The sequence below is a fragment of the Shewanella sp. SW24 genome (assembly GCF_025653395.1).
Taxonomy (GTDB): domain Bacteria; phylum Pseudomonadota; class Gammaproteobacteria; order Enterobacterales; family Shewanellaceae; genus Shewanella; species Shewanella oncorhynchi.
Window position 1 is genome coordinate 115,344 of record NZ_JAKKSH010000008.1, and the last position, 57,671, is coordinate 173,014.

The following is a 57,671-nucleotide window of genomic DNA, read 5'->3' on the forward strand; positions in this document are numbered from 1 at the left end:
CACATTAAATGAAGAGTATGGACTTGAAGCCATCAAACGAATCGTGCAAGGGTTAGTAGATTACACCGCCAATCACTTTGCCTATGAAGAGGAACTTTTTGCGCGTTTTGGTTACCCTCAAACTGACAGCCACAAGGAAAAACACGGCAAGTTAGTTGGGCAAGTACTTGATTTTCAAAAGCGGGTTGTTAGAGGTGAAGATGTTGCTGACGAATTAATGGCTTTCTTGAAAGCTTGGTTGGTAAACCATATTCAAAAAAGTGATAAAGAATATACCGCTTTTTTATTATCCCATGGCGCAGAATAACCCCAAGAGCATGATTTTTGAGCGGTTAAATGCAATTTGTATTAAAGTCGCGGCAAAAGACTTGCCATTGTCATAAGCAAAGGTATAATTCCCAGCACTTAGAGACAGCTAGTTGTTTTGATTGCTTCTAAGTGCATATTTGATATGCCAGTGTGGTGAAATCGGTAGACACAGGGGATTCAAAATCCCCCGCCCTTAAAAGCGTGCCAGTTCGAGTCTGGCCACTGGTACCAAATCCTTCTGATGAAGGAACTAAAACCGACCTAGAGTCGGTTTTTTGTGCCTGAAATTTGGTTTTCGATCTGTGCTCTAGGTTGAGCTAGTGGGATTCGGCGATATCCATTTGCGTCATAGTCACGCCTTTGATTTGTGCATAAATCGCTTTGCCATGAGTGAGTTGCAGTTCGTCGCAGGCCCAAGGGGTGATGTTGGCCCAAAGTTCATCGCGGCCTAGGGCGATTTTTAATTGGATTTGCTCGCCGTTATCGCTGGGGTATAACTCTTTAATTTCTCCCTTTAGCAGGTTGCGGATACTTGAGCCTTTGGGGATCTCAGTGCAAACCGAGACATGATTTGCCTGAATACGCACTTTGAGTTTCTTTGCCGTCTCAGCTAGGTAGCCATTTACCCACAAATAGTTTCCATCATCCATCACGAGTCGAGTCATGGGGTAGTCGGGATGTCTGTCGGCGACCTTTGCACTGAGGAGTGAGCTGAGTTCCTGCAATGGCACCCAAGGGCGCATTTGCTCGCTATTCCACACTTCACTTAAGGCCCCTTTGGCGATCAATTTCCCCTGATGCAGCACCAGCATATAATCCGCCAGTTGTAAGATCTCATCTAGGCTGTGGCTCACATACACTATCGGCAGTTTTAGTTCCTGCGATAAGGTTTGCAAGTAGGGCAGTAACTCGCGTTTACGGGGTAAATCGAGTGATGCCAGCGGCTCATCCATCAACAGCATATCGGGCGATGTCAGCAGGGCACGGCCAATGGCAACCCGTTGTTTTTCACCGCCCGATAGCGTGCTGGGATAGCGACTGAGGAGTTTTTCAATTCCCAGTAACTGCACAATTCTATCGAACAAGACTGGGTTAGCTTTACGCACACCATAGTTGAGATTGCCCTTCACGCTATAGTGCGGGAACAGTCGTGCTTCTTGAAATACATAGCCAATTTGGCGCTTCTCTGGGGGAAGGTTCACTTTGCCTTGTTGATAAAGCAGTTTGTCGCCGAGGCGGATTTCACCGCTATCTGGGGTCGAAAGCCCGCCAAGTAGGTTCACGAGCGAGGTCTTACCCGCACCCGAGCGGCCAAAAACGGCTGTCACGCCTTGCAATGGCAATTGGGTATCGACTTTCAGTTGCAACTGTCCGAGCCGTTTTTCAATATTGATCCTTAGCATACGCTTGCTGTCCTCTGCAGGGCTTTTTTACTCAGCCATTGGGAGGCGAGTAAAGACGCGAGCGCGATAACGATCGAGATAATGCACAGACGCATGGCCTGATATTCTGCCCCAGGGGTTTCAATAAAAGAGTACATGGCGAGCGGAATTGTACGAGTTTCACCGGGAATATTAGAAACGAAGGTAATAGTCGAGCCAAATTCCCCTAGGCTGCGAGCAAAGGCGATAATCATGCCTGACACTATCCCTGGAGAGGTGAGCGGCAGTGTGATGGTGAGAAATACTCGCCATTGACTGCTACCTAAAGTGCGTGCGGCTTGCTCGAGTCGAATATCAACAGTTTCAAAGGATTGGCGTATGGCTCTGACCATCAACGGGAATGACACTATCGCCGCCGCGAGGGCCGCACCGCGCCAACTAAAGCTAAAACTGATGCCAAACAAATTAAATAACCACTGGCCGATAAAACCTTGGCGGCCCATGCTGATCAGCAAGAGGTAACCCACTACCACGGGCGGTAACACCAGTGGTAGATGGAGCACACTGTCAAATATCGCCTTGCCAGGAAACTCGACTCTGGCCAGCACCCAAGCGCATAAAATGCCCAAGGGTAAACTGGCGATAACGGCAACGGATGACACCTTTAAACTGAGTAGTAGTGCGGCAATTTCATAGTCGCTTAAAAGAGAGCCACTTAGCATAGAGCCGCTTAAAAATGAGCCGCTTAACAAAGAACCACTCAGCACCCTAATTCACTCCAAAGCCATATTTCTCAAACACATTTTTTGCGCTTGGGCCCTGCAGATACTCATTGAACGCTTTGGCGCTTGCGGTCGATTCTTGTTTGACTAAGGCTATAGGGTATTCAATTGGGCTGTAACTCGTTTCTGGGAAGGTGCCAACGATTTTGATCTTTTGGGCGACTTTCGCATCGGTTGAATACACTATGCCAAGCGGCGCTTCACCCTGTTCAACCAAAGCGAGGGCGGCACGGACATTGTTAGCACGGGCGAGTAAGGGCTCAGCGGCTTGCCACAGCTTGAGGTTTTCGAGGGCTTGCTTGGCATATTGTCCAGCAGGCACATGATCTGGATCGCCAACAGCCATACGACTGCCTTTTAATGCGGCTTTAATATCCCAATCGCCATTGAGCACGACTTCTGTGATGGGACTATTTTTCTCGGCAATCAAGACTAAGGTATTTTTTAACAAGGTTTTTCGGCTGTTAACATCGACCGCTTTAGCATCGACCAGATAATCCATCCACTTTTGATTCGCCGAGACAAACAGATCGGCGGGTGCACCATTGGCCACTTGTTTTGCCAGTGTTGAGGAAGAGGCGAAGGAGAATATCACCTTGGTATTGTGTTCTTTTTCATATTGCTGGCCGATTTCGTTAAGTGCATTGGTGAGCGATGCCGCTGCAAAAACAGTCACTTGCTCATTGTCTGCCGCAAAAATTGGGCTAGATGTCAGTACCATTGTGAATAACGAAGCCGTGGTAAAACGCAGTAATTGCTTAAGGTGAATAGATTTCATGGTGTTCCTCCGTGATAAAAAGTGATCGTTATATACCAATCTATATATCGATCATTCAAGCCCTAAGCAATCAATTAGTGATCTGTGTGCGGTTTCTTGCGGATTAATGGTATTCATCCGCTGAAATATCTCGGCAATCTTATTGGTATCCTCAAGACGATGAAGGACAATAGGACTCAAGTCAGACTTGGGTGCTGGATAGACGATGGATTTACATGCATTACTTACGCTTTCCCTCGGGGATAAGCCCTTCGCCAATCCTAGGCGGATAAGCCTGCTTGAGCAGGTTGCCAACACAGGCTCGATCAGCCAAGGCGCCAAGCTTGCGGGGATCAGTTATAAAGCGGCGTGGGACGCGATCAATGAGATGAACACCGCCATGCCCGAACCCGTAGTGTGTAGCGAAAAGGGAGGCAAAGGCGGTGGCGGCGCTAAACTCACCGAATTTGGCGAACGGTTGCTTAAGGTGTATTCCATCACCTCCCAAGTACAAGAAATGGCTTTGGCTGCCTTGCTCGATGAGTCCGTCGATATGCACAGTTTATTGGATGTGATGGCGCATTTCTCCCTCAACACCAGCGCCCGCAATCAGTTAACGGGTCGTATCAATAGCATTGATTCATTTGGATTAAATGACAAAATCAGCGTGACCTTAGCGGGCGGACAACAGATTCAGATTTCAGTGACCCATTCGAGCTGCGAACGCTTGCAGTTAGCCCTGGATAAATCTGTGTTGTTACTGTTTAAAGCCCCCGCTGTACTGGCGACGACTCATGTCTGTGAAGTGGATGGGCAAAATTGCCTAAGCGGTCGTTTGCTGAGCGTGACTGAACTTGGCGATAAGGCCGAATTAGCCATAGATATTGATGGCAAAGACATCATCTATTCAGTGATGCCACTGACTCAAATGCAGGCGTTGGCTGTCGGCGAGCCATGTTTCGCCTGTTTTGATGCCACGCAGGTGATTCTTGCCAGCATGAATTAGTCGAATTGAATAATTAATTCGATTAATCATTGGGTTATTCACTGGGGATGGCCAGTAACTTGGCGTTATTGTTGTCGAATGGGATCGTTCGTTTTTGTATTTAAATCAAGAGTTGACCCAAAGGGGGAGCAACAGCAATCCTTTCTTGGATCTCCTTTGCCAAACAACGTCCATGTTTAACTGTCAGTTCACCATCTCAGGCTCTCGTTCGTAACACTGCTACACAGCACGGTCGCTTATCTATTCATCAACACTGATAGCTTCACTAACTTAACTCATTTAGGACGGCACATCGATAGCCTTGTTGGTGTAACAGGCATTTTTGTGCGTAGGGTTATACGGAGAAATGCAGTAATTACAGCGGCACTTCCAAGCAAACACGGTGAAGAAACTGAATGTGTTATCGACAGTCAGGATGGGCAAAGAACTGTTACGGCGACGGCATGACTATTCCATATCAGCAGATGACGCGCTTTGTGCTGCGAAGAAATAGGCTGAACTCTCATTAATTCATGGCTGTTGGGGTTATGAATTATTAGGGGATCCTACAGTGCTCTGCTTATATACCCTCTTTTGCGATTAACAGTGTATTAAAATGTAAGCTCTGGCTGTTCGGCTACTACACGTTTTTGCGAAGTTTTATTGATACAGTAGATTGCCTTGCTAAATCTTCAAGTGTTAATCATTGTGCTAGCAATGACTCTTGAGTTTCTTTAATTTTGGCCGTTTCCCCTACATCCTTTAATATTTTTCAGTTACTTAGGGTTTTCAGTGTGGTAGCGATTTTTAGTTATAGTATTAGCTTGGATCATTTTTATCTCCTCAAGTTAAATAAGTTGGCATCACAATATTACCTCAGAAAAAGAGTTATAAAGTTTTAAAGTTAAAGGTGAAAGCGTATCTATGATGAGTGTCATGATTCTATAAATACATCACTAAAACACTTTTCCTAAAACAGTAACTTGCTTTAACTCGTAGATGAATTTAACAAAAAATTGACCAGCTTGAAAGTTTTTAGAGTAATTAGACTGTACATGATAGATTAAAAAATTAATTTAATAATGATTAAAGTGTAATATTTATAGGTTTAATAGTTGGTTATTATATAACTCTCTTGGCTTTAATGGTTTATTTTATATCCATGGTAAATGTTAATTATTTTATTTTAAATAATTGCTGATTAATGTGAGAGTGAAGAGCTATAAATAATGGGTAAGTCTGAACTTAGATAATTAACTGCTAAAATATGCCTACACGACTGGCCATACGTTATAAATTTTATCAAATAGTAACTATTCTTTATTTTAGTTAAATGATTTATTGTTGAGTAACCCGATATCATTTTTTGCAAAAGCTTCTCTACCAACTAAACTAAAGCCCAACCAGTAAAAATGTCGGCCATTACCATCAAGTGTTTTGTATCCGTTAAGGTACACATGTCCTTATATAGAAGAAGCTCTCAATCCTTCAGCAGCATCATTCCTTAAAGTTATGAAGGAAAACTGAGTTACCTGAGAGAGAAAAACTAATCTTGTTGCTATTCAATTTTTATTTTTATACATTAAACTTGCACCATGATTACTATTTTTGTATAACTATTTTAACTGATTAATTCATTATTTCTTAAATATTAAACGGGTTTTAATGCTGTTAAATCATTTTTTCATCGATGGTTTTAAAAACTTTTTATGATTTTGAGTATTAGAGTCTAGGGACGTATATGGCATTTAGTCATGGAAAAGTGATCAATATTTTAGTGGTCGATGATCATTCGTTGATTTTTGATGGATTAAGAGGCTGTTTAGCGCCTTATCCTGAACTTAATCTGATTGGCTCGGTTGAAGATGGGCTTGCGGTATACGAGAAATGCCTCAAACTCAGGCCAGATCTGGTCTTTATGGATCTTAAATTACCCGGAATGGGTGGATTTGACGTAATCCGTCAGCTAAGACAACGTTGGCCAGAGATGATGATTATTATGTTAACGGCGACGATTGAGGAAAAAAGTGCACGGGAAGCGCTTGATGTAGGCGCCAATGGCTATGTATTAAAAAATAGCCCTAAGAGCACACTATTAGCGGCAATTAAGTGTGTGAGTAAGGGCAAAAACTTTATCGATCCTAGTTTAGATGAGCAGCAAATAGCCGCTTTGAGTGGAGTGGTCGATGGGGATATCCCTTTGCTGACCCCCCGTGAGCAACAAGTGCTAAAACTGATCTGTGAGGGGCGCCGCAACCGTGATATTGCTGAAGATTTAGTGATTGGTTTAAAAACGGTAGAGACTCACAGAATGAATTTAATGCGCAAACTTAATGCGCATAACGTCGCCGAGTTAATGCATTGGGTGCAAAGACTCGGATTATAAAGATGGATGTGGCGCAAGCACAGTTTGTGCTGTGCTTGCACTTTTAGTCTAAGATCAACTTTCAGCGTCTAATGCGTGAATTAAATTATCGAGTGCGCTAAATTCTGCTAGGCTCAAACATTCTTTCGTTTCGAGTGCTACCTCTAAATCTGCCGCTTCATTTGCAATGTTTTTTTTACCTGCTAAGCCAGCGCTACCTTTGATGGTATGCAGTACATCACTCAATTCTTTCCAAGCTTGATTCTCTATATGTAACTTGGCCTGATGTGCCATATCTGCCAGATGCACGGCGAGTCTATGATTAAGATCTGTATGCGAAAAATCAATCATAGGCGCATCGATTTCATTGTTTATCACGAGCTGCATATCACGATCTAACTGCATATCAGCCGCGGCTTCGAGTGCATGGTTAAGTTGCTTCAATGACACCGGTTTGGTGATATAACTATTCATTCCCGCGGATTCTATTGTGTCATGCTCTTTAGGATTGGCGTTGGCAGTGAGTGCAAAAATTGGGCAATCACCATCGAGAATATCTTCACTATTGCGCCATCGTTGCGTTGTTTGATAACCGTCGAGTTCTGGCATACGAATATCCATAAGGACAAGATCGAAGATATGTCGAGTACCTTTTTCTAACGCGGCTTCACCACTGCTAACGGCAATGACTTGTTGTCCTAATTCAAGCAACATTTTACCTATGATATCGCGATTAGTTTCGACATCGTCGACTAAGAGGATCTTTAATCGCCAAGGGAGAAGTGTTGGGGTATGTTGACGTTGCTTATGTGGCAGGTTGTGGCGAATTTCAAAGAGCCTCTGCCATAAACGAGCCGGCAAGTGAGCCAGTTCAGGAGATGCTAATGCCGGATTATCCCCTTCAATGGGGCAAGCTCCCCAGAGTGTGAGTTGTGGATGTAAGGCTAAAGGAGCGACAATCACAGTATTAGGCAAACATAAGGGCGCAGTTGGATCAACTAAGGGTAAATCGAGAATAAAGGTACTACCTTCGCCCAAAGTGCTAAACATTGTGAGTTTGCCTTTCATTTTGCTGGCGAGTTTCGCTGAGATAGGTAAACCAAGCCCTGTGCCCGATTTATGATGGCAAGTTTGTGCAAAAGGTTCAAAAATACGCTGCTGATCTTGAATAGCAACCCCTCCCCCCGTGTCTTCCACACTAAAATACAGATGCTGCTTAACCACTTCGATACGTAATAAAATCTGGCCAGCTTCGGTAAATTTAGCCGAATTACCGAGCAAGTTAACCAGAATTTGCCTGACTCGCAGAGGATCCAGTAGTGCTTTCTCGGCGACATTAGCATTGACTAAGCATTTTAGGGTGATGGGTTTATTCACGATCCGAGATTGGATGGTGATCATTGCATCATCAGCCAACTTCAAAATGGGGTAAGACTGTAAGTTCATTTCAATTTGGTCGGCTTCTATACGGGAAAAATCCAACAAATTATTGATAATGGCGAGTAAAGAATTGGCACAATTATATGCGGTATCACGCAAATCCATTTGCTTAGGTGTCAGTTGGGTATTACGTAGTAATTCGAGCGACCCAGTAATACCATTCAATGGAGTTCGAATTTCGTGGCTGATAGTTGTTAGATGCTCGGTTTTACGTTCATTGGCCTTTTCTGCTTCTTGCTTAGCCAAGGCTAATTCATTGGTACGAAGGGTGACTTTTTGCTCTAACTCGTCATAGCTTTCTTTTACTGTATCGAGTAGATGATTATAGGCTTTCGCAATTTGTCCCAGCTCGTCATTACGATCCTGTGGTAGTCGGTGTTCGAAGGTCGACTGACTGGCATTATTGATGATATTTACGAAGTTTCTCATAGGTTTGCTAAGGTTAATCTTTAATATATTCAGCAGGATAGTTGCTGTCAAAACTAAGACCAACAGAGCGCATGGCAGCTCTTTAAAAAAAGGTATTAACGCCATATCTTTAAGATAGACATCTGAAATTAATGTGATGTGCTGCCAGCCTGGCCCATGAATATGCTCTTTTATGACATAGTAATCGCCCAATGGGTGTGCGGTGTTCTTAGCATGTGGGTGGTCATGACTAAATTCATCTTTGAGTTTAACGAGTATCGACGGAGTTAAGGTTAAGGTAGATTTAGAAAATAACTCCCCCTTTGGTGTCATGAAAAAGCTAATGTCCCCAGGTCCTAAGGCATTATTTAGTGACATTGCTGACGCTAAATTGATACTAAAACCGACTTGTGGGGATAGGGGATCCTGTGGGTCACTCGAGTAACTGAAACTTAAGTGGTAGTCTTCTGAATTCTTGTCCTTGAGCGGTGTTCCCCAACGATAACCTGTAGTCGACGCTTGTACTGAGAGCTGTTTTATCTCGCGTAGACGAATTTGAAAATATTCATCATTGGCATCGGATGCTGCATAAATCGTAATACCTTCGTTAGGTTTCAAGATGAAAGTATCTAAATATCTGTGTTGCCCAGCACTGCCAAATGTTTGCGCGACCCACATGGTCAAAGTATCGTCATGGCTTTTCGCTTGGAATGGAAAATAATGAGACACAATTTCCTGGTCATTCACTTTGTCTATTGAAGCGAACTGTTTGAGCTGTTTATCGAGCTGGCGCACATCATAACTGGCATCGGTGAAAAGTGTATTACTCACCTCGGCCCGTAATCCGCTGAGCTCACTAAAGGCAACTAAGGAGCGTTCGAGTGTATGGCTGAACGTGTTGTTATAGGATAGATATTCCATCATCAGCCACAGAGCTACGAGCACTGACATAAAGGAGACTGTGAGCTTAGTAACTAAGGAAAACTTCCATTGGATCTTCATCTATGTTCTCTGCTCATCTTATTTCGGCCTTTGTCAGTTAAAAATACGCTATTCATCTTGTTCTTGCATGAACTTCGAAATCCATTCGAACCATTTTCTCATCTTAACCACATTAACGGCCAGTGCTATCAGGTGAATAACTGAGGCTTGGTATTTTTCATCTACCTACCTTAAGTAGTTAAGGTGTTCACCTGATGGGCGCTAGGCTTAGACACTTACATACTGATCCCATGAAAGTGAAACAGGGTGTAAAAATGCTGACGAGATTGATTGAAAGTGGCTTCTTGGCTAGCCAAAACGTCGAAGGAAACACGACTTGGACCTTAGCCGAAAGACAAGCCCTCGTTCTCGAAACTGACACCTCTGTATCTATTGCAATAGTGCTAGCGATTTCGACCGATATTGCTGTGGATTGGCTAACACAAGCAACGCTCGCATTAGCCGCTAGTGATCACGCCTTAGATTGTGGCCTTCAGCTTAGAGGTGAACTCTGGTTGTTATGGCGTTATTACGATGAAATTCAAGATGATGAAGCTTTATCTAAAGGGATTGTCATGCAACTTGCTATAGCGAGGTTTCTCGAAAAGAGCCTGCTTAAACCTGTTGATAGCAATCGAGCTTCACTTATCGGGAGGACAGTATGAAAAAACTACTCAGTCTACTGTTACTTTGTCAGATTGGCCTAGTTCAGGCTGCACCACTGACAAACATTAAATGGCAAGGTGAACCCTTTGTAATGATCAGTCGAGGCACTGCGCTAGCCTCCGTCATCCAAGACTTTGCCAACAATTACGGCGTACCAGTCATTGTCAGTAACAAGGTCAACGACAACTATATCGGCCAAATCCAAGAACAAGATCCTAAATCCGTTATTCAAGATCTGACCCGTCGCTATGGCTTAGTTTGGTACTACAACAACGAAGTCTTATATGTTTACAAAGCCAGTGAAATTAATAGTGAAGTGCTACCGTTAACTAGCTTATCCGCGACTAAGGTCGACCATTACCTGCGCAGTGCAGGAGTGTTAGATAAGGGGGTCTGTAACATTAAATCTATGGCAGGGATCAGTGGCTTACAAGTCACAGGTGTACCCGAATGCATTAACAGTGTCACCAAACTTACGGCACAACTTGATGCCAATGCTAAACAAACCACAGAAAACCAAGAAACGGTTAAAGTCTATCCACTGAAATACGCATCTGCCACAGACTCTATTTATGAATATCGTAGCCAACCTGTGAGTATTCCTGGATTAGTCACGGTGCTAAAAGAAATGGATCAAGGTACACAAGTCGCCAATGCAGTGGCGGGTTCTGTGAGTAATATTAGCGGCCCAGTCTTTGCCGCTGATCCTCGTCAAAACGCCATCATAGTCCGTGGAAGTGCCCGTGATATGGCCACTTATGGCTCTTTGATAAGACAACTCGATACTAAGCCCACCATGATTGAAGTGTCTGTATCGATATTCGATGTGGACGCCTCTGACTTTAAACAGTTGGGCATAGATTGGTCGGCGTCAGCCAAATTAGGGGGTGGTTCAGTCAGTTTCAACAGTGGTGATAGCAGTGACAATTTTTCCACTGTCATAGGCAATACAGGCAACTTCATGATGCGCCTCAATGCACTAGAGAAGAACTCTAAGGCCAAAGTGCTCTCACGTCCCTCTGTGGTTACGTTAAACAATGTGCAAGCAGTACTCGATAAAAACGTGACATTTTACACTAAGTTGGAAGGGGATAAAGTCGCTAAATTAGAGTCAGTGACCACTGGTTCTCTATTACGAGTCACACCAAGATTGATTGATGAAGTAGGTCATCAGGCTGTGATGTTGGATCTCAATATTCAGGATGGTCAACAGAGCCAAGCAGTGAGCCGTAGTGAACCATTACCACAAGTGCAAAACTCCGAGATCTCGACTCAGGCGACGCTGAAATCGGGGGAGAGTCTGTTACTCGGCGGCTTCGTACAAGATAGAGATGAAACGACCCAGAACAAGATCCCGTTACTAGGCGATCTACCATTACTGGGCGGTTTGTTTAGAAGCACAGATCACCATACTCAAAGCGTGATGCGTCTGTTCCTGATCAAAGCGGAACCCGTTAACCAAGGAGATTAATATGTCTTCAGGATACAAGCTCTTATGGTTAAACGGTCCATTGCAAGGACGAGAGCTATCTTTGCCTCTTGGTAACTTAAGCATCGGACCCGATGGTGATGTGTTAGCCACACTTGAACACGTAGAACAAGTGGATTTATTGATCGATGAAGCGGGGGTTCGGCTGCAGTCTTGGGTACCGACTTGGATAGCTGGACAGCCTATAAGCGAAGTCAATATGTTGCCATTGGGGCAAGTTATTGAACTCGCTGGTGTGGGTATCCTCTTAGGCCATTGCACCGATGAATTACAGCAACAGGCAATACCATCACATTTTCAAACAAAGGCAAAGAAGTCGTGGTGGTTACTGGCGACAGTTTCAATGCTCTCTATGGTGCTATTAGCGACAGTGTTATTAGCTCCTGCAAAGATGCCTATCGCCGAGTTGACACAAGCACAATGGTTATCGCAGCAGTTGCAGACCGACGGTTTAAACGGAGTTCAAGCCCATTGGTCAAAAGATGGCGTGGTGACACTGAGCGGCTTTTGCCAAGATTCACAACGTATGGCGCAGTTTCTCGGTGATATCAAAGGACAAGGTATTTTATTTATAGAGCAGACCACTTGTGGCGATCAGTTGATACGTAATGTCAAAGATGTCTTAGTCCAAAATGGATTTGCCAATGCCCTTGTGACCTTAGGTAGTGAGCCCAGCAATGTCATCATCTCAGGCGCCATTCAGTCAGGGGAGCGCTGGGATAAAGCGGTGTCTAGCTTGAATAACCTGCCCGGACTTGTTAATTGGCAAGTTAGCAATCAGGTTGACAGTCAGCTCAAACCGTTAATCTCCGCATTGCGAAACAAAAATTTACTGGTTGGTCTCATGATAGAGCGGATCAATGATGCCATCGTCATGACAGGTAAAGTCAGTGAACAACAACAGCAACAGATTATGACTGTTGCGCAAGGATTAGAACCAACGCATGCCAATGGATTGAAGTTAGTATTTCAAAATATTCCAGTACAAAACGAACTTAATCATTTATTAAATGCTTCTGTGGTGACCTATGGTGGTAATGCACAGTCTCCATTCATAGAGTTATCGAGTGGTGTTCGGTTATCAACGGGTAGCAAATTAGATAATGGTTATGTCGTGGAATATATGAACATTCATGGATTAGATCTCAGTAGAGCCGGTGAGTTAATTCATGTACCACTTATTTTTTAGGAGGCATTATGTCAAGAATTACACAGCTTGAGGATGATATTAAATCACATAATTACAAACAGGAGGCTTACCATAATAGACTAGCTAAAATGCGCAGTAATATCTTATCTGGTAATAGTGGAACAATTCCATTGTTGGATGAAGCTATCAATGCGGCAGAAATAGTTATAGACACACTTTTTTCACGTTATAAAAAATAGCTTTAAATTTTAATTTAGTGGTTTGACCAGTTTTATTTTATTCCCATCGTTTTTAGGTATCTTCAATACATAATAGTATTAATATATAAGTCAAGGGGTTAGTTATGGATATGTTCAGTGATATAAAATCAGTTATGCAAGATCTTCAGCAACGTAAAGCAGCACTTGGAGAACATATTAAAGAATTTCAAGCGCTACAAGAAGAAATAAATCTTCTAGTTGAACGTTCTGATAGGGATCCTGAAGCATTAGCTAAGCTGATTAAGTTAAAGAATGCATTCCCTGGTGGATTTGAATTACAGCAAAATACTGTTATGAATAAAGTCAGTGAATTGGAACATCATTTCAAAAGTCTCGAAACACAATTTAATTTGTTAGGTAAAATAGAATCTGGCGAGGTTGATAATGATGTTGACTCAACTTCTAAAGAAAAGGTGATTGACAAGGTTAAAAAAGTTAGAAGTTATATGTAAGTTCAATAAAAATCATGCTTAATTTAAATAATCAATGAGGTGTTATTATGGATATTTCAAATGTAGGTAATCAAGGCACTAGCATTATTAACTCTCAACAACCTGAAAGTGTCAAAAATCAAATTGCTTCACGCGGTGATTCAGTACTCTCAGGGGGAATTGCAGTCTTATATATGTTTATGAATCTGCTTTCTGAATTAGCCGATGCCAAATACAGTCAAATGCAGCAAAAAGCTGATGTTTCTCGTCAAGCGCAAGATATGGCAAATCAGGTTGATGAGGTCATTGCAAACGTCTCCAAAGATGGTGATAAAGCCGTAGGTAAACTTCCTGATGATGTCGTGAAATACATGCATGACAATGGTTTCACCATAGATGGTATGACCATCGATAAGTACCTGGCCAAGAATGACCCCGACGGTAAAGGGTTAGATAAAGGTAAGTTACAGGCGGTGAAAGCGGCGTTGGAATCTGTATCTAACCGTGCCTCTGACTTCGTTTCACAATCTCAGCTACAGCTGCAAAAAATTATGCAGACTTACAACGTTACCGTCAGTTTATTAAACAGTATGCAAACCATGCTAGCGGAGATGAACAAGTCGATTGCACAAAACATTCGTTAATTTAGTGCGATATCGTTTTTTGTTGGAGGTCATCATTGTGGAAATTACAAATGTAGCAACTCAAGGTACCAGTATTACCAACAGTCAAGCGTCGGATGAGGTGAAAGCTCAGATAGCGTCTCGCGGAGATTCAGTGCTCTCTGGAGGTATTGCAGTACTGTATATGTTTATGAATTTGTTGTCAGAACTGGCCGATGCTAAGTATGGCCAAATGCAGCAAAAGGCCGATGTGTCGCGCCAAGCTCAAGACATGGCGAATCGCGTCGATGAGGCGATAGCTCAAGTCGCGAAGCAAGGGGATAAAGCCACGGTAAATCTGCCTGCTGATGTCGTTAAGTATATGAGTGACAATGGCTTTGAAGTTGATGGCATGAGTATCTCTGCTTATCTCAGTCACAATGATCCCTCCGCTGTTTATTTGAAAAAGTTACTAGACAAAATTGCCGCAGCTGGACCAGAAGGAATGCAATCGGCGAGTTGGCAAGATGTGATCAGTTATATGGATGAACACGGCATCAAGGTCGATGGTCAGCGTTGTTGTGATTATATCTGGGGTCTTCCCGAAGTCGGACAGCAATCATGGCAAAGCATCAGTAAGGTACATATGCAACAGATTGCCAATGCCCTTGGCGCTGCTGGAGGTCTAGATAAAGGTAAGTTGCAAGCGGTGAAATCGGCTTTGGAATCGGTCTCAAATCGTGCCTCTGACTTTGTCTCCCAGTCACAATTGCAACTGCAGAAAATTATGCAGACCTATAACGTGACCGTCAGTTTACTCAATAGCATGCAGACCATGTTGGCCGAGATGAATAAATCCATCGCCCAAAATGTCCGTTAGGGAGTCAGTTATGAAACAGGAAGAATTTGAAGTAATTGAACACTTTCTGCAACGGGGAGGCTCACTGCGTATGTTGGCTGACGTCGAGCAAAGTGACTTGAATGTGTTGTACCAATACGCGTTGCAGTTAATGGCTTGCCGTGATCAACAGGGGGCGAAGCGGATCTTTTACCTCTTAATGCGCATAGACCAATGGAATTACGACTACTGCTTTTCTCTAGGAATATGCTGCCAGCAGTTACACGAACATGAAGAGGCCATTTTCTGTTTGGGCCGGGCAGGGATGATCAAAGTCGATAATCCGTTACCCGCTTACCATGCTGGTTTGAGTTACTTGGCGTTAGGTAACCATGATTATGCCCAGAGAAGCTTTAACGCCAGTCTACGTTGGTGTGAAGGCCACCCCGAGAGCACAGGGATTGCCGCCAGTGCACAGCGCGGGCTAGCCACACTCGCTAAGGAGAATTCCCATGTCAATTAACAGTGTGACAGAAAGAGGCCCTGAGAATGTGTCGGCCAATTATGCTAGCGCCCAGGCGCATGCTGTTAGCAAAGCAAGTTTGCCCGACTGGTCCATGCCTGTGACGCTCACTCAAACTGAGCATAAAGATCAGCATCAAGGTCCAGTCACAATGAAAGATGCACAAAGGGCATTGCAGCGTATTTTAACGCCCTTTTTTACCCCAGATCCTAAGACGGGCACTGTTGGTGGATTGGGATCATTGAATTCATTAGAAAAAGCGTCCATGGATTCCATGGTCATGATGGCTGCGAATCTCAGTATTTCGACCTTCGCAGACACAGCAAGCTCGGCCATGAAAGCTAGCAAGATAATGACCGATACTCAAGAGTTCCTGCGCGATAAAAAGGTGAAGGAATATCAAGAGCAACTGGCAAAAGCCATCGAGCAAGCTGATAAGGCCCACAAGGGTGGAATTTTCGGAGCCATTTTCGACTGGATTGTCGGAGCGGTTGAGGCCATTTACGGTGTAATTAAGTTGGTCGAAGGCGCCTTACGCTGTGCGGTTGGTGATGTTGCGGGGGGCGCATTAGAAATTGCCGGAGGTGCTGCCTATCTCGCTGCAGGGGTTGCTGGCATGGTTAAAGCCGCAGCAGAAACCGCCATCTTATGTGGGGCAGATAAAGATAAATGCCAGAGCGTAATTGATGTGGCAGGCAAAGTGCAATTAGGTTGCGAAATAGTGGGCATGGCACTGGATATCTTCCAAGCAGGTCGGGCAATTTCAGCGACACGTTCAATTGCCAAAGGTACAGAAACGGCGATGAAGGAAGCGGCTCCTAAACTCGTTGATGGTATTACTAAAGGTTCTACCGAAGCGGTCACTAATGTCGCGAAAGAAGTTGGTAAGCAAGTTGCCGAACAAGTTACTGACCAGGTTATGGCCAACTTAGGCAAGGGTTTAAAAGAAGCCGCTGAACAGGGGGGACGTAAACTTGCCAGTGGTCTGATGGATGCCTTCAGTAAAGAGGCGATTGAGCAACTCGTGACTCGATCTGTCGAAGAAGTCGGCAAACAGGCTATTAAGAAAGGCGTCCAGGTCACTGCCGAGGAAATCACTAAGCAAGTGGTGAAAGAGGTTAGCCATGAAGTGATTAAAACGGCAATCAAGGCATGTACTTTTACGACCTTAGATGTGATCCGTGCGACCGCTGGTGCAGGAAAAGCGATTACCGATGGCAGCATAGCCGTTGAGAAAGCCAAACTGCAAAAGCAAATTGAAGAACTGATTTTAAAACAGAATTTCTTAGAGTTTTGCTACGAGTGGTACGACAAAGCTAAAGAACAGCAAATGAAAACTGTAAAAGATCTGATTGAAAAACAAGGCGACAGCTTAGACGGTGCCAGTAAGGCGATCAGTCAGAGTGGCGCACTACAAGCCCGTATCGCAGGTTCAACAGTATAAGTGAGGTTTACCATGACAGATATCAACATTATTTCGGGTCAAGGCCACACTCCAGCGCCCGTTAACACAGACAAGACTGATCAACTGAATGACAACTGTGCCAGTGACGGTATGGATGCTATCTCGCAAATTAATGATCTTATGCTGAAATTGGCCGAGATGTTTAAAAAATTACGCAACGTATTACAGGACTACAACGTTAAGCAGCAACAACTCGGTTGGGACGTACAAATTGCCTCTATGGACGATAAACGTTCCGCCATTGATAAGGCCTGCGAAGCGAGTATCTGGACTGGTGTATTAGAGATCGCCGGAGGCGTGATAGGTATGGCAGGGGTTGGGTTATCGGGCAAGTTTGGAGATGCTGCGACTCACATGAGTGGGGCGTTTAGCAAAGGGATTGAAGGCACAGGCAAAGTGGTCGGTGCCAATATAAGCAAAGAGGCTGAACTAGAGCGCACTATCGGTGATTTTAAGGCGAGTAACGCCCAGAGCTATATCAAGGGTGTTAATGATCTGAATGATAAAGCAAAGCAAATTTCGGAGCAGATGCGCTCCTTGATCAAAGAGCTCGTCGAATTGCACGGCCGCATTAGCTCGGCAGTACATAACTAGCAGTGCTTCTATTCAACATCATTAAGTGTTAGGTCGAACTGGCCTAACACTAAGGAGATCAATATGGATAGTGTAAGTCAATATCTTGCCCGTCAAGGGGTGACAGTCAGTCCTGCTTATTTTGAAAACAGCCAGTTTGAATGGGGAAAATGTTGGGATAGTCCCCATTGGTCGATGGTGTATCGCGTCGACGAAAACACCCTGACCATTTGTGACTTTTGCAGTAAAGGCAATACCTCGGGGGTCAGCAGTGCGGTTTTACAGTTAGTGGAACAATTACGTCATTTAAGGCGAAGTCTGCCGGATATTCAGCAGATCCGCGGCATGGTAATCCATGATGCAGGTAGGCCTGCACAACGTCTCGCCCGTCAGGCACTGAGAGAGGTATTGCTCAAACAAGGCGCCAAGGAAGTTAATCAGAATGGCGAGACTTGGTTGGTGTACTAGGCCAAACAAAAGCCGTTCATGGGCATGGTCAATTAAGAGGTAAAGATTATGACTGTCGAAGTTGCATTAGGTAGGCAACATACCTATCACTTTAACGAGAGCCGCTTAGAGCGGGTTCTCACCGCCAACACTTTAGATGAAGCGGGGAAAATGGGCTTACTGGACAAAATTCTTGATTGGTTTCGTGGTGGCGTGAAACTCGAAGCGATACAAGCTCTATATCAGCAAGTAACCCAGCCTGGCGTGCTCACTCCTTCCCAAGTGGCACAAAGGTTTTGTGCATTACGTAATTTAGCGGTCGATCAACATCAAACCAAATTTAAATTAGCTTTAGGCGACAATGGTGAGCAATGGCGGATGTTGCTAAGTATTGGTGGCCGTACAATTTATCAAACGGATAACCGCGATATAGACACACATTTCTATCAAGTTGCCGCAGTGAAAACCACAATAACGGCCAGTGATGACTTACGAAAAATGGCCTCTTCACTCACGCTGGAAAAGTATATTGAAGGCAATATTCAATGTATGTCTGACAATCAAGCTGTACAACAAGCCTTGCGAAATAGCTTGACAGATCCTCGCTTTAGCAGTGAAAAGTTTACTGGAATTCTCCCTAATGATAGCGAAGCTGCGACCTTTGTCGCTCAATTTGGCGATCTTCAGTGGACCTTTTCTAATCGCGCTGAAACAAATGGTGAATTTCGCGGCGGTTTACTTAAAAATGCTTTATCTTCAAATGATTATAAAAATATTGGCGACTTGGTGGCGAAAGGTTTTATGAGCTGTGAGGATAATTTTCTGCGTTATGCCGTCACACCATCTCGTTACGAATTACTTAATTACGTTACTGCTCATGGCATGGAGGATGAAGGGCTAATACGAGTGCTATATCAGGCCAAAGTAGGTAATACCAATTTAGGGGCTCTTTATGGTTTACCCGCCCCCAAAGATGCACCGCAACTAGACAATTTCGATGATTTTGTTTTATGCGATGAGGATATTAATCTTGGCGAATCCCAAGCGGATGTTTATGCCGATGAAGCTACATTCTACCAAGGTATAGGGCAGCACCAAACCACCACCATAGGTGATAACTGTTATAAATTACTTCAGTTGGATATCAATGAAGGCCTGCATTATCTCGCGACTAAAGCTAACCCGTATAAATTTCACGGAGGCATGCAGAACGCGTTCGACTACCTTGTTGGACGCAACTCAGGTGCGATTGCATTACGTAATTGTATAACATGCGCTAAGGCTATCGATGTCAATATGGGACTCATGTTGGCTCGACAAAATGATAGCGTCGTTCCGCTCAAGTTTTGGGAAGCGATAGACACGAGAGCAGGTGTTATCAGTCAAGTTACGGATCAGAGCCAAACGATAGGGTTATCGCCTGAACAGTCTGTCTCATCATTACTATTTAGCGCCTTGCCTCAAGGAAAGCGGGCCATAGTCACTGTCCCTGTCAGTGGGGGGAAAGATTCCCATGCCATGAATTTTTTTCACTTCGATTCGGGTAAATGTTTTTTGGTCGATGGACAAAATGGTAAAAGCTATGATCTTCAGCACCCTGAGGATCGCACCGCGTTAGATAGCCAATATAATGCTCAGGGCCGAGACCTAGCACCTATCACACTCCATACCACAGGAGACTTGCCGAAATTTTAAGTAGATAAGGCATTCAATCGGATAGTTTACGATTTTCTCGTTATTCAGATACAGGATCGCAATCCGATTTAAGACACTTATTCGTGAACATTTACCTAGCCAAAAACGAATGAGCATCATCTTTTTTTCATACTAATGGATAGATTTTCGCATTGTCGAGTGGATCCCCGTAAATGCATTTAAATTGAACCGCTAAAGGCACCTCAAATGATAAATAAAGAGATTGAATTAGATTTTGAAAAGCTTGAAGCAGCCTGCAAGTTAGCCTTAGTCGAACAACAGACCTTAGCTGAGCAAGCTGGCTTAACGAGTCAAGATCTCGAGCTAATTTACCTATCAGGTACGAGTAAATATCAGGCAGGCTTACCCGTAGAAGCGATTGTCGATTTTACCTATTTGGTCATGCATCAGCCTTGGGATAGACGTTTTCATCTTGGACTGGGGTCTTGCCTACATTGGCTAGGTGAATACCAGCATGCCTTGACCTTCTATGGTTATGCACTCGTGATGGATGCTTGCTCTCCCGACGCGAGTTTCCGCATTGCGCAGTGCTTTCTGAGCTTAGATGATGACGCCTCGGCAATCGAAGCGTTACAGATGGCTATCTCACAGAGCTACAGTAAGCCAGAGCACCATTTTGTGGGGGAGCAAGCACAGCAATTGCTTAGTGCTCTCAATAATCAATAGACAATAGGATTTGCAATCTTCATTTATATTATTGAAAGAGGTTTATTATGAATGAGTTAACACATGTTCCTTTATCATCCCCGACTTTAAGTAGTTTAGATTTAGTCAGTTCGGCCCGCGCCTTGTTAAAAACACAATTAGGCAGCTTTGATCCCAAACAAGTGCCCCTGAGCTCTGAAGTCGACGGTAAGGTCACTGATATTCAATCCAAGGCACAACTGACTCGGGATGAAGCTAAAGTGGCTGCCGATGAGGCTAAAAAAGTGGGGGTAGATCTGGCCAAGTCCGGCTTTTTTAGTAAGCTCGCTTCGGTGGCTTTTGCTGGTATTGCGCTTGGCGTGTCTATCGCTGCCACAATACTCACGGGGGGGGCAGGGGTTCCCTTATTGATAGCCTCTGGCGTTGCTTTTACCTTAGCGGTCGCCGACGCGGGTTGTGCTTTTGCTGACTGGCGTAGTAAAGCGGCTGGGGGAGAAGGACTCGCCATGGGCAGTGATTCCATTGCTAATGCGCTAAATCTCTTGTTAAGCAAGATGGGGGTAAATGATGATAGAGCACAGTGGTGGGGCAAAGCCGTTTCCATTAGCTCAAGAGTTGCGCTAGCAGTAGGCACTTTATGGAGTGCGGTGGTATCTCCTCCCTCTCTTCCCGCGCATATTGCTGGCACAGTTAATATGGTGAATATGGCCCGTAGAAGCGCCGAACCTGTCGTAGAAGGGGTTATCGGTTTAGTGAACCATACCTCGACCAAGGTACTGGATAAGTTAAAAGGTACTTCTCAAAATAAATCATTCGAAGCAGAAGTGTCTAGCGTAAAAGCATACCAACTGCGTCAGTTACAAGCCTCTGCCCTTACACAGCAAGGTAATATGAAACTCAGTGAGGTGCAGTTAGCACTGAAAGAGAGCCAAGCCAATGAAAAAACGGCGCAATTTGATGCCGAAATCCGTATGAAACAGAGTGAGCGATTCAGAGGAACTAATCAAACATTACAGCAACAACTTGCAGAGAAAGAGGGATTGCTACTGCAGAGTCAAAATCAATTTGAGCAACTACAGTCACGCTTCGATAAATCCAACGTTCAACTATCAGGCGTGATGCAGCAGCTACAAATGCTACAGCAGCAATTAGCAGAATTACAGCCTGCGAGAGCTAGAAATAATAGCTTTAGCTAAATCAATAACAGTCCTTAAACAATATAGCGAGGAGACAATATGTTAAGCAGTAACGCCTTTAACGCTAGCATAGCGACTGGGTTAGGCCGTTTTTCTCCCTCAGAGAACGCAAGGCAAGCAATTCGGTTATCGCCAGATCAAGCGATAACTCAAAGACAAGCGATTAAAGACCAACACATTACGCAATTATCTGATGCACTATGGCTTAGCAGAGACGGGGATACTGTGGTGGCAAAAGCATGTAAATCTGCGTTTAATGCCCTGGGAACGCAAGCTGATAAGCAAGATGCCGCTAAGCAGCACATCTTATGCTATGCAGCCCTAAAGTTAGACAAATTGATCCAGCATGGCAGTTATCTTGCGAGTCCTAAGGTGAACAAACAGGTACTGGCTGATATCGCTACTATGCTCGAAATCGATAGACACAGTGCAGGCAAGAGTGCCCTTGAGAGCGCTGCAAGGGTCCTAGTCGATAGAGTACATCTCGATCGAGTAGAACACGTAGATCCCGCAATAATGACCGCAGTTAGAGATAGATTAGTCTTAAAAACACTCCATTGTTTGACCGAGAAAATGAATCGGGTCGTCGATAAACATATTGAAAAAAAGGGGTTATACGGAAAAGAGGGCCATAGTTTTAGTTCTGCACAAATTGACCATAAAGTGTATGACCTCCTGCTAATTCATAAACAAGTTCAACGGGGTCAAGATCTTAATGCATTACGCAGTGGCTTAGTCTGAGTCATTACGGACCGTCAGCAAGGATGCTGGCTAGTATATCAATCGTTTTCTTTTTTAGTCGTTCCTTCGATTCTTATCCCACGGGTTAGTTTCTCATAAGTCGTTGTTGACGCAGCTGCATTTAAGCGAATTCAGATCTCAGGTTAACACCTGATGTCAACCTATCCGCTCGCGTTTCACAATGAATCATAGTTTGCAGTAAGGGTTAATCCATATGAGTGCAATACAAATAATTTTGTTTCGACAGCCAGGGAAAATCCACTATCAGGGTGAAAATCTAGCGGTCGGCAGTAATCAGTTAGTTGTAACCACTGAGGAGGCAACAGCTTCTGCTTTGAGTCGTGACAATTGGATGAGCATCTTTTGTTATCCAGGTGAGCTACACGCATTATTTCACGAAATTGCCGATCTGATTGGCCCGAGTGCTGAGATGAATCGATTTCAACCAGAATCAACAAAAATACTCCCTGTATTTGATGAGTTAAGCAATGTCATTGAACAGTTGAAAGGTAATCATAATTTATTGATTAAGTTTATTTTTATGTACTGTCTTGGCATGGATAACCGTTACTTTTCCGGTTTAATGCGTTACTTCTTAGCCCATAACGACAAGATGCTGAGCTATCTTGAGGGCAATTTTATGCAACCTTGGCCAGTCACACGCTTTGCCGAAAATTTAGGCATTGAAGTACGCCGACTCAATTTCTTGTTTTATAAAAACTATGGTGTATCGGCAAAGCAATGGTTGTTAGAACGGCGCTTAAGTTATGCCCGTCAGCAACTGATAGTGACTGAGAAAAAAGTCGCCGATATTGCCTTAGATAGTGGTTTTAGTAATCACGCACATTTTACCGAATCGTTTAAGAAACGTTATTTATGCAGCCCAACCGTACTGCGTGCAACCTTTGTATAAGGAGGTCCCATGGACTTAAGTGCCATAGTTAATCAATTGTCTCAGCTATCGACGCGCTCAGCTCAAGAGGTACAGGCCAAGATGTCTGCAGGCGATTTGACCGATCCCGACAAGATGATCAAAGCCCAATTTGCCATGCAGCAATACTCTAACTTTGTCGGCTATGAGAGTGCCATGATAAAAGCGATTAAAGACATGATCCAAGGGATCATTTCTAAGATTTAACCCCCTTCGATTGCAAGGAAAAATTATGTTAACCAGTGCCGATAAACAACTGTTAGTAGAGGCTGCTATTGCCGCCTCAAACCATGGTCTAACATCGCAAGCCTATGCTTTGCTAGCCATTTTTCCTCAACTGATTAGCGATGATGAAGACAGACATATTTGTGCCAGCCTTATTTACTTTGGTTTAAATGAAAATACTAAAGCATTAAGGGAATTAGCCTCTTGTCAGACTGAAGCAGCCCAAGGATTAAGGTTTTTATTTTCAGGTTCAGGCCCAACAGCTGGGCGGAGTGAAATTATTTCACAGATGTTACGTGGAGGTTCCAATGGAAATTCATAGCCTAAGTCAGCTTGCTAAAGTCACCCAGCAAGCCAGCAAAACTACAGAAGCAGACCCTAACTTAGCAAGCCAGTTTTCACAATTAATGCAATTAGGGGGATCGGATATAAGTCAGGCGGTGAACATAGCAACTCAGCCACAGGCTTCGGGTTCATTACAAGGTGTGATACAGAGTGCTGAAAGTCACGGAGTCGGCCACTCACCCTCTCCAGAGGCCATGTTAGGCGGACAGCTTTTGATGGGTAAAGCCATAGTTGAGGTCGATCTGGCGGCAAAGACTGCGGGCGCCGTCTCCCAATCCATAAACAAATTGGTGAATATGCAATGAAACATTTTAAATGGTCAATATTGTTGCTCGTCTTCGCATTGACTGGATGCAAAGTCGATCTCTATCGAGATCTTCCACAAGATGAAGCGAATCAAATGGTCGCCCTGTTGATGCTTAATCACATAGATGCCAGTGCTGAAGCGGATCAAAAATCAGGTAATGTGTCCTTAAAAATAGATAAAGATCAATTTATCAATGCCGTTGAATTACTGAGACAAAATGGCTTTCCTAAACCTCATTATGCCAATATCGAGGATTTGTTCCCTTCGGGTCAGTTAGTGACTTCACCCGCCCAAGAGGAAGCGAAAATGGGTTATCTAAAAGAGCAACAACTTGAGCGTACCTTGTCGAGTATGGATGGGGTGATTAGCGCTAGGGTGTCTATTGCTGAACCTGCACCCGACTCAGGGCGTCAGATTGCACTGACTAAGTCGGCCTCCGTATACATTAAATATTCACCTCAGGCTAACTTAACAAATACGGAAAATCAGATTAAGAGCTTAGTGCAGAATGCCGTTCCAGGACTGAGTTACGACAATATCAGTGTCTTTTTGCAAGCTGCGAGTTATCGCTATCAAGCAATTACCCAGCCCACTAGCAGTAGTTCATCTCAATTTTTAGCCCAGGTCGAAGCGTACAAGTTACCATTAGTGATCAGCTTATCTGGAATAATGCTACTCAGCATAGGCGGTATGTGGTGGATGAGACGTAAGTAACCATAACAATTGTTGTTTCTGGAGGAACTATGGAGGACTTGACCCCTAATCAACCACTAATACGGGTCGAAGCTACTGGCCAAAACAAGTTAAATCGAGTTATATCACCAGCATTATTGGCCTTCAATCGTCTCGTTTGGCAACCTGTTGCGACTATGCATCCGAGCTGGTGGCAAGAATTACAATTAACTCTTTGGCAGGCACAGTATCAAGCGGGTACCCGATTAGCGCAGCGAATCGAAGCAGTTGTGGTTTCCCGTTATGGTTTGGCAGGTCAAGATTTACCAAAGGAATTTAATGAGCTCGAGGCTAACCTGTTAGCCTGCCGGCATAAACTCAGTGCCATAGTGACGGCGTTGGGGCTCTTTCTCCTCAACCGCCCTGATTATGTGTCATTACGTGAATATCGTGATGCCTTGCATCAAGAGTTAAGCCAAGCACAAATTCAACAAATTTGGAATTTGTGGCCCCAGAGGCCCCAACTTACAACATATGTCTATCGAGACGAAGTGACTGCGACAGAGTTAGTTGGCGTAGCCCAGGCCTGCGCTATTAACCTGATAGGACAATTATGGGGAAACAAACCGTTCTGGCGGGCATTAGCCTTGACCTTACCTGTGCAAGCAACATTGCCATGTAAAGCAGACTCCCTAGCACCTATTTCCTTAGATATTTCTCGCTGGTTAATGAGATTGGAGCGACTACTATGAACCCATTTTTAATTGAGGTACGCCCTTGCGAGCTCCGTCGTGAAGGTCATCATTTGATCAGCGCCACAGCGTTACATCGGGCGAGTGAGTTAGCGGATATGGAACACTTAGTTCGCACGCGAATTGCCAAAGCACTCAAAAAAGCCCGCCGTCAACGCGATGCTGCGCAAGCTCGTAGTGAGCAGATACTAGAGCAAGCACAACAGGATGCCCAAGCGCTTAGCGCACAGTGGCAACAGCAAGCTAAAGCTGTGGCCATCGATGAGGCCATTAGCTGGCATTATAACGAAGCCCAGTTAATTCAATCGCTTACCGATAAATTACATGCCAATATTGCCGAGCAAATTAAAAAAGTGCTGACGACTTGGATGCAAGAACATGAGTTGTCTGCATTTCTAATCAAACGGTTATCCGATCAAGTCTGTGAACGAGTAGGGCAAGGTGCCTTAACACTGCTGGTTTCAAATGATGATTTTGCCGCGCTAGCCAAGGTATTCGATGGCCGTATGACAGTGCAAGTATCAGCGGAGTTAGTCTCTGGACAGGCCGAATTAAGTTCTTCGACTATGACAGCTAAAATTGATCTTAATGAACACTTACAGCAATTACTGGCGGCGTTTGTCCCCGAACCATTAAAGGGCGTTGGCTAAGGAGCTTATTATGGTGCGTATCGATGGTGCCAACGCAGTGGATTTTCATAACACAGCGAGTGTTAACGAAACCCATGGACAAGTGTTTCCGGCAAACAATGTAACAGACATGGCGGCCGCAGAATTAGCGGAAGTGCGTTCTGAAGCATTGGAAGAGACCATGGAAGGATTAAGTCTCGGATTAAGCAGCCATTTGAAAAAGTTAACCTCAGGTAAAGAGCCAACAGATCCCCGATTTACAGCACTCGAGCAGTTACTGCAACAACTGGGAGACACGCAAGCAAGCACAGTCAATAAACTGGCCGAACAGTTTGCGAGCTTAGGCGATGGTGATGAGATCCTTTCGCAACTTAAACAATTGGGTTTAGACAGCGGTAACATGATGCTATTAATGATGGCGCTAGTCATGTCAGGAAAATTAGGTCAATCCGCCCATAATAAGCTACGCAAATTACTGACAGAATTACTCTCGCAAGAAGGAGCTGAAATAGCATTATTTGCCGCCCTTGAAGGCGTTGCACTCGATCATGCTGGTCTGCAAGCCTTGCAACAACTTTATCAACAAGCGGTTCGAGGCGATGCCGGCTTAGCAAAATGGTTTGAATTACTTCAGCATCTTCCTGACCGCCGTAAGCGGATCCGTGTGTTGCTTAGAGCACTATCTGAACCTCTGAGCGATCAGCACAGCGGGAGAAACATGGTCAAGATAGCAGCAGCGGTAGATGACTTACGTCGATTGCTTATTTTTCTTACGATAGAGGAACATTGCTATATGCTCGCCCGTGCGACTCAGCTTGATGGTGAACAAGTGTTAAAAGTCACGTTACAACTGACAGAACAAGCTTGGGTGTATCCCCAATGGATAGATGAACAAATACGACTATTACCTTTAATGCCTGCAAGACGATTGGGATTTCTGCGGCGCTGGCGGGAACTGCTGAGTATTATTCCTCTGGCATGTTTTCGCGATCCAGAACAGAAAGAACATATTGAAGAGGCCATGTTGGGCTTACTCGATGACTGGTGTGATCAGGAATAATGAGCATCTGCTAATGTTAGCGTAACGCAGAACTCAGGCAACTGTGATGATATTGCAGGAAAGATCTACATTCAGACCATGTGCAATACCTATACTGTCCATTCGTTGACGCATGGTTGCTTGATTGACCTGCGAGATTTTTTGCCGCATAAGACTCGACACTGGCCCGTAATACAACAGGTATTTAAGTTAGAACTCGATTAGTCTCAGGTGTACACCTGATATTCATTCCTCCTGACTCAGGACAAACTTTCATCAAGGTCACACTTTCACCAATTGAGGGGACGCTAGATGAATGTACATGACCAATTATTAGCTCAGCTCGGCCTAGCACTCGGCTTACCATTAGTGTTTGATGCTAATGGACAATGTCTGCTAATGCTAGATCAAAAATTAATGATCTCTATACGTTACGGCGATGCGCAATGGACCTTTTATTGCATGCTCGCTCAGAAGCCGCAGCTGACTGAAAACCACTATTGGCAAGCTTGTTTGCAATTGAATCTCAAACTTGCCGAACAAGGTAAGGGCTGCATCTGCTATGAGCCTCAGTCCGATGCTTTGTTATATTTAACATTTATTCCTATGCCAGCCAGTTCCCCCCTGCTCAGCGAATTTCTCGGTGACTTAGTCGACACGTATCAAGCTCTGCAGAGCCATGTTGAAACCGAAATGACTGGGACAACCTCATCAATAAATACCATAAATCTTAGTGCGGGGGGGCAATAATATGGCCTTAGATATCAGTGCATTTAGTCATGCGGCTAAGCTTGACGGCCGTCTTTCCTTAGTCGATACCCCCGAGGGTATACCGACGATTATAGTTGCCAAAGAAGGCTTTAAAGAAAAATTACTTAGCATGCTGAGCCATATTCCTTTACTCAAAAATACCCAAGCGGTCCAAGATTATGTCAATGGCTTGTCACTCGATAATAAGCAAGTGTTGGGCGTGTTCTTGCAGGCATTGGCGGTAAGATTTGGTCATGATATTGCACTGGATATGGTAGATGCTGTCGATTTGTCCGGTCATACTCCATTAACTCGGCGTACGATCGAGCAACTCACCGAACGGTGTGAAGCATTTATGCCGCTCCCTCCTTTAAACATATGCGAGACTAATGAAGATACGCTCAAAGTTCTTGCTTTACCTTCCCAGAGCGGGATTGAGTCCAAATCGTCGGAGAAGCAAACGCTCAGCCCATCAGTGCTTAAACCTTCAGCAGAACCTATATCCGTCGATAAAGACATCAGGGGAACGGCTTTCCATATTTTAAGCCAGCAGCTTATTACGCCACAGGATATTTTACACACACAGAATCAATGCCTTAAGCAGTTGTTAACTACACCAGTACCTCAAAAATTAACTATGCCGACCACTCAAACTTGGCTGGCGTCTTGGGTGTATTCAGAACCTGAACCCATTAAAACCTTACAACAAGCTATTAAAAATTATAATCAAGTACTTAGCGACACTCAGCTAGCGACATGTATACAGAACTTAAATCAGAGTCGAGATCCCTTGATTAGCAGCGATGAACTGACTGCAATGCGTGATCATGTCAAATTTGGGCTAGTGCAAATTAAGCAGGCTTTAACCCTAGTCGCTGAATTGAAAGCTAATTTGTCGGTGGAGCAGAGCAGTGTTCTGTCGCCGCTACTGGCCGAAGTCAATCTGGGATTATCGCAATATGATGTGTTAACTACGGCAATGCAGACATTTGAGCAAGCCTTATTAGCATCGACCCCGATGCGCCTAGCCTTATCTGAGTTTCATGCCCAGCTTCCCTATTCACTACAAAACAAACTGACAGCGGATACTTTAGTGAGTAGTTATCAACTGTTTTCCCCTTTAATGCAAAATGAACTCAGTCAGACAGAGAGAGTTGAATATATAGCGGCAAGCTTAGTTTCTATGCTCAATGAGGAGAACATCAGCGAAGTCTCAGGGCAAAAAAAATAATGCCAGAGATCAAAAGCTTAGTATTACTTATTAACCAGTTTGTGCTAAACCCCATACAAGAACCTCTAGCCATGAGTTCGTCATTTAAGACTCCATTTGAAGCGCAACAGGCTGAAGCCGAGCAACATCTAATCCAGCTAGAACAAGCACAAACCTTACTGGCCGACTGCCTTACTCGGGCCTGTAATCTTAGCGAACAAGCGCTAATCGCTGTCGGCAAGCAAGTGAAAATCGAAGATCATTTAGCTGCAGTGAAACAGGCTGGAACCCAACTCAGTACTATATTGTATAAGGCTATCAACCCTTCTGGGGAAGAGGTTCATTTCGAAGATCTCACCGCAACATTACTGTATCTTGGCGGACAAGAATATGTCGAGAAAGGCAGTCGTTTACAGTTCGATGAGCCTGTTAACTTTGATGATCTCGACCTTGAGCAGACACTAAGAAATGAGCTCGATAGCTATACTTTAACACCTCAAGTGGCAAGTTTAGCGCAGCAAGTTCTACAAACTCAGCATCATCTTAATTGGTTCGAGGGAGTGAGCTCCATCAGCTTTAGCCCAAATAATTCGCAAGATATTTCGTTGTTTGATGATGTTAACAACCTGCAACTAGTCTCACAGATTGAGCAAGATCAAGCTCGTTATCACAGTTTTCTGACCGAACGTCTTGCCTTGTGTAATGATTATCACCGAGCCGTGACCGAGTTGCTGTCGGCTGTTCCCTCTGAGACGGTGCGCAATCAGCTAACCCAAGAGCTAGTGCAAATTAGTGCGGATCAAGATGCGACCCGAACTTTAGTTGAGCGACTCAATCGACTGCAGAGTGCACAAGATGTGCTAGTGATAGCGGGAAATAATGTCGCTAAATTGTCGGCGTTAACCCAGCAACTCGCGCAAGTTAGGAGGGAAACAAATGCTGAACGTGCCGAGGTCAATTTAAGTTATTTTCTTAGCCATCTCCCTGAATTACAAAATAATAATGAAAAAGTGCGCGCCTTAACTCAAGAGCAGCATCTTTTATCGGCTAAACTGGAAAAATTGACCGCACATTTACAGCAGTTATATGGTGAAGGGCTAGTACTCACTTTAGCCGAACCTGAGGCAAGTTCCCCTGAACTGCGAGCTTTTCACACTGTGACTCGCCAGTTAGCCGAAGTCAATCGCTCTATTGAAGATCTCGATGATGCCTACCAACATGGTTTGTTACAGCTGAAAAAGGCCACAATTGCAGCAAAAAATAATGGCGGCTATCCAGATCAAGGGGGGATGGCGAGTGGACATGCATGGCAAAGTTGGTTAGTGCAAAAGTTTGTCGGCAATTGGTCTTCCCAATATCGTCCAAGTTTAGAAGAACTTATTTTATCTAGACAGTTGGCCAAAAATAACATGAGCAGTGTCGCGGAGGCTTATCTCGCTTTAGCATCAAGTGTTAAAGCCTCGAAAGCTAGCGTAGCAAATGTGTCAGCTTTAACCTCGCCTCAAAACATGATGGCTGCACTGGGCGACCTGCATAATTGGTCGATGGCACATCCGATCGAGGCACGTGAGCTCGCAGGCAATTTAACTCAAGCCTACAATATTATTTTGGCCAACCCAGGGACCTTTGGAATGGAACTGGTTAACACTGTCACCACAGTGTGGCAAACCGGGACGGTACAAAACCAAGTGCACGATATTCTGCAAGGTAAGAGAGAAGAGCTGCCGGATAAAACGAATTTCGCTATGACACCGCAAATGATTGCGTTATTACACATGGCACAGTTAGCGCCGTATATTGCGGGTGGGGCGAAAGGGGCTGCTAATACAGGCATAGGTGGGCCTTTAGTAAGCGGTGTATTTGGGATGATGTTTCCTGGCGCAGGGATGGCTACACCTGTCGTCGGCTTAGTTGGCGGCGTCCTGCAAACTTGGTCAGAACGTCAGCTTGCCAATAACATGCGTGCGTATCGTAGCAGTGAAGTTATGGTGAATGCTTTAATTAAAGGCATGCAGGCAGAAGGCGGGCTTAGTGCTCGTGGTGAGGCCATCGCTGGCTATATGCTACAGCGGCAGGCCCTGCAAGATGTTGGTACAGTCTCCCGTGATTGTTTTGAAGTCGGTAAAGTCGGTGCAGTTAAGCGTGCACTCACAGATATCGTTAATTGGTGGAAACATGCTTCAACGGGAGCCAAAGTCTTTGCTGTGGTGACGACACTTGTGGTTGCCTCTGTGGTATCGGCGGGAGCGATCGCGGCGGCATTGTTTACCTTAGGGACTGGTGGCGTCGGAATAGTGGCAGCTGTGGGGCTTGGATTGGGAGGATTAATGGCAGGCGCCTATTTTTCCAAGGCTGTGGTGTCGACATTGCAAGGGGCTAATTTTTTAGGCATGGCCGATACTGCCCGCGCGGCCGAGGCTGAAATGACAGAAAAACGAATCGAGCAAGCGTTCGCGCAATTGGCTCATACTCCCGTATCTCAAACTTCAATAATTAAGACAATTGCCCACAGCGTATCAGGCACCCCAGAAATCCCCAAATCGATGGCGGATGTATTGGGGCTTGAACAACACCAAGCCGCGCTAAAAGCACATTTACTGCCGCAATTAGTCGGCCTCGATAGTGATGCGCAGCAGGCGATCTTTGTTCAGATCATGCAACAATATGCTAATGATAAAAGTCACGAAATAGAAATTAATCAAGCAATAGACAGGGAGACAACAGTCGAGCGGGCTATGAAATGGGTTGCTGAACTTGACATAGTACCAGCACAATTACAGCAATGTATGGAAGAAATCGATGCGGCCTTATTGATGGAGAACTCTTCTCGATAATCCATAGTGGTTGAATCGCTGTTGACTTAGTACTTGCGGGTATTCAGGTGTTCACCTGATACCCGCTTTTTATTGTCTGGGAGATGATAAGACCGAGAGTTAATGCTGGAGAAGCGATATGGATTTACTACTAATGCGCAACCTCGAACAATTTTTTCGGTTAGTGAATCGCTGGCCTGTGAAGCTTGAGGAACGCATTGAATGCCATTGGCCTCCACACGGAGTGTTACTCGAGTGCCATCAAGGACGATTATTGATGACGACTTGGTTGCTTAACACTCCCGCCGGTGATCTCAAATCTTATTTATCACGTTGGCATCCAGAAGCTTTTGCGGGCAGAGTTCAGCGATTGTTCATCGTCAAAAACCGTTTAATGATCAGTTGCCTCTGTCCATCGACACACCAGGGTCATGATTGGTACCACTTGTACCAACTGCAACAAAAATTCCTAAATCGTATGCTCATAGGAGGTCAATGATGAACCTCATCAGTCGTTGGTTAAGTAAAGCCGCAGGGCGTCACGATATCATCTTAAGTGCCATGTTAATGGTAGCTGTATTTATGATGATCTTGCCTCTACCGACACCTTTGATCGACGTATTAATTGCCTTAAACCTTGGCTTGTCCATAGTGTTATTGATGATCGCCATATACATCCGTGACCCTTTAGAGTTCTCAGTATTTCCATCCCTACTATTGATCACAACCTTATACCGTCTGGCACTTACTATCAGTACCAGTCGTTTAATTTTACTGCAGCATGATGCTGGAGATATTGTATACACCTTCGGTAACTTCGTGGTTGGCGGCAACTTAGCGGTCGGAATTATTATCTTTGCCATCATCACCATAGTGCAGTTTATCGTTATCACTAAGGGGTCTGAGCGGGTGGCGGAAGTGAGTGCACGTTTTTCCCTCGATGGTATGCCTGGTAAGCAAATGAGTATCGATGGCGACATGCGTGCTGGCATCATTGACGCTAAAGAGGCAAAGCGTCAACGGGCACAAGTTCAGAAAGAAAGTCAGCTTTATGGCGCGATGGACGGTGCAATGAAGTTTGTAAAAGGCGATGCCATAGCCAGTATTATTGTCATTTTAACTAACATCATTGGTGGTATCGCTGTCGGTGTCATGCAGCACAATATGTCGGCTGCCGAAGCATTAAATACCTATGCAGTCTTGTCTGTCGGGGATGGTTTGATAGCCCAAATACCTTCGTTACTGATTTCAGTCACTGCAGGCTTAATTGTGACCCGAGTTCCTGGAGAGCAGAGACAGAATTTAGCCAACGAATTAGTGATGCAAGTAGGACGTCAACCCGCATCATTGCAAATGGCCGGGATAGTCATGTTCATCTTTGCTTTAATCCCTGGCTTCCCAATTTTAGTCTTCGGCACACTCGGTTCGGTCGTTTTAGGGGCTTCATTGTGGTTGAAGCGTCAGCAAAAACGAGCAAGTGCTCAAGGAGAGGAGAGCCATTTCACTGAAGCTGGCAAAAGTGACACGGCCAATGTCGACAATATGGCACCAGGGGCTGTACCACTGATTTTATATCTTGGAGCCGATGTGCCTATCCATGGGGTTAAAGAGGCACTGCAAAAACTGCGTTGGCAATGGTTTGAACAATTAGGCGTGCCATTACCGGAAATCCAATTACAAATAGCGAAGAAAGGCAGCCTAGGTTGTTGTGATGTGCTCTTGTACCAAGAATCTGTATTGCAATTGCAGCTAGTACCACAGGAAGCCCTTTTGATTGACTCCATCGCAACGATTCCATGTCGTGTCGAGTCCATCCCTTTTAGTAATCAAAGATTGCATTGGATCAAAGGTAATGCGCTTGAACAGGCGGAAGCCCAAGGTTTAGCTGTTTGTCGTGATGAGCAAATTCCCGCTTATGTGATGGGTAAAGTGATCGACCGCTATGCAGGGGAGTTTATTGGTGTACAAGAAACCCGGTATTTAATGGATGCTATGGAGGCTCGCTACGGTGAGCTCGTCAAGGAACTTCAACGCCTCTTGTCAGTAGGAAAGGTCGCCGAGATCCTACAACGCTTAGTTGAAGAGGGGATTTCGGTGCGCGATTTACGAACTATTTTTGAAACCTTAGTCGAATGGGTGCCAAAGGAGAAAGACATCATCATGTTAACTGAGTATGTACGGATTGCGCTTCGCCGTCATATTCGCCGCAAGTTTGCTACCCCACAAGGTTGGATCGCTGTGCTCATGGTTGGAGAAGGAATTGAAAATGTGATCCGTGAATCGATACGACAATCGACTGCTGGCTCTTATTCGGCCTTGGACATGGCACAAACTCAGCAAATATTAACCTGCATTCAAGAACAGCTGCCACCGGAACAAACCTGTGTACTGTTGACCTCACTTGATGTGCGTCGTTACCTGCGAAAAATTGTAGAACGCGAGTTATTTAGCACACCCGTTTTGTCGTTTCAGGAATTAGGCGACGATGCAGAAATAAAAGTCATAGGCCAAGTGGACTTAGTGGGTGAGGTACTCGATGCCGCACTGGCGAGCTAATGGAGGCGATAGATGAAATTACCCAGTAAAGAAACACTTTATGCACAACTCGAACCTAGTTTATTCGCCACTCAGAGTCTGTTGCCTGTTCCATCGGTTCGCTATTTCGGCAAAGTTCAAGAAGTGGGGGCCACACTCGTGCGTGCAACTTTGCCCGGTGCGCATCAAGGAGAGCTTTGTCTCATTGGTAATCGCCTCAGCGCCGAAGTCGTTGCGGTAAAAGGCGATGAAGCCCTGTTATCGCCCTTCGACGTTACGGCGGGACTATGCAGTGGAGAATTAGTTGAAACCTTAGGCCATGGGCATCAAGTCCCCTTAGGTCAAGGCTTGCTTGGTCGAGTGGTCGATGGCCTTGGTGCTCCTATGGATGGCTATGGACTGACTGCAACGTCATTAAGGCCTAACCAAGGTTCTGCACCTAATCCATTATCACGACAACTTATTGATACTGTCATGCCCATGGGGATCCGCGCTATTGACAGCGCCCTCGCCTGTGGCATCGGCCAAAGGATTGGTATTTTTGCCGCAGCAGGAGGGGGAAAGAGTACCTTACTTGGCATGATCGCCGCGCACTGCCAAGCGGATGTGATTGTACTGACCTTAGTCGGCGAGCGTGGCCGTGAAGTCCGTGAGTTTATCGAATATAACCTCACGCCAGAGGCAAGAGCGCGCACTGTGATGGTGGTTGCTACATCGGATCGTCCTCCGCTTGAGCGAATGAAAGCCACACTAACGGCAACGACCATTGCTGAGTACTTTCGCGATCAAGGTAAAAATGTGCTGTTGATGGTGGATTCACTGACCCGATTTGCCCGCAGTGCGAGGGAAATTGCGTTGGCGGCTGGCGAGAGCCCAGTGTCTAGCGGTTATCCTCCAAGTGTCTTTGTCAATTTATCGGCCTTAGTCGAACGAGCTGGCCCTGCAGCCAAAGGTAGTATCACAGGCATATATACCGTACTGGTTGAAGGGGATGATATGAATGAACCTATCGCCGATGAAGTTCGTTCCTTACTTGATGGACACATAGTGCTATCCCGTCGACTCGCGGGAGCGGGCCATTACCCTGCAATTGATATCAATGCCAGTGTCAGCAGGGTAATGGATCAGATTGTTAGCCCTGAGCAGCGGTGTCATGCCGCCAAGATGCGCCAGTTACTGGCATTGTATCAAGAGGTTCAATTACTCATCCGAGTGGGTGAATACGTGCAAGGTGAAGATCAAGAAACTGATGAAGCAGTGGCTCGCCATCAGGATATTCAGCAGTTTTTGTGTCAATCAGTCAATGAATTCAGTCCCTATGAAGAGACACTACAAAAATTGAAATTATTGCTTTTAAGCCATTAATGGGAGGAACTCAATAATGAACCCATCCCAACTTACAGCGAAAGACGAGCAATTATTACAGCGATTACTCGCAATTCGTAGTGACAAAGAAGCTAAATTGCGCCGAGAGCTAGCCTTACATAGGCAAAAATTCAGGGAGCTACTTGACAGGCAAATCCTCATCAATCTCGAGCGGCAAGCGCAAACTAATCGGCTGCGTCTGCAGCAGATGCCAGAACAAATATTAACTCCAACTGAGCTAATCACTTTTAAATTGACCTTAATGAAGGAATACCAAAAAGAAAGGACATTAGCCGAAACTGCTGAGATGTTGGTAATAGAAAAAGAGCAGTTGGAGTCCACTATGGTGCATATGCAGCAGGCGATTCTTCAGTTAGTTAAATCCCAACAAAAACTGCAGGAGGTTGTCGATGAATAATCCTATGGCGATAGTGCGAACATTGAAAATATCTTTCCCCAGCGTCGAAACCAGACAAGAGTCGGATCCAGAAATGCGTCGCTTGTTTAACCGTTATTTCTGCGGTCAACAGGAAGATGACAACACTATATCTACCAAAGATCGGCTTACCGCTAAGGCACTACTCAGCCGCGATGGTGGTGTGTACCGACAAGGAGCGGCCGAAGTAATCCGGCAAGGTGAGCAACTATGCTATCGCTTGCTCAATGGCCCTATGATGGGATTAGTGATCCAAGCCTGTTACCAACCTCGAGGAATTCAATTGCAGTTGTTTCCTAAGACAGCGCGTCAATCGGAACTGCTCGCAAGACTCTTACCTCAACTCAGCGAGCAACTACAAGGGCGACGCTTTGCTATTCATTTAGATCTTATGCCAACCAACACAGCAGTGACGAGGTAGATGAATGAACATCAATAAACTGATCAATGCTAGCCAAGTCATAGGCCGTGGCCTAGCACAGCAAGCTTGTCAAATCGAACTGACGCGTATCGGGGGCGATGGAGTATTCTGGCAAAGACGCAATGCTCCATCAGGATCGGGTCTGTGGTGTTCTAAACAGGATTGGCAACTGTGGGTAACCGCAGTGACTGGCGTAACTTCCTCGGCTGAGATTGCTTGTGATTTATTGCCCTGTGTTAGTGCGGCGGCATTTGATGTAGCGGGTGAATGGTTGGTCGATTGCCTTGAAGAAGTCCCTAAGCCATTCGGATTGGTGCCAGATATTTATCCCGTGCTAACGCTTCAAACTACGCAATTGGAACAAGGCGACGAGGAGAGTGCCAGTCAATTGGCTTGTGTCTTAGTTGATTGGCCGCAAGAGGACTGGCAGAGCCAAGTTGAGTCATGGTCAGCATTCTCAGGTAAAACGGTGGATGTTAGTTTGAGTTTAGTGGCCGGTTTTGTGCCCCAAATAACGCCTACACCTGACTTACCCGAAATAGGCGGGGGTTTATGGCTCGATGGTGATGTGCAAATCGAGCAGGGGGAAGCGCTGTTATGGGCGGATGGACCGTTGGCTAAGATCAAGTTCATCACCCCTATTGATGGTCCTCAAGCACAACTCGAAATTGTGTCTTTATTGCCTAAGATAGACGCTATTCAGCCCCCTTTGATCGCCGATATTGGTCGAGTGAGTCTGCCTCTGGCTAAGCTCGGCGCTATGATGACGGGTGACAAGTTAACGCTGGAGGTTACGCTGAATAATCAAGTGCGTTTAGGACGGTTCAGTCATCAGTACGGTCAAGAGCTGTACCAAACTCTGGCAAGTATTAATCTCCTGCGTGGAGAGTCGGGATTGCTCGCACAAATCGAGGCTCTAGTATAAGGGTAATGGTGTTGCGTTTACGGATATGTCAGCGGTTTTTAGTTAGCTAAGGTCTTCACCTGATACAGGTCAATCACAAAGCGCGCCATGATGGAACCCTAGCCACAAAGGAGGTTTCCATGACCTTACTCGACCATCCAATCCAATTGATCATTATGTTGTTTTGCTTGTCACTGCTGCCGCTGTTCGCCGTGATGGGCACTTCATTCTTGAAATTGGCAATTGTGTTCTCTATGTTACGTAACGCCTTAGGGATCCAGCAGATCCCACCCAATATGGCAATTTACGGCCTCGCATTAATTCTTACTCTGTTCACCATGGCACCCGTGGGGATGGCAATCAATGACAATCTAAAAGCCACCCCTATAGTGTTCGATGCACCCAATGTATTTGAGCAAATCAACACTGAAGCCATAGCACCCTACCGCGCATTTCTCGAAAAAAATACCAGCAATACTCAGATTGAATTTTTCGCCAATATTGGCCATAAGGTCTGGCCCGAAAAATACCAGCAAGTGCTGACCAAAGACTCACTGTTAGTGATGGTGCCAGCCTTTACTATGAGTCAGCTCATAGAGGCATTTAAGATAGGTTTACTCATTTATCTTCCCTTTGTCGCAATTGACCTTATCGTCTCCAATATTTTACTGGCAATGGGCATGATGATGGTGTCCCCCATGACGATAGCCCTACCGTTCAAATTGTTGATTTTTATCTTGATGGGTGGATGGGAAAAACTGATCAGTCAACTAATGATGTCATTCTCATGAGTGAAACTATCATAGTACATTTCACCTCTGAACTACTGTGGATGGTGTTACTGCTGTCGCTACCTGTTGTTATAGTGGCCTCAGTTGTCGGAGTTTTGGTTAGCCTTATTCAAGCCCTGACCCAAATCCAAGATCAAACATTGCAGTTTCTGATCAAACTCATCGCCGTGTGCGTGACACTTGTGGTCTGTTATCACTGGATGGGTAGTTCACTGTTGAATTACGCCAGCATGGCTTTCGATCAAATTAGCCAAATGGGGGGGTAGTGATGACAACTCTGCTACCCAACCTATTAACAGCACAACTTCCGGTGTTGGCACTCTGTATGATGCGCCCTTTAGGCATGATGCTGCTATTACCCTTATTTAAAGGGGGGGCAATGGGGAGCGCATTAATCCGTAATAGTCTGATTTTAATGTTTGCTTTACCTACTGTGCTGGCAATGGATGAAATGCAGCCGATACTGCAGCAGGCCGACACTTGGATGCTCATCAGCCTATTTGGCAAAGAAATTATTGTAGGCATGTTACTCGGTTTCTGTGCCGCCATTCCCTTTTGGGCCATAGATATGGCGGGATTTGTAATTGACACAATGCGGGGGGCATCCATGTCGACTGTACTTAACCCATTGATGGGACTGCAATCATCGATTTATGGCATGCTGTTTACTCAAGTTCTTACCGTGCTGTTTTTAGTCTCGGGTGGTTTTAATTTTCTGCTAACTGCACTTTATCAGTCATATCAACAATTACCCCCAGGATTTAATTTAACGCTAAGCCAGCCCTTGATGGTGTTTATAGCCCATGAGTGGCAATTGATGTGCCAACTATGTCTCAGTTTTGCCATGCCCGCCATGGTGATTATGATCTTAGTCGACGTAGCCTTAGGGCTAGTAAACCGCTCGGCGCAGCAGTTAAACGTCTTCTTTTTGTCTATGCCCATTAAAAGCGCTTTGGTCTTACTGTTATTGATCTACAGCTTACAGTTTGCTTTGTCCCATTACCTGCAGACCATTTCTGGGGTAGAGCAGCACGTAGATATTTTGTTTGGACTCTTAGCAGGGCACTAGTGCCCCTGGTGGATATGACCTATGGCCGAGAAAACAGAAAAACCCACAGAAAAACGTTTACGAGAAGCGAGAAATCGCGGCCAGGTCATTAAAAGTGCTGAAATTGTCACAGGGTTACAGATGGCGATCATTCTCGGTTACTTTCTCTACGAAGGGCCTGCACTCGTCCAAGCCATTATGGCGTTAATCGACTTAACCATTCACGCCATCAATCTTCCCCTTGAAACTGCGGCCGAGCAAATCGTTGGTACCTTCGCCATGCTGGCATTACGTTTTTTAGGTGGGCTGACATTAGTACTCGTGTTTACCATAGTGGTGGGGAACTTAGTCCAAACAGGTCCCGTTTGGGCGGCTGAGTCTATAATGCCGAGCATGGATAAACTCAATGTCATGAATAATGCTAAGCAACTTATTTCACTGAAAAGTCTGTTTGAGCTCGCTAAAAATCTCGTTAAAGTCACAGTGCTGAGTTTAGTGTTTTACTATCTGCTCCATCGTTACGTTAACGCCTTTCAATACTTGCCTTTATGCGGAGAAGCCTGCGGTATCAGTGTGATTTCGACCATGATCACTTGGCTCTGGGGCAGCTTTTTAGGATGTTACTTAATATTTGGGATCGCTGATTATGCATTTCAACGCTATAGCCTAATGAAAGAACTCAAAATGTCTAAAGATGACACCAAACAAGAATACAAAGATTCTGAAGGTAACCCCGAAATGAAACAAAAACGCCGCGAAACCCAGCGAGAAGTGGCGTCTGGTAGTCTTGCCAGTAACGTTCGCAAAGCCACAGTGGTTGTGCGTAATCCAACCCACATTGCCGTGTGTTTGTATTATAGTGAAGGTGAGACGCCGTTGCCTAAAGTGCTTGAAAAAGCCGAAGATCACATGGCCTTACACATAGTGGCATTAGCTGAGAAAGCTGGGGTGCCAATTGTCGAGAACATTCCATTGGCCCGTGCCTTATTTAAACACGTTGAGGCAGGAGACGTGATTCCAGAGAGCCTATTTGAACCCGTAGCAGAGCTTTTACGTCTAGTGATGACAATATCCTATGATAATATGGAGTAACAGGTCTTACTGTAATTAAATAGAATCCTTGATGATAATTGTCTCTTACGAATCCCATAATGAATCTATGAAATTCAAATAAGTAGCCACGCATAATATTGTTTGAAGTAATCAATTTTACCAAAATATTACTCTGAATTTGCACTAAGTTAGGTTTACGCACTCCGCTGAGAGATAGCACACTGCAAGTGTGGGGTTAAACTCCACGACGTTGATTTTTATTGAAAAAAATCAAATGAAGTCTGTATCTAGATTCGTTTGAATGGCTGAACTACCACAAGTGGCACAGTCATAGAATGTAGACAACAACAATTTATCACCTGACGATTTGGTATCGCACTAAATTGGCATGGCAGTCTAAGCACCACTCAATCGTGCTTTCCTTGTCAATTTCTACACAGATATTTGCAAATCTTTACCTGTTAACGACACTTCCTTCGTCTACTGTCTTTGGCTAACTCTATATACTGTTGGAACAATTTCAGTTCCTTAGCAAGATGAATGCTTGCTGTCTTTAGCATTGATGGACACGACAATACCGATGAAAAAATCCTCAAAGCGTAAATTGCTGCTCGCGTTAAGTGGCTTAATACTCCTTAGTGGCGGTGCTTATTTTATGTGGCATAAGCCTGAAACAGCACCTACATATGTAACTGAAGCGGTGCGCCGTGGCGATATCGAAAACTCAGTACTTGCCAATGGCATGTTGCAGGCATCCAAACTGGTGAGTGTAGGCGCACAGGTATCGGGGCAAATCTTAAGTTTGCCGCTGGCACTGGGTGATGAAGTAAAGAAAGGCGATTTGATTGCTCAGATTGATAGCTTAGCGCAGCAGAATAATTTGAAGGATGCCCTCGCATCACTCAAGAGTATCAATGCTCAGTTCCGCGCCAAACAGGCGCAGATCCGCCAAGCTAAGTTGGAATTTAGCCGCCAGCAGCAAATGCTTGCCGATAAGGCCAGTTCTCGTGCCGATTATGAAGTGGCCGATGCTAATCTAACGGTTTATCAAGCCGAGCTTGAGCAATTAGAAGCGCAAAAACAACAGGCTGAGATTAACGTCGACAGTGCCAGAATCGATTTAGGTTATACCAAAATTACCGCGCCGATGGATGGCACTGTGGTGTATTCCGCGGTGGAAGTGGGGCAAACCGTTAACGCCAATCAAACGACACCGACCATAGTTGAAATGGCGCAGCTGGATACCATGACAGTTAAAGCGCAGATTTCCGAAGCGGATGTTGTCAATGTCCATCCGGGTCAAGCCGTGTATTTCACGGTTCTTGGAAAACCGAATCATCCCTACCGTGGCGTTTTGAGGGCGATTGAGCCTGGGCCGATTTCGATGGATGGCGACGATAGCAATATGAGCTCTAGCGACTCAGACGCCATTTATTACCATGGTCTGTTTGATGTAGAAAACCCTGACCGCACCTTGCGTATCGGCATGACGGCGCAGGTGTCTATAGTGTTAGCTAAGGCCGATGATGCGCTATTAGTGCCTGCGCAGATATTGCGTATAAAGCCGAGGGAGAAATCCGCGGTGCCAGAGGCTAAGTCTGTCGAGCGTAAAGCCCGCAGCGGCCCGCAATATCAAGTGCCTGTATTAGTTGATAACCAAGTGCAATATGTGGATGTCACTGTGGGGATTAACAATAAAATCAATGCTGAAATCACCGCGGGTTTGAAGGAAGGCGATCAGGTTGTGCTTGGTATGCCGTCTTCCGATGATGGCAGCAGTAAATTACGTCGCCCACCTAGCGTGAGGTTTTAACAGTGACAACGGCATTACTTGAAATTTCAGGTTGTTATCGCACTTTTCAGGCGGGTGAGCAGCAACTCACTGTGCTGAAAGATGTGAACTTGTCGATTGGCCGTGGCGAGATGGTGGCGATAGTAGGTGCTTCTGGCTCGGGTAAATCGACCCTAATGAACATTCTTGGTTGTTTAGATAAGCCGTCAAAGGGCGCGTATTTTATTAACGGCCAAGATACCTCGACTATGGACGTTGATGAGTTAGCGCAGCTGCGCCGCGAGCACTTTGGTTTTATCTTTCAGCGTTATCATTTACTGGGTGATTTGACCGCCATAGGCAACGTCGAAGTGCCTGCTGTGTATGCGGGTAAAGAACGCACGGTTCGTAAAGACAGGGCCGAGCATTTGTTAACGCGTTTAGGCCTTGGCGACAGGCTTGACCATAAACCCAATCAGCTCAGTGGCGGACAGCAGCAGCGGGTCAGTGTGGCACGCGCTTTGATGAATGGCGGCGATGTGATCCTTGCCGATGAGCCAACAGGTGCACTTGACAGTCACAGCGGCGAAGAAATGATGCAGTTGTTGCAGGAGCTGCACAGCGACGGTCATACCATCATTATCGTGACCCATGATATGCATGTGGCCCAATATGCCGACCGCATTATCGAAATCAAAGACGGCGTGATCATCAGCGATGAGCGCAGTCAGGATAAACAGACGGCTAAGCCACAAAGCTCGACGTCGCAAAGCTCAACGTTACAAAATACGGCGCCACAAAATCCTAGCAGTGCAGTGGCAGCAAAAGACAGCTCGCGTGCGCGGGTGGCTTCGTGGGACAGATATGTCGAAGCGCTTAAAATGGCGCTGGTGGCGATGTCGACCCACAGGTTACGTACCTTCTTGACTATGCTCGGGATTATTATCGGTATCGCCTCTGTGGTTTCTGTGGTGGCCTTAGGTGAAGGCTCGCAGCAGGCCATCCTCAAAAGTATCAGTTCGATGGGGACTAACACGATTGATATTCGCCCGGGTTCTGGTTTTGGCGATAGACGCTCGGCGCGGGTGCGCACCTTAACCGCAACGGACGCCAATGCCCTTAAAAATCTGCCCTATGTTGATAGCGTGACGCCAAGCATTGGCTCTACTGCAACGGTTCGTTTTGGTAATAAAGCGGTATCGGCATCGGTGAATGGTGTGGGACCTGAGTTTTTCCGTGTAAGAGGGTACGAGTTAGCGCAGGGCCAATTTTGGGATGATGCCAGTGTCGCATCGCTCGCCCAAGATGCGGTGATTGATGACAACACCCGTAAGGAGCTTTTTCCTAACAGCGCTGCCGACAATAACTCGGCGATAGGCCAAGTGATTTTTCTCGGCGATTTACCCGTACGTATCATAGGTGTGACTCAACCTAAAGAAAGTGCTTTTGGTAACAGCGATGCGCTTAATGTGTGGGTGCCTTACACCACAGTTTCTGGCCGTATGGTGGGTAAAAACTATTTGGATGGCATCACAGTGCGACTCGATGAAACTGTGCCGAGTAACGCGGCGGAGCAGGGCATTATCGCGCTGCTTAAAATGCGCCACGGCACGCAAGATTTCTTCACCATTAATACCGATACCATTAGGCAGAACATTGAAAAAACCACGGCAACAATGACCTTACTGATCTCGGCTATCGCGGTGATTTCCCTTGTCGTTGGCGGAATTGGGGTGATGAACATTATGTTAGTGTCTGTGACTGAGCGGACCCGTGAAATCGGTGTTCGTATGGCGGTGGGTGCGCGCCAGAGTGATATTTTGCGCCAGTTCCTTATCGAAGCCATCTTAGTGTGTTTGTGTGGGGGCACCTTAGGCATCGCCTTGTCCTACTTAATTGGCGTGGTGTTTGCTCAAACGGGGGGCAGTTTCCAAATGATTTATTCCACCACCTCCATCGTTGCTGCCTTTGCCTGCTCGACCTTAATTGGTGTGCTATTTGGTTTCTTACCCGCCCGCAATGCGGCGCAGTTAGATCCCGTTGATGCACTAGCCAGAGAGTAATAACACCATGAATACTAAACTTTTTAATCAGCCATTTTCGCTTCGTAGCAGTACTATTGCTGTTTGCACGGCTTTGGGACCAGCTCTGTGCATAGCCCTGTTGAGTGGTTGTGGCAGTGTTATGCGTTCAGACTTTGAACCACCTGCACTGGCTATTCCCGAACAGTGGCAAAACACCACAGTGAATGAGCAAGTGAGAGTTGATCCTTGGTGGCAGCAGTTTCATCAGCCCGAGCTCGATAAGCTGGTCAGCCAAGTATTGAGCACTAACAATGACTTAACCCTAGCGACCTTAACGCTGCGTAAAGCACGCTTGCAGGCAGGGCTAACGCGGGATGATCTATACCCACAGTTATCGGCAAACCTTGACGCTTCCCGTAATCAGCCATTTGAGGGTGGCGATGCGACTAAGAGTTATCAAGCAAAATTGTCCGTGAGTTATGAGGTGGACTTGTGGGGCAAAGTGTCGGCCAATATCGACCAAGCTCAATGGGCGGCGCTGGCGAGCGCCGAAGATAGGGAAAGTACCACCCAAAGCCTAGTGGCGACCACCGCATCCTTGTATTGGCAGATAGGTTATTTAAATCAACGGATTGATTTAAGCCAAAAGAGTATCGAGTACAGTCAGCAAACGCTGGCATTAACCCAAAGGCAGTATGATTCTGGGGCCGTGACGCAAGTGAATGTGCTCGAAGCTCAGCGCAGTATGGCGGGACAAGAGGCAGCCCATAGCCAGCTTATTCAACAATTAACTGTGGCTAAAAACGCCCTAGCGATATTACTCAATCAGACTCCTGCAGCTGTTCCTGCGCAGAGTTTAGCTTCAGGGGGAACTTGGGTTGAGATTAAGCAACTCCCCGACGTAGCAGTACCTGATGTGAGCGTGGGTGTACCCGCAGATTTGTTAGTGAGACGCCCAGATGTGAAGGCCTCCTTGTATCAACTGCGCTCCGCCTTGGCGAGTAAAGATGCGACCTATGCGAGTTATTTCCCAAGCCTGAGTTTAACCGGCGGTGTTGGGGAGTCGACCTCTGAGTTAAAAGAGTTGTTACGCAATCCCGTTGGCAGTTTAGGCGCAGGGCTAGTCTTGCCCTTTTTGCAGTGGAATCAAATGCAAATCAATAATGACATTGCCGATATCGATTATCAAACCGCAGTGGTGAATTATCGCAAGACGCTTTATTCCGCCTTTGAAGATGTCGATAACGCGATTTCGGCTAAGCAGCAATATCGCTATCAAGGGGAGAAGTTGGCGCAGCAATTCAGTGCAGCGGCGGCTGTTGAAGCCATTTATGAGAGCCAGTACCGCAATGGCGCTATCGGTATTCAGAATTGGATTGATGCCCAAGAGAATCGTCGCAGCGCCGAGGCGGCTTTACTCGAGAATCGTTACAACCAACTCACCGCCCAAGCGACGCTTTATCAAGCTCTTGGTGGCAGCGATATCGCCCCTCCTTTGGCAAAGGAATAGCGCATTTTTGTAAAAGCATCACAGCGCGACAGAAAAATAAAAAACCGCTATTAATAGCGGTTTTTTGTATTGCTCAGGGTGAGTGTTTGAATCTGTGCTTAGCCGTTAAGTGGATTAACTGCGTAATATTTGCAGCGGCAAGCTGAGCATATCATCGCCCGTTCCCGCTAAGTGCCAGATGATGCCGACTAAGGCACCAACTGTGAGCAAGTACCAAATAACCGAGAAGATTTGCCCGTATCTGTCTAATGGCAGCAGATGGCTTTGATGGCGAGTTCGCCACTCGAAGATGATTTCTAAGCTGCCGATCAACAACAAGAAGCCCAATAGCGCTAAGCCTAAGGTGTAGCTGATATACACTCCGAAAGCGGCACCGGCGGCGCAGGCGACCAGCCCCATGATGCTGTTCATCGAAAAACTGATGCTCTTTAAAATATGGCCGCCATCGAGTGGCAAAATAGGCAATAAATTAAATAGGTTAAGCAGCGCATTAAAGGCGGCAAGGCCAGCAAAAAACACATTGCCCGTTGCGTGGTAAGCAATCAAGGAAGCGATGGACATCAAGAGCCCAAAGGTAGGTCCCATGATAGAAATCACCACATCTTGCCAACGTGTATTAATTTTCTCATCGGAGAGCGCGAGTCCGCCCATAAAGGGAATAAGGTAAATCCCTTTGGTTTTCATCCCAAAATATTTCATTGCGCGAATATGGCCATATTCGTGGAATACCAAACAGGCGATAAGTGCGAGGGCGAATTGGAAGGAGAATAGCCAAGAATAAGCGGCAACACTGGCGCCCGCTAACACTACCTTTATGACTTTAGCGCTCTTTAACAGCTTAAAGCCGAGGGAGGCGAGTCCTATCATGCTGATTTTTTGCTGCTTAACGATGGGCGTTTCTGGTGTTTGGCGTTCGATATCTTTCTCTGTCCGTCGCCCTTGGTCGATAATCTTGTCATCCATCAGCAAGCAGTAATCGAGGCGGAAAGGCTGCCAAACGAGATCGGTTTCGAGGCGAACTTGGATTTTAGCTTCTGTCATGGCGATGGCTTGCTCACCACTTTCTGTCACCAATGGGCTGCTGTGGTGGGTGAGCTCAAAGACATGGACTTTGAGGCCGCCATTATCGACGGAAGCTTCTTTTTGTGAGACTAAGGTGTTGTCCCAGTAGAGTTGTTGCCAGCCCGCGAGCGAGCCTTCTAAGCGCAGTTGTTTGCCTAAGCAGTCAATCTTAAGTAGTTCCAATTTCGGTTCCATCTGTTTGTATATTTAGTGCCAACTTAAACGTCATCTCTTGAGTCGACGCAGAAAACGGTTATTTTGGAGTGCATCTTAAGCGCTTTACCGTCTGGCTTAGCGCTGTTGCACCGCGGCAAATTATGCCTGTGAATTGATTATGAGGATATTAGCTTTTAAGGTCATATTGTTTTTTATTGATTAACTGAGTTATTGATAGCCATTTATTATGGCTTATCATGTGCTTGCTGTTTATTCATCGAGGGTACGAACAATTTCGATTCCTTGGGCAATTGTCGTGAAAGCCAGTTTAGCGACACAACATTGTCCTAGTGCTTGGGCATGATTTTGAACCCATTTGATAAATTCATTGAGTGGCAAATCCTGTTTTTGGCGCAGTAATCGAGGTAATTCGCCAACAGGATCTTCATGGATTTTTTGTGGACAGGCACTGATAAGGTACCGCTGCCCTTTGGAGTCTAATAATTGATCGGTTTCGATGAAGTGATGCTGATAGAGACAGGCCAGTTCGAGCCAATCTCTTTGATGTTCTAGGTAAAGTAATTCGTCATTTTGAGTCAGTTTTACAATCGCTGGCCATTCAATACTCGACATCTTAACGCTAGTCATTTCAGATCCTTAGGAAGTTTAAAATGGGCTCTGAGGTATTCTCTGAGATCAATCGGCGGCAGTAGACAAGGATTAGGATTTAGCAAGAAGGTGACTTGGCATACTGCTGCGTGCGTTTATCTGTGAGCAGTATGCCACGCTTGGAGAAGATAGATAGAGGCTAGAACGAGTTAGGTTTGGCTACCGAGCGAAAGCCGCCTCAGCACTGGCGTTAAGAACCCTAGTGAACCTTATGTGCTCGGTGCAGCTTTGGCCTTGGCGTTATAGTCAAAGTTAATCTCTTGATTAACATTGGCAATACAACAAGTGCCGTGTTCACGTGCCGTACGGTGATTTGCTGGACCTATATGCAGCTCAACGTTAAGGAATACGTGTTTAAGCACTTCGATACGGTATTTTTCGTAGTAGCCTTCGACTTCTTGTTTAAAGGTATCGAATTCAAGCTCTTCACGGGTACGTTCGTCCATGATGCGATTCTTTTCATCAAGCATCATCTTGATTTGCTCAATCATAACCGCGTCAGCTTGCCATTCTGACTTGGGGGGCAATTTATTGAGGCGAGCCTCGATATCTAAACTGGCGACGACCATAGCTTTAACGCTCTCATCGAGTAGCTTGAGATCTTGCTTGAGTTCAGCCTGTCCCATTGCGCAGTAAACGTCAGTTTTAGTCCCTGCCGTTGCACCTATGACAACCGCCGTGATGCCTTTTTCAGCGTGTGCGACTCCACCAACCAGATCGCCACGACGACCGCTAGGATCGCTGACCGTTAAACTGCCGGCGGTTTTGGTATTACTGTGCAGCAACTGTTTAGTTACTAAGATATTACCTTTGGCAACTAATTGAGAATATTGCACAAATTGGGCGCTGATCTGCCCTTGAGAATAGATATTGGTAGAGTATTCATTGGCTTTAATCTGGCGGCCAATGATGCCTTTACTCACAGTGACATCGCCTTCTGCTTCAAGGGTGGCGGAGTCCACAAACCCCATCACGGTAATATCGCCTGAGCTTTTAACTATCATGCCCTCGTGGACATCACCTGTAATTAAAATACTGCCCTTGAAGGTGACATGGCCTGTGCTGATGTCGACGTCTTTAAGTTGCAGTACATCATCGACATTCATACCTGTACGGGTTTCGACGGGTTGCCCCGGCACTGTGGCGATCAGTTTATTGGGATCTTTGGGATGAAAGGCTGTGCCAGTACCCGCTTGAAGCACGGCATCCTTACCTGGTTTTTGTTTAAGGACTTCGCCCTTGATGTTGTAGCCCGGAGTGCCTTCGGTGGCTAAATGTTTAACCATCAAGAGATCATTGGCTTTAACAACGATCATTGCGCCTAAATTGCGCATATCGACACTGCCATCTTCGCGCTCTTGTGGCTGAAGCAAGCGCTCCCGCGCAAGGAATACTTTGCGTTCTAGTACCGCATTGAGTCCATTAACAGGGGCTTTGCCTTGGGCTATTTCACTTTGGCAGATTTCCCCTGGCTTGAGTGTGCTGAGTTGCTTTAGTAGAGCTTGAATTTTGAGTTTGCTTAGCCCCATGCAGACGTTGTTTTTTTTGAGATGAGTGAGGATCTCTGGCAAATCTATCTGTTTACCACCCCATGCTGCGGTAAGTTTAAGACTGGCTTGCATTTTATCGGGACTAATCTCGATAGCTATGCTGCCATCGCGACGTTCGGCCAAAGTAGTATAGAGCTCAAATTTTCCATCGTCTTGATTACAAAGAGAGTTGATTTTAGCGACGGTTTTAGTAATGGCTGGTTCTAGCGGAAACAGGGCGGCGAATTCAGGTAAAGATAACAGGCGCATTATGTCTTCATGGGTGACTGGACCATGGACATTCGGGATCAGGCGCAATTCAGCTTTTGTCTTATCGCTGTTTAGCTCTATGAGTTCAGGGTCCAGCATAGGGGCATTCCTAGTAATTGCGTTTTATTCTTGTTAAGAAGCTGTTTTGAGTATAACAGTAGAAACTTAGGGTAAAGAAGCCTTTTTGGCTGCAAAATCAGCAAATGTTGTCATTTTGTTGTTAATGGTCTATGAGTGAATTTTAAAATAGTTTTTTATAAAAAATTGAGTCTTATAATCAGTGTTATCTCTGGTTTTATAACAAAAATTACTGAATAAACCACAACTTATATTGATTTTAGGTTTAACCATTATTTTGATGTTTTAAATCGAATCCCTATGTTAGGAACGGCTGTTGAGTGATTATAAGTGAGGAATTGTCAGAATCGCTGGCATGCGGCAGATCACAATATTGAATTTTGTAACACGATGAAAGGGAGGTTTTATCTAAAAACAAACAGGGATTGGGATAAGAGTGAGTGGCTGGGTTGCCAATAACGCGCTTCAGCGAAAGCATCTGCGCGTTATTAATCAAACATCTATTTGTGCTGGAAGTAATACAACTTGTACTTGTTGTTATCGGCAACCACTTTCAATTGGCCAAATTCGGCGGCGATAATATCGGAATAGGGCAGGTGGCGATTGGCTACTATTTGCCAAATACCATTATGTTGTAATTGCTTAGCACTATCGGTGACAAAGTTCTGCGCTATGCTGGTGGTGCTGGCGAGGCCATCATGAAACGGCGGATTAGAGATAATGCCGTTAAATTTTCCTGTGGTTTGCGCGAGCCCATCGGATGGATACACTTTGGCTGTCATGCCATTGGCCGCCAGGGTGAGTTCGCAAGAAGCTAACGCCATGGCATTAATATCAACACATTCTAGGGATAGGCTCGGTTGTGCTTTTAGTAGGGCTGCGGTGATCACGCCTGCGCCGCAACCAAAATCGAGCACTCGACCCGAGAGTGTTGGTAGGTGTGACAATAATAATTCAGTGCCGAGATCTAACCGTTTTTCGCTAAATACCCCGACTAAATTACAGATACTGATCTCGCCTTGCGGCGTTGTGAGTTGATACTGACTGACCCAGTCGCTAAGTTTCATTGCCGGGGCGCTGCCCTCTAAATGGCTACCAAACAGTAGGCAGTGGCGGGCATTATCGAGCTTCATCCCCGTCGCAAAATACTCAGGCAAGAGTTTAACTAAAGACTTAATGCCGCCTTTGTTTTCCCCAACGACTAATAGCTGGCCGTTAGGCACAAGATGGCTGGCGGCGAGGTTAAACAGATAGGGTGCGAGGGGTTTAGCCTTGGGGAAATAAACGATAACCGTATCGTACTTTTCTGGTGTAATTGGGTCTTGATGTGGCAGTTCATGGCCGAAGTAGCAACGCAGTTTTGAATTCGCGTGCGGCGCTAAGTGTAAATAATGGTGATAATCCAAGGCGAGGGCATCGACCGAGGCCGCGACATCGAGCAGGGCTTTTGGCAGTAGATCGGCTTCATGATTGAGCACTAACACCTTATGTTGGCTTAGGCTGTCTTGATTACGAATAATGACTTGCGATGGATTAGTTAACACAGTTACAGGCACCTATAAACTTAAGTGTGGGCATTATACCCGTTATTCACGCCCGAGCCAGTTTGCATCGAATCACTGCGCTAAGACCTAATAAAATCCCTAATAAAAAGACCCAATAAAAAAGGCAACTGCATTATGCGGTTGCCTTATGTGATTGCCTTTAATGAAAGGAATCGATTAACGCTTAGCTCTTAGGTTTCTTCGGTTTTGGCAATAAGCTGAAAATCTTATTGGCGATATCAGTATTGTCTTGATGGCCGTTAAACAGCTCAGATGCGGGACCTGCGGCAAACACTTGTACGTCTGTGCCTGTATGGCCGTCGGTTGTCCAACCTGTATCAGTTCGCTTATCAATAACATGGCGAATTGCAACCGCGATGGTTTCTAATCCCTGCATTCTGGCGACCGTTAATTTTGCGATTTCTTCTTCGTTGAGCTCAAAACCTAAACCGCGGGCAAGATCGGCCTGCCATTGTTCACCGCTGATGGCGGCTAAGGCTAATGTGTCGGTACTGGCTGAAACGTTGCGTAGGATTTCAGGGTTCCAGTTGTACTTTCCATCGACACCAATCGATAGGCCGCCGGTATTATGGTCGGCGGTGATCACCATCAGGGTATCAGGATGTTCACGCACGAATTGCTCAACCACTTCAATGGCATTGGAGAATTCATCCATTTCACCCATGGCTGTAGCTATGTCGTTATTGTGACCCGCCCAGTCGATGAGGCTTCCTTCGACTAACAGTACAAAACCTTGGTCATTCTGCGACAGTAAACTGAGCGCTTTTTGGGTTAAAGTGCTGAGTTTTTTCGCATCTTTTTCATCAATTGCCCAAGGTAATTGGACTTCGGCAAACAGTCCCAGCACTTTAGGTTGGGTGATGCTGGCGAGATCTTCAAAACGAGTAATATGTTGATAACCCTTGGCTTTAAATTGTGCTAATAGTTCAGGGGTAAAGTATTTTTGACCACCGCCTAAGAATACATCGGCGTTGGTTTCTAGATAGCTGAGTGCTAAGGCGTCGTAGTTTTTACGGCTCTCGTTGTGGGCTAAAAAGGCTGCAGGCGTGGCGTGGTTTATCTGGGATGTGACAGCCACACCTGTGCTGAGGCCAAGGGATTTGGCTTTTTCGAGTATGGTCGGTAGCGGTTGCTTTTGGGTATCGACCGAAATCGCCCCATTGTAAGATTTAACGCCAGTGGCGAGCGCTGTTGCTGCCGCGGCTGAGTCGGTAACATAACCACTGACACTGGCGGGATAAGTGCTCGCCATCCCTACAAGTAAACGGTCGAATACGGTTTGTTCGACTTCCTCTGTGTCAGGATTATCTTTGTAGTAACGGTAAGCGCTAGTGTAAGACGGTCCCATACCATCACCTATCATGATGACAATGTTTTTGGGACGCGACGGTGCTTTCGTTGGACCTGTTTCTATGTTGGCCCAAGTCGGAGTCGATAGTAATAAACCTATGCCGAGTAACAAGAATGGCGCTTTGGTGAAACTCATATCACATCCCTAGAAAGTGGCTAGGCGCTTGTGATGTCAAAGCGCCTTAAATCAACAAACTCGTTGGTAAATTTTTATGCTTTGGTGTTAATGCGTGCTTCAATAGCATCCATTAACATGCCGGTGATGTCGACATCAAATGCTGCTTGGATCTCACGGATACAAGTTGGACTGGTTACGTTGATCTCAGTCAGCTTGTCACCAATGACATCGAGGCCGACAAAAATCAGTCCACGCTTTTTAAGTTCTGGACCAATGGCGCGGGCAATTGCCCAATCGCTGTCGGATAAAGGTTGAGCCACACCGCTTCCGCCTGCCGCTAAGTTACCACGGGTTTCGCCTTTCATTGGGATACGCGCCAAGGCGTAGGGCACAGGCTCACCATCGACCACTAAAATGCGTTTATCGCCTTTGGTTATCTCAGGGATAAAGGCTTGCGCCATGGCATATTGTTGGCCATAGCTGGTCAAGGTTTCTATGATGACCCCAAGGTTTGGGTCGTCCTGCTTCACGCGGAAAATCGAGGTGCCGCCCATACCATCAAGTGGCTTAAGAATAATATCGCCCTTCGCTTGGTGGAAAGCGCGGATACGTTTGGCATCACGGGTTACGATCGTTTCTGGCGTGAATTCGCTAAACCATGCGGTAAACAGTTTCTCGTTAGCATCACGTAAGCTTTGTGGCTTATTAACGATCAACACGCCTTGTTCTTCGGCGCGTTCAAGCATGTAAGTTGCGTAGATAAACTCAGTATCGAATGGCGGGTCCTTACGCATTAAGATCACGTCGAGTTCGCTCATCGGCGTGTCTGTAGCTTCGCCGAGTTCAAACCATTTGCTCGCATCATTGAAAACAGTTAACGGACGCATATTGGCCATAGCCACACCGTTGACCATGGCAAGATCGGCCATTTCCATATAAAACAGCTGATAACCTCTTTCCTGCGCGGCCATTAACATGGCAAAACTGGAGTCTTTCTTAATGTTGATCTCACTGATGGGGTCCATCACTATGCCGAGTTTTATCATTAATCTGTTCCTTATTTGTCGCCGTTTGCAGGCAAAAAAGCATTTATTGGATAATGGGGTGCCATACCACCGCTGTGTGCGGTTGTGGACGGTCTAGCCTAAATCACCAAATCTGAGTTGCAGTGCCGTAATGGCGGTGAGCGAGGCGGTTTCGGTGCGTAGCACTCTGGGGCCAAGCAACACATCGGTAAACTGATAGGTTTCTGTCATGGCGATTTCTTCCGCCGACAAACCGCCTTCTGGGCCAATTAATAGTCGCACGCGGGTATGGGCTAAATCTAAGCCATTGATACCGTGTGCGGCACGTGGATGCAAATTGAGTTTAAGCGCTGAGGTCGGCTCACTGCACCAATCGTGTAAGTCCATCGCTGGGCGAACCACGGGCACTTGGCTGCGTCCCGATTGCTCACAGGCGCTCACGACGATCTTCTGCCATTGCTGAATTTTCTTTTCTAGGCGTTCACCGTTAAGTTTCACACCGCAGCGATCTGAAAACAGCGGCGTAATCGTATTCACGCCAAGCTCGACTGATTTTTGAATGGTGAACTCCATTCTATCGCCACGGGAAATCACTTGGCCTAAGTGTAAGTTGAGTGGCGACTCAGATAAATTGGCCTCACAGGAGAGCAGCTTTACTGTGACATGCTTCTTACCTGCGTCAACAATTTCAGCAAGATAATCATTGCCATCGCCATTAAATAGACTGATATGTTCGCCGTTGCCCATGCGTAGCACCTTGCCGATATGGGCCGCGCCATCTTCGTCTAAGTTCAACTGTTGATTGATGGCTAATGGCTGAGGTTGATAAATTCTTGGGACTCTCATTGTCGACCTTATTCGGCTAATTGTTGACGCTGTGGTGGCGCATTACAGGCATTCTGCACAAAGGGGTTATGGTTACCTTGGGTTTGCGCTATGGCGTTATCACGTTTGCACTCAATAGTATCAACTGGATAGGTTTTATCCCATGCCTTAAATAATTTTAATTGGCTTGAGGCGATTTTAAGACCATAGGTCTGCTGCATATAGAGGTAGGTTCTGGCTATCTTACCGCGGGTATTCGCGGGAGGTTGTGCTTGACGATTCTTAAAGTCGACTACCATAGCACATTGGCCATATTGGTCGGCCTTACCGTTCCATTGGCTAAATCGGAAGTTGCTGCGATCGCCATTGACCTCACCAATTGCGGGTACCAAATTATGCATGTCCGATTCCATCTTATTAAATTCATTACTGTTATCGGCACAGTTTTTACGGCCGCCCTTTTGCCAGCATTGGAGTTGATGGCCAAATTCCCAGGCGGGGACTATGTGTTCCCACTCGATACGGTTGGCGCGGGTTTCCTGTTTACGGACTTGATAACCACAGCTGGCGAGATCGGGTTTCCACGATTTGCCTTTGATCTGAATTTCACAGCCACAGTAAAAGCTGACTGCGGGCAGAGTACCTTGGCGACTGCCTGCGTAGAGCGCCTGTGACTTGGTTTTCGCTTGGCTGAAACTGCTGGGATGTGACACTGAGGCACTTGCGGGCACAGATAAGGTCGCCGCCCAAGTGATTAGGCACAACAAAAGTCGCCGTGAATTAACGGTTAAAGAAGCTATGTTCAAAATTTATCCCAAAATAACAAACACTACGCGAGCCTTTGGCTCGTCTTTTATGGCGTGATGGTAAGGGAAATATCGCTGTTTATGCAAATTGAGTCGTACTTAGGTGGGAGTTTTGTTTGCTGAAAGTCGCTAGATCGCAGTTAAATGGGTCTTACAGCGTTTACAAATATAACGACTTTCACCACGCAACACCTTGTTATGGCGGCGAATACTCAGTCGAATCGGTCCACAGGCGCAGCGATACTCAACATCGCGACTCGTAACTGAAGTGGTATTAAAGCTATGTGTGGTACTCGGATTGACCTTAAATACCGTTAACATCAAAGATTGCCATTCTTTACCGTGGGGCTTGGTTTTGCCAAAAAGCTGAAAACACAGCAAATGACAAATTTCGTGGGGGACGACCTCAGTCAGAAATGCCTCGCTGTTTTCGCGTAGCAATACAGGATTGAATCGCAAGCGATTCTGTTGCAGATGAGCTGTACCCGCACTCTTACCCCTTAAACTAAATTGAGTGACAGGGCGTGGAAAAGTGCGCTTAAGCGATATCTCGGCCTCTTGATAACAAGCTTCAATTCGCTCTAGTACTTGAATTTGTAGTGACGAGAGTGGGCGTGATGAACCGGTGAAAATATGTGCCTGAGCCGGATTTGGTGCTGGTGGACTCGTTATCACCTGCGACTTATCTTGGCTTTGGCCCAAGGCTGCGTACGTCGATTTTGTCAGCGGGGCAAGTGCTTCACTGCTGCGACGGCGTAAGGCATTGAGTAAGTCTGCGGGTTTCAGCATAGGGTTAGCGTTGGATCTCGTCGGTTAAAGATAAAATTGAGTGCTTAAAACTTATCGGTGATTAAGCCTGCCTAAGCGTTCACATCAGAAGCGTTCGCATCATAGCGAACGCTATCTGACAATGCTAGTTTCAGCCAGTTTCAGCCAGTGTGACTTGGCTATAAACTCGCTGTCGCTTGCATCACCATAGTGCGTACTTGTTCGACTATGGCTTGCTCAGTATCGGCGTCATAGCCTTTGACTCTTGGGGTGTGAATGTGGCCGACCTTGGCATGGCTATTAAACTTATGCTGCAAGACTATGGCACGATAGGAGATTTCATTAGAAAGATAACCGCCGCCAGAGCCTTCGACTGAGGTTTCGTTTTGCAGTTCGTTTAATGAGGTCGCGCTAAATTCACCGCGGGCAAGGGTAGTGACAGTATGGTTATCATTGACTTTCCATTGACCATCTTTGACTTGCATAGCCGAAACAGGCAGTGAAAATTCCACAAATTCGGGGCCGATAAAATCTTTACCATTAAGCTTTGGGGCAACGGGTGCGGTTTTCGTGCCGCCAGTGAGTACGTTTTGGTTATCGGGCGCCGCTGCGCTGCGATTTCGCCCTGGGAAACGTTCGATATCAAAATCAGTTCGGCCCATGCTAACGGTGAATACAAATTGGGTTTTGGGATCGCGATAAATCGGGCTCAATAGCGACTCGATAAGTCCTTGATCAAAATCTGCAAAACGTACTGGCACCATAGCGGTTTCTATTTGCGCCGTTTTACCATTAATATCAAAGCGAAAACCATCCAAGGCGAGGGCAACTAGACCGGAAGGATTACTCTGGGTGATATCTTTGTCGAGGAAGAAAGGATCGAAACCCGTGAGGAATATTTTGATTTGGACATCATCACCATATTGAATATCGCTAAAACCCCGTGATGCCTTTTCAACCGCACTCATTAATATGTCTTGTTGCCAATCGGCCATTTTAAAGTTGGCGCTGGTGGTTTTTAGACTATTAAGCATGGCAAGGCGAGCCCAGTATAAAGGTCGGTCATCAAAATGCCCTGACTGTACATCGCGGACAGCTTGTTGCCACAATCTGTGTCCTTGGCGCGCCGCTAATTGGGTGGCGTCAACTTCGTTTTTCTTTGAACTCAGCTGAGCCAGACCATCGTCAAGTGCTTGATAGCGAGTGACTACGTCGCCTATGGTTTTTTCGGCTGCTGGTAGGCGGGAAACTTCAACGTCACCAAATAACTGCACGGCACTGGCTGTAGTCATTAAGCTGGTGGTGAGGATGAGTGTTAACACTGGCTTCAACATGTTTTGCTTCCCTGTAGTGATTAGACGTTATTCATTGGAAATAATGATTATTTTTTTCGTGCGGATAGTCTCTTATGCCAAAAAGTATGCACTACAAGCTGAGGGTAATAAAGTTAAGCTCAGTGATCTTTGTCATCTTATGCCAATATCTTCTATCACAAATCATGTCGCGCTGGCATTAATCCATCTGTAACAGTGCAATAGGGTCTAGTTTACCTCTTTTTTGCCACAATTGGTCAGCAGTTTGCTAGGGCATGCCAAAACCCTAAGTGATAGCCTTAATCACTTTTTTAGTTCATTGGATTGTGTGTTTTTCTACAAGGAGACTTTATGCGTTTGTTCACCATATCAGCTGTGCTGGTGATGTCGTCTATTTTAGTGTCGTCAAGCTTAGTGGCGCCGACTTTTGCATCTACTACAGCTAAGGAGTGGCA

General features: G+C 45.6%; 57 protein-coding genes, 1 tRNA gene and 1 pseudogene (2 of these 59 cut by a window edge). 45 read left to right on the forward strand and 14 right to left on the reverse strand.

What is annotated here, in order from left to right:
- Together L5M17_RS08835 and L5M17_RS08840 are read left to right on the forward strand one after the other, a co-directional pair.
- On the forward strand, window positions 1-307 hold the 3' end of the coding sequence (locus tag L5M17_RS08835) for a bacteriohemerythrin (RefSeq protein WP_263146730.1). The gene continues 1,283 nt to the left of window position 1, outside the view; the window shows 307 of its 1,590 coding nt (coding positions 1,284-1,590); its start codon lies off the left edge, out of view; its stop codon occupies window positions 305-307.
- A gap of 146 nt (window positions 308-453) precedes the next feature.
- Window positions 454-540 (forward strand) — tRNA-Leu (locus L5M17_RS08840).
- Between the two features lie 86 nt (window positions 541-626).
- On the opposite strand, the gene modC is transcribed toward L5M17_RS08840, so the two are convergent.
- Genes modC through modA form a run of 3 tightly spaced genes read right to left on the reverse strand, consistent with a single transcriptional unit; the run spans window position 627 to window position 3,251 of the window.
- Entirely contained in the window at window positions 627-1,712 is a 1,086-nt protein-coding gene (gene modC, locus L5M17_RS08845) for a molybdenum ABC transporter ATP-binding protein ModC (protein ID WP_263146732.1), read from the reverse strand.
- Entirely contained in the window at window positions 1,706-2,413 is a 708-nt protein-coding gene (gene modB, locus L5M17_RS08850) for a molybdate ABC transporter permease subunit (RefSeq protein ID WP_411568938.1), read from the reverse strand. The genes modC and modB overlap by 7 nt, the downstream gene beginning before the upstream one ends.
- A gap of 46 nt (window positions 2,414-2,459) precedes the next feature.
- The gene (modA, locus tag L5M17_RS08855) at window positions 2,460-3,251 is read right to left on the reverse strand and encodes a molybdate ABC transporter substrate-binding protein (RefSeq protein ID WP_263146734.1); all 792 of its coding nucleotides are present in this window, start codon (window positions 3,249-3,251) and stop codon (window positions 2,460-2,462) included.
- A gap of 205 nt (window positions 3,252-3,456) precedes the next feature.
- Here modA and L5M17_RS08860 point away from each other — a divergent pair, with 205 nt between their 5' ends.
- The 3 genes and pseudogenes from L5M17_RS08860 to L5M17_RS08870 all read left to right on the forward strand — a co-directional run bounded on the left by L5M17_RS08860 (window position 3,457) and on the right by L5M17_RS08870 (window position 6,601).
- Window positions 3,457-4,236, forward strand: coding sequence for a TOBE domain-containing protein (locus L5M17_RS08860; protein WP_263146735.1), 780 nt, complete (start codon window positions 3,457-3,459; stop codon window positions 4,234-4,236).
- 316 nt (window positions 4,237-4,552) lie between these two features.
- Window positions 4,553-4,729, forward strand: a pseudogene (locus tag L5M17_RS08865) (IS4 family transposase); the annotation flags it as partial.
- Window positions 4,730-5,956: 1,227 nt separating this feature from the next.
- Window positions 5,957-6,601: a two component system response regulator gene (locus L5M17_RS08870; RefSeq protein ID WP_263146738.1), complete on the forward strand. Its 645-nt coding sequence runs from the start codon at window positions 5,957-5,959 to the stop codon at window positions 6,599-6,601.
- A gap of 54 nt (window positions 6,602-6,655) precedes the next feature.
- Here L5M17_RS08870 and L5M17_RS08875 read toward each other — a convergent pair whose 3' ends face one another.
- Window positions 6,656-9,430 (reverse strand): two component system sensor kinase, encoded by a 2,775-nt coding sequence (locus L5M17_RS08875; protein WP_263146741.1) that lies wholly within the window; start codon window positions 9,428-9,430, stop codon window positions 6,656-6,658.
- A gap of 254 nt (window positions 9,431-9,684) precedes the next feature.
- Here L5M17_RS08875 and L5M17_RS08880 point away from each other — a divergent pair, with 254 nt between their 5' ends.
- From L5M17_RS08880 to L5M17_RS09070, 39 genes are all read left to right on the forward strand, one after another.
- Window positions 9,685-10,074, forward strand: coding sequence for a hypothetical protein (locus L5M17_RS08880; RefSeq protein ID WP_242068425.1), 390 nt, complete (start codon window positions 9,685-9,687; stop codon window positions 10,072-10,074).
- Window positions 10,071-11,546 carry an EscC/YscC/HrcC family type III secretion system outer membrane ring protein gene (locus L5M17_RS08885; RefSeq protein WP_131525041.1) on the forward strand — a complete coding sequence of 492 codons (1,476 nt, stop codon included), beginning with the start codon at window positions 10,071-10,073 and terminating at the stop codon, window positions 11,544-11,546. Before L5M17_RS08880 ends, L5M17_RS08885 begins: the two co-directional genes overlap by 4 nt.
- Before the next feature lies 1 nt (window position 11,547).
- Window positions 11,548-12,753, forward strand: coding sequence for a type III secretion system inner membrane ring subunit SctD (gene sctD / locus L5M17_RS08890; RefSeq protein ID WP_173246832.1), 1,206 nt, complete (start codon window positions 11,548-11,550; stop codon window positions 12,751-12,753).
- Between the two features lie 8 nt (window positions 12,754-12,761).
- Window positions 12,762-12,953: a hypothetical protein gene (locus L5M17_RS08895; protein ID WP_131525043.1), complete on the forward strand. Its 192-nt coding sequence runs from the start codon at window positions 12,762-12,764 to the stop codon at window positions 12,951-12,953.
- 104 nt (window positions 12,954-13,057) lie between these two features.
- Complete coding sequence (locus L5M17_RS08900; protein WP_263146748.1) at window positions 13,058-13,426, forward strand: hypothetical protein; 369 nt, start codon at window positions 13,058-13,060, stop codon at window positions 13,424-13,426.
- A gap of 47 nt (window positions 13,427-13,473) precedes the next feature.
- On the forward strand, window positions 13,474-14,049 hold the full coding sequence (locus L5M17_RS08905; protein ID WP_006081435.1) for a secretion protein EspA: 576 nt from the start codon (window positions 13,474-13,476) through the stop codon (window positions 14,047-14,049).
- A gap of 37 nt (window positions 14,050-14,086) precedes the next feature.
- Window positions 14,087-14,887, forward strand: a complete 801-nt coding sequence (locus tag L5M17_RS08910) for a secretion protein EspA (protein WP_168826761.1) — start codon at window positions 14,087-14,089, stop codon at window positions 14,885-14,887.
- A gap of 10 nt (window positions 14,888-14,897) precedes the next feature.
- On the forward strand, window positions 14,898-15,368 hold the full coding sequence (locus L5M17_RS08915) for a SycD/LcrH family type III secretion system chaperone (RefSeq protein WP_028759293.1): 471 nt from the start codon (window positions 14,898-14,900) through the stop codon (window positions 15,366-15,368).
- Entirely contained in the window at window positions 15,358-16,812 is a 1,455-nt protein-coding gene (locus L5M17_RS08920; protein ID WP_168826763.1) for a type III secretion system translocon protein, read from the forward strand. The genes L5M17_RS08915 and L5M17_RS08920 overlap by 11 nt, the downstream gene beginning before the upstream one ends.
- Window positions 16,813-16,824: 12 nt before the next feature.
- A complete protein-coding gene (locus tag L5M17_RS08925; RefSeq protein ID WP_028759295.1) occupies window positions 16,825-17,427 on the forward strand; it encodes a pathogenicity island effector protein in 603 nt (200 codons plus the stop codon).
- Window positions 17,428-17,490: 63 nt separating this feature from the next.
- Window positions 17,491-17,874 (forward strand): secretion protein, encoded by a 384-nt coding sequence (locus L5M17_RS08930; RefSeq protein WP_131525048.1) that lies wholly within the window; start codon window positions 17,491-17,493, stop codon window positions 17,872-17,874.
- Window positions 17,875-17,922: 48 nt separating this feature from the next.
- Window positions 17,923-19,548 (forward strand): hypothetical protein, encoded by a 1,626-nt coding sequence (locus tag L5M17_RS08935; protein WP_263146757.1) that lies wholly within the window; start codon window positions 17,923-17,925, stop codon window positions 19,546-19,548.
- Window positions 19,549-19,755: 207 nt separating this feature from the next.
- Window positions 19,756-20,235, forward strand: a complete 480-nt coding sequence (locus L5M17_RS08940; RefSeq protein ID WP_263146760.1) for a SycD/LcrH family type III secretion system chaperone — start codon at window positions 19,756-19,758, stop codon at window positions 20,233-20,235.
- Between the two features lie 47 nt (window positions 20,236-20,282).
- On the forward strand, window positions 20,283-21,410 hold the full coding sequence (locus L5M17_RS08945) for a hypothetical protein (RefSeq protein WP_263146762.1): 1,128 nt from the start codon (window positions 20,283-20,285) through the stop codon (window positions 21,408-21,410).
- A gap of 39 nt (window positions 21,411-21,449) precedes the next feature.
- A complete protein-coding gene (locus tag L5M17_RS08950) occupies window positions 21,450-22,151 on the forward strand; it encodes a hypothetical protein (RefSeq protein WP_131525052.1) in 702 nt (233 codons plus the stop codon).
- Window positions 22,152-22,365: 214 nt separating this feature from the next.
- A complete protein-coding gene (locus L5M17_RS08955) occupies window positions 22,366-23,064 on the forward strand; it encodes a helix-turn-helix domain-containing protein (protein WP_012197144.1) in 699 nt (232 codons plus the stop codon).
- A 9-nt stretch (window positions 23,065-23,073) separates the two neighbouring features.
- Window positions 23,074-23,289: a type III secretion system needle filament subunit SctF gene (gene sctF, locus L5M17_RS08960; protein WP_012197145.1), complete on the forward strand. Its 216-nt coding sequence runs from the start codon at window positions 23,074-23,076 to the stop codon at window positions 23,287-23,289.
- A gap of 25 nt (window positions 23,290-23,314) precedes the next feature.
- On the forward strand, window positions 23,315-23,629 hold the full coding sequence (locus L5M17_RS08965; protein WP_012197146.1) for an EscG/YscG/SsaH family type III secretion system needle protein co-chaperone: 315 nt from the start codon (window positions 23,315-23,317) through the stop codon (window positions 23,627-23,629).
- The gene (gene sctI / locus L5M17_RS08970) at window positions 23,616-23,957 is read left to right on the forward strand and encodes a type III secretion system inner rod subunit SctI (RefSeq protein ID WP_131525054.1); all 342 of its coding nucleotides are present in this window, start codon (window positions 23,616-23,618) and stop codon (window positions 23,955-23,957) included. Before L5M17_RS08965 ends, sctI begins: the two co-directional genes overlap by 14 nt.
- Window positions 23,954-24,673 carry a type III secretion system inner membrane ring lipoprotein SctJ gene (gene sctJ / locus L5M17_RS08975; RefSeq protein WP_012197148.1) on the forward strand — a complete coding sequence of 240 codons (720 nt, stop codon included), beginning with the start codon at window positions 23,954-23,956 and terminating at the stop codon, window positions 24,671-24,673. The genes sctI and sctJ overlap by 4 nt, the downstream gene beginning before the upstream one ends.
- A 29-nt stretch (window positions 24,674-24,702) precedes the next feature.
- The gene (locus L5M17_RS08980) at window positions 24,703-25,383 is read left to right on the forward strand and encodes a type III secretion system domain-containing protein (protein WP_263146768.1); all 681 of its coding nucleotides are present in this window, start codon (window positions 24,703-24,705) and stop codon (window positions 25,381-25,383) included.
- Complete coding sequence (locus L5M17_RS08985; RefSeq protein WP_263146771.1) at window positions 25,380-26,033, forward strand: type III secretion protein; 654 nt, start codon at window positions 25,380-25,382, stop codon at window positions 26,031-26,033. The genes L5M17_RS08980 and L5M17_RS08985 overlap by 4 nt, the downstream gene beginning before the upstream one ends.
- 10 nt (window positions 26,034-26,043) lie before the next feature.
- Window positions 26,044-27,072, forward strand: a complete 1,029-nt coding sequence (locus L5M17_RS08990; protein WP_028761714.1) for a TyeA family type III secretion system gatekeeper subunit — start codon at window positions 26,044-26,046, stop codon at window positions 27,070-27,072.
- Window positions 27,073-27,363: 291 nt separating this feature from the next.
- Window positions 27,364-27,801: a chaperone SicP gene (sicP, locus tag L5M17_RS08995; protein ID WP_173246799.1), complete on the forward strand. Its 438-nt coding sequence runs from the start codon at window positions 27,364-27,366 to the stop codon at window positions 27,799-27,801.
- A gap of 1 nt (window position 27,802) precedes the next feature.
- Window positions 27,803-29,032, forward strand: a complete 1,230-nt coding sequence (locus L5M17_RS09000) for a type III secretion system effector BopA family protein (protein ID WP_263146774.1) — start codon at window positions 27,803-27,805, stop codon at window positions 29,030-29,032.
- The gene (locus L5M17_RS09005) at window positions 29,032-31,845 is read left to right on the forward strand and encodes a hypothetical protein (protein ID WP_263146776.1); all 2,814 of its coding nucleotides are present in this window, start codon (window positions 29,032-29,034) and stop codon (window positions 31,843-31,845) included. The genes L5M17_RS09000 and L5M17_RS09005 overlap by 1 nt, the downstream gene beginning before the upstream one ends.
- 118 nt (window positions 31,846-31,963) lie before the next feature.
- Window positions 31,964-32,323, forward strand: a complete 360-nt coding sequence (locus L5M17_RS09010) for a type III secretion apparatus (protein ID WP_219252137.1) — start codon at window positions 31,964-31,966, stop codon at window positions 32,321-32,323.
- On the forward strand, window positions 32,323-34,380 hold the full coding sequence (locus L5M17_RS09015) for an EscV/YscV/HrcV family type III secretion system export apparatus protein (protein WP_028761717.1): 2,058 nt from the start codon (window positions 32,323-32,325) through the stop codon (window positions 34,378-34,380). The genes L5M17_RS09010 and L5M17_RS09015 overlap by 1 nt, the downstream gene beginning before the upstream one ends.
- A gap of 12 nt (window positions 34,381-34,392) precedes the next feature.
- On the forward strand, window positions 34,393-35,724 hold the full coding sequence (locus L5M17_RS09020; protein WP_028761718.1) for an EscN/YscN/HrcN family type III secretion system ATPase: 1,332 nt from the start codon (window positions 34,393-34,395) through the stop codon (window positions 35,722-35,724).
- Window positions 35,725-35,740: 16 nt separating this feature from the next.
- Complete coding sequence (locus L5M17_RS09025; RefSeq protein ID WP_012197157.1) at window positions 35,741-36,142, forward strand: hypothetical protein; 402 nt, start codon at window positions 35,741-35,743, stop codon at window positions 36,140-36,142.
- Window positions 36,135-36,581: a hypothetical protein gene (locus L5M17_RS09030; RefSeq protein ID WP_219252136.1), complete on the forward strand. Its 447-nt coding sequence runs from the start codon at window positions 36,135-36,137 to the stop codon at window positions 36,579-36,581. The genes L5M17_RS09025 and L5M17_RS09030 overlap by 8 nt, the downstream gene beginning before the upstream one ends.
- A 4-nt stretch (window positions 36,582-36,585) precedes the next feature.
- Complete coding sequence (locus L5M17_RS09035; RefSeq protein WP_219252135.1) at window positions 36,586-37,506, forward strand: hypothetical protein; 921 nt, start codon at window positions 36,586-36,588, stop codon at window positions 37,504-37,506.
- 119 nt (window positions 37,507-37,625) lie between these two features.
- Window positions 37,626-38,276 (forward strand): type III secretion system export apparatus subunit SctR, encoded by a 651-nt coding sequence (gene sctR / locus L5M17_RS09040; RefSeq protein WP_012197160.1) that lies wholly within the window; start codon window positions 37,626-37,628, stop codon window positions 38,274-38,276.
- Window positions 38,273-38,542 (forward strand): type III secretion system export apparatus subunit SctS, encoded by a 270-nt coding sequence (gene sctS / locus L5M17_RS09045; RefSeq protein WP_012197161.1) that lies wholly within the window; start codon window positions 38,273-38,275, stop codon window positions 38,540-38,542. The genes sctR and sctS overlap by 4 nt, the downstream gene beginning before the upstream one ends.
- A gap of 2 nt (window positions 38,543-38,544) precedes the next feature.
- Complete coding sequence (sctT, locus tag L5M17_RS09050; RefSeq protein ID WP_028761721.1) at window positions 38,545-39,345, forward strand: type III secretion system export apparatus subunit SctT; 801 nt, start codon at window positions 38,545-38,547, stop codon at window positions 39,343-39,345.
- A 21-nt stretch (window positions 39,346-39,366) separates the two neighbouring features.
- Window positions 39,367-40,416, forward strand: a complete 1,050-nt coding sequence (locus tag L5M17_RS09055; RefSeq protein ID WP_131525061.1) for an EscU/YscU/HrcU family type III secretion system export apparatus switch protein — start codon at window positions 39,367-39,369, stop codon at window positions 40,414-40,416.
- A gap of 541 nt (window positions 40,417-40,957) precedes the next feature.
- Window positions 40,958-42,190, forward strand: a complete 1,233-nt coding sequence (locus L5M17_RS09060; RefSeq protein ID WP_198573561.1) for an efflux RND transporter periplasmic adaptor subunit — start codon at window positions 40,958-40,960, stop codon at window positions 42,188-42,190.
- Between the two features lie 2 nt (window positions 42,191-42,192).
- Window positions 42,193-44,211, forward strand: coding sequence for a MacB family efflux pump subunit (locus tag L5M17_RS09065; protein ID WP_263146789.1), 2,019 nt, complete (start codon window positions 42,193-42,195; stop codon window positions 44,209-44,211).
- Window positions 44,212-44,218: 7 nt separating this feature from the next.
- Window positions 44,219-45,682, forward strand: a complete 1,464-nt coding sequence (locus L5M17_RS09070; RefSeq protein ID WP_263146791.1) for an efflux transporter outer membrane subunit — start codon at window positions 44,219-44,221, stop codon at window positions 45,680-45,682.
- A 114-nt stretch (window positions 45,683-45,796) separates the two neighbouring features.
- Here the strand turns inward: L5M17_RS09070 and L5M17_RS09075 are convergent, their stop codons facing one another.
- The 10 genes from L5M17_RS09075 to L5M17_RS09120 all read right to left on the reverse strand — a co-directional run bounded on the left by L5M17_RS09075 (window position 45,797) and on the right by L5M17_RS09120 (window position 57,237).
- On the reverse strand, window positions 45,797-46,939 hold the full coding sequence (locus L5M17_RS09075; RefSeq protein ID WP_173913176.1) for a site-2 protease family protein: 1,143 nt from the start codon (window positions 46,937-46,939) through the stop codon (window positions 45,797-45,799).
- A gap of 231 nt (window positions 46,940-47,170) precedes the next feature.
- Window positions 47,171-47,548, reverse strand: a complete 378-nt coding sequence (locus L5M17_RS09080; RefSeq protein ID WP_028759298.1) for a DUF4144 family protein — start codon at window positions 47,546-47,548, stop codon at window positions 47,171-47,173.
- A gap of 230 nt (window positions 47,549-47,778) precedes the next feature.
- The gene (locus L5M17_RS09085) at window positions 47,779-49,467 is read right to left on the reverse strand and encodes a DUF342 domain-containing protein (protein WP_198573564.1); all 1,689 of its coding nucleotides are present in this window, start codon (window positions 49,465-49,467) and stop codon (window positions 47,779-47,781) included.
- Window positions 49,468-49,946: 479 nt separating this feature from the next.
- A complete protein-coding gene (locus L5M17_RS09090) occupies window positions 49,947-50,990 on the reverse strand; it encodes a methyltransferase (protein ID WP_263146794.1) in 1,044 nt (347 codons plus the stop codon).
- A 184-nt stretch (window positions 50,991-51,174) separates the two neighbouring features.
- Window positions 51,175-52,497: an alkaline phosphatase gene (locus L5M17_RS09095; protein WP_263146797.1), complete on the reverse strand. Its 1,323-nt coding sequence runs from the start codon at window positions 52,495-52,497 to the stop codon at window positions 51,175-51,177.
- 74 nt (window positions 52,498-52,571) lie between these two features.
- A complete protein-coding gene (gene gshB, locus L5M17_RS09100) occupies window positions 52,572-53,525 on the reverse strand; it encodes a glutathione synthase (RefSeq protein WP_168826802.1) in 954 nt (317 codons plus the stop codon).
- Window positions 53,526-53,618: 93 nt separating this feature from the next.
- Window positions 53,619-54,350 carry a 16S rRNA (uracil(1498)-N(3))-methyltransferase gene (gene rsmE / locus L5M17_RS09105; protein WP_105251496.1) on the reverse strand — a complete coding sequence of 244 codons (732 nt, stop codon included), beginning with the start codon at window positions 54,348-54,350 and terminating at the stop codon, window positions 53,619-53,621.
- An 8-nt stretch (window positions 54,351-54,358) separates the two neighbouring features.
- A complete protein-coding gene (gene endA / locus L5M17_RS09110; protein WP_173913177.1) occupies window positions 54,359-55,135 on the reverse strand; it encodes an endonuclease EndA in 777 nt (258 codons plus the stop codon).
- A gap of 129 nt (window positions 55,136-55,264) precedes the next feature.
- Window positions 55,265-55,924, reverse strand: a complete 660-nt coding sequence (locus L5M17_RS09115) for a SprT family zinc-dependent metalloprotease (protein ID WP_263146801.1) — start codon at window positions 55,922-55,924, stop codon at window positions 55,265-55,267.
- A 158-nt stretch (window positions 55,925-56,082) separates the two neighbouring features.
- The gene (locus tag L5M17_RS09120; protein WP_263146804.1) at window positions 56,083-57,237 is read right to left on the reverse strand and encodes a hypothetical protein; all 1,155 of its coding nucleotides are present in this window, start codon (window positions 57,235-57,237) and stop codon (window positions 56,083-56,085) included.
- Between the two features lie 330 nt (window positions 57,238-57,567).
- Between L5M17_RS09120 and blaOXA the strand changes: the two genes are divergently transcribed.
- Window positions 57,568-57,671, forward strand: partial view of a class D beta-lactamase gene (gene blaOXA / locus L5M17_RS09125; protein ID WP_168826813.1) — the beginning only. 721 nt of this gene lie beyond the right edge of the window; only the first 104 of its 825 coding nucleotides appear in the window; it begins with the start codon at window positions 57,568-57,570; its stop codon lies off the right edge, out of view.

Bases quoted from the DNA above. Each gene is read 5' to 3' on its own strand.
- L5M17_RS09015 (WP_028761717.1), top strand. From the start codon at position 32,323: ATGAACCTCATCAGTCGTTGGTTAAGTAAAGCCGCAGGGCGTCACGAT.
- L5M17_RS09000 (WP_263146774.1), top strand. From the start codon at position 27,803: ATGGCCTTAGATATCAGTGCATTTAGTCATGCGGCTAAGCTTGACGGC.
- L5M17_RS08885 (WP_131525041.1), top strand. From the start codon at position 10,071: ATGAAAAAACTACTCAGTCTACTGTTACTTTGTCAGATTGGCCTAGTT.
- L5M17_RS08985 (WP_263146771.1), top strand. From the start codon at position 25,380: ATGAACCCATTTTTAATTGAGGTACGCCCTTGCGAGCTCCGTCGTGAA.
- L5M17_RS08870 (WP_263146738.1), top strand. From the start codon at position 5,957: ATGGCATTTAGTCATGGAAAAGTGATCAATATTTTAGTGGTCGATGAT.
- sctD (WP_173246832.1), top strand. From the start codon at position 11,548: ATGTCTTCAGGATACAAGCTCTTATGGTTAAACGGTCCATTGCAAGGA.
- L5M17_RS08955 (WP_012197144.1), top strand. From the start codon at position 22,366: ATGAGTGCAATACAAATAATTTTGTTTCGACAGCCAGGGAAAATCCAC.
- sctJ (WP_012197148.1), top strand. From the start codon at position 23,954: ATGAAACATTTTAAATGGTCAATATTGTTGCTCGTCTTCGCATTGACT.
- L5M17_RS08860 (WP_263146735.1), top strand. From the start codon at position 3,457: ATGGATTTACATGCATTACTTACGCTTTCCCTCGGGGATAAGCCCTTC.
- sctF (WP_012197145.1), top strand. From the start codon at position 23,074: ATGGACTTAAGTGCCATAGTTAATCAATTGTCTCAGCTATCGACGCGC.
- L5M17_RS08920 (WP_168826763.1), top strand. From the start codon at position 15,358: ATGTCAATTAACAGTGTGACAGAAAGAGGCCCTGAGAATGTGTCGGCC.
- L5M17_RS09030 (WP_219252136.1), top strand. From the start codon at position 36,135: ATGAATAATCCTATGGCGATAGTGCGAACATTGAAAATATCTTTCCCC.
- gshB (WP_168826802.1), bottom strand. From the start codon at position 53,525: ATGATAAAACTCGGCATAGTGATGGACCCCATCAGTGAGATCAACATT.
- L5M17_RS08930 (WP_131525048.1), top strand. From the start codon at position 17,491: ATGGATAGTGTAAGTCAATATCTTGCCCGTCAAGGGGTGACAGTCAGT.
- L5M17_RS09020 (WP_028761718.1), top strand. From the start codon at position 34,393: ATGAAATTACCCAGTAAAGAAACACTTTATGCACAACTCGAACCTAGT.
- L5M17_RS09005 (WP_263146776.1), top strand. From the start codon at position 29,032: ATGCCAGAGATCAAAAGCTTAGTATTACTTATTAACCAGTTTGTGCTA.
- L5M17_RS08990 (WP_028761714.1), top strand. From the start codon at position 26,044: ATGGTGCGTATCGATGGTGCCAACGCAGTGGATTTTCATAACACAGCG.
- L5M17_RS09085 (WP_198573564.1), bottom strand. From the start codon at position 49,467: ATGCTGGACCCTGAACTCATAGAGCTAAACAGCGATAAGACAAAAGCT.
- L5M17_RS08895 (WP_131525043.1), top strand. From the start codon at position 12,762: ATGTCAAGAATTACACAGCTTGAGGATGATATTAAATCACATAATTAC.
- sicP (WP_173246799.1), top strand. From the start codon at position 27,364: ATGAATGTACATGACCAATTATTAGCTCAGCTCGGCCTAGCACTCGGC.
- L5M17_RS08935 (WP_263146757.1), top strand. From the start codon at position 17,923: ATGACTGTCGAAGTTGCATTAGGTAGGCAACATACCTATCACTTTAAC.
- L5M17_RS08880 (WP_242068425.1), top strand. From the start codon at position 9,685: ATGCTGACGAGATTGATTGAAAGTGGCTTCTTGGCTAGCCAAAACGTC.
- L5M17_RS09075 (WP_173913176.1), bottom strand. From the start codon at position 46,939: ATGGAACCGAAATTGGAACTACTTAAGATTGACTGCTTAGGCAAACAA.
- sctR (WP_012197160.1), top strand. From the start codon at position 37,626: ATGACCTTACTCGACCATCCAATCCAATTGATCATTATGTTGTTTTGC.
- sctT (WP_028761721.1), top strand. From the start codon at position 38,545: ATGACAACTCTGCTACCCAACCTATTAACAGCACAACTTCCGGTGTTG.
- sctI (WP_131525054.1), top strand. From the start codon at position 23,616: ATGGAAATTCATAGCCTAAGTCAGCTTGCTAAAGTCACCCAGCAAGCC.
- L5M17_RS09035 (WP_219252135.1), top strand. From the start codon at position 36,586: ATGAACATCAATAAACTGATCAATGCTAGCCAAGTCATAGGCCGTGGC.
- L5M17_RS09095 (WP_263146797.1), bottom strand. From the start codon at position 52,497: ATGAGTTTCACCAAAGCGCCATTCTTGTTACTCGGCATAGGTTTATTA.
- L5M17_RS08900 (WP_263146748.1), top strand. From the start codon at position 13,058: ATGGATATGTTCAGTGATATAAAATCAGTTATGCAAGATCTTCAGCAA.
- L5M17_RS09070 (WP_263146791.1), top strand. From the start codon at position 44,219: ATGAATACTAAACTTTTTAATCAGCCATTTTCGCTTCGTAGCAGTACT.
- L5M17_RS08875 (WP_263146741.1), bottom strand. From the start codon at position 9,430: ATGAAGATCCAATGGAAGTTTTCCTTAGTTACTAAGCTCACAGTCTCC.
- L5M17_RS08950 (WP_131525052.1), top strand. From the start codon at position 21,450: ATGTTAAGCAGTAACGCCTTTAACGCTAGCATAGCGACTGGGTTAGGC.
- L5M17_RS09080 (WP_028759298.1), bottom strand. From the start codon at position 47,548: ATGACTAGCGTTAAGATGTCGAGTATTGAATGGCCAGCGATTGTAAAA.
- L5M17_RS08915 (WP_028759293.1), top strand. From the start codon at position 14,898: ATGAAACAGGAAGAATTTGAAGTAATTGAACACTTTCTGCAACGGGGA.
- L5M17_RS08980 (WP_263146768.1), top strand. From the start codon at position 24,703: ATGGAGGACTTGACCCCTAATCAACCACTAATACGGGTCGAAGCTACT.
- L5M17_RS08965 (WP_012197146.1), top strand. From the start codon at position 23,315: ATGTTAACCAGTGCCGATAAACAACTGTTAGTAGAGGCTGCTATTGCC.
- L5M17_RS09120 (WP_263146804.1), bottom strand. From the start codon at position 57,237: ATGTTGAAGCCAGTGTTAACACTCATCCTCACCACCAGCTTAATGACT.
- modB (WP_411568938.1), bottom strand. From the start codon at position 2,413: ATGCTAAGTGGCTCTCTTTTAAGCGACTATGAAATTGCCGCACTACTA.
- L5M17_RS08945 (WP_263146762.1), top strand. From the start codon at position 20,283: ATGAATGAGTTAACACATGTTCCTTTATCATCCCCGACTTTAAGTAGT.
- L5M17_RS09025 (WP_012197157.1), top strand. From the start codon at position 35,741: ATGAACCCATCCCAACTTACAGCGAAAGACGAGCAATTATTACAGCGA.
- L5M17_RS09055 (WP_131525061.1), top strand. From the start codon at position 39,367: ATGGCCGAGAAAACAGAAAAACCCACAGAAAAACGTTTACGAGAAGCG.
- L5M17_RS09010 (WP_219252137.1), top strand. From the start codon at position 31,964: ATGGATTTACTACTAATGCGCAACCTCGAACAATTTTTTCGGTTAGTG.
- L5M17_RS08940 (WP_263146760.1), top strand. From the start codon at position 19,756: ATGATAAATAAAGAGATTGAATTAGATTTTGAAAAGCTTGAAGCAGCC.
- sctS (WP_012197161.1), top strand. From the start codon at position 38,273: ATGAGTGAAACTATCATAGTACATTTCACCTCTGAACTACTGTGGATG.
- L5M17_RS08905 (WP_006081435.1), top strand. From the start codon at position 13,474: ATGGATATTTCAAATGTAGGTAATCAAGGCACTAGCATTATTAACTCT.
- L5M17_RS09115 (WP_263146801.1), bottom strand. From the start codon at position 55,924: ATGCTGAAACCCGCAGACTTACTCAATGCCTTACGCCGTCGCAGCAGT.
- L5M17_RS08925 (WP_028759295.1), top strand. From the start codon at position 16,825: ATGACAGATATCAACATTATTTCGGGTCAAGGCCACACTCCAGCGCCC.
- modA (WP_263146734.1), bottom strand. From the start codon at position 3,251: ATGAAATCTATTCACCTTAAGCAATTACTGCGTTTTACCACGGCTTCG.
- modC (WP_263146732.1), bottom strand. From the start codon at position 1,712: ATGCTAAGGATCAATATTGAAAAACGGCTCGGACAGTTGCAACTGAAA.
- rsmE (WP_105251496.1), bottom strand. From the start codon at position 54,350: ATGAGAGTCCCAAGAATTTATCAACCTCAGCCATTAGCCATCAATCAA.
- L5M17_RS09060 (WP_198573561.1), top strand. From the start codon at position 40,958: ATGAAAAAATCCTCAAAGCGTAAATTGCTGCTCGCGTTAAGTGGCTTA.